Origin of the sequence: Pseudomonas sp. BBP2017, from assembly GCF_003024385.1 — a bacterium.
GTDB lineage: Bacteria > Pseudomonadota > Gammaproteobacteria > Pseudomonadales > Pseudomonadaceae > Aquipseudomonas.
In genome coordinates this window covers 56,384-112,682 of sequence record NZ_PVZN01000006.1, presented here as the reverse complement: position 1 = coordinate 112,682, position 56,299 = coordinate 56,384, and the positions used below count along the sequence as shown (strand labels likewise).

Genomic DNA, 56,299 nt, shown 5'->3' with positions numbered 1-56,299 from the left:
AGAACTGGCTTCGATCAGGTCGGCAATCGCTTCGGCCTGGGCCAGGTCGAGCTTGTCGTTGAGGAATGCGCGCTCGCTGAATTCCCCCGGGCGGGCCAGGCGGCAGCCCAGCTGTACACAGCGCTGCAGAAGCATATCCAGCACCACCGGACCGCCGTGTCCCTGCAGTTCCAGTACATCTTCACCGGTGAAGGAGTTAGGGCCAGGGAAAAACAGCGCGATGCCTTCATCGATGACCAGCCCATCGTCAGCACGAAACGCGCCGTAATGGGCATGTCGCGGCGTCAGCGTTTTTCCACAGATGGCCAACCCGGCTTGCTGTGCCAGCGGTCCGGACAGCCGCACGATCCCCACGCCCCCACGTCCCTGGGCGGTAGCGATGGCAGCAATGGTTTCACGCACAGTGTTCATGCTCGAAGGCCTCACGACAAAAAACGACAGATAGCAAAACGCCCCACGAGGGGGCGTTTATCCACAGGTTAGCTGGCTAACCCGTTAAGCAGCGGCTTTCTTGGTAGCATTTTCGATGCTACGGGTGATGTACCACTGCTGTGCGATCGACAAGCAGTTGTTCACAACCCAGTACAGCACCAGACCAGCCGGGAACCACAGGAAGAAGAAGGTGAAGATGATTGGCATCAGCTTCATCACCTTGGCCTGCATCGGATCCGGCGGAGTCGGGTTCAGCTGCTGCTGGATGAACATGGTCGCGCCCATGATGATCGGCAGGATGAAGAACGGATCCTTGATCGACAGGTCGGTGATCCAGAACATCCACGGCGCCTGACGCATCTCGACGCTTTCCAGCAATACCCAGTACAGCGAGAGGAAGACCGGCATTTGCACCAGGATCGGCAAGCAGCCGCCCAGTGGGTTGATCTTCTCTTTCTTGTACAGCTCCATCATGGCTTGCGACATTTTCTGCCGGTCATCGCCATGTTGTTCTTTCAGCGCAGCCAGTTTTGGTGCCACGGCACGCATGCGCGCCATCGACTTGTAGCTGGCAGCAGACAGCGGGAAGAACAGCAGCTTGATCAGCATGGTCAGGACGATAATCGACCAGCCCCAGTTGCCGAGCAGGTTGTGGATATGTTGCAGCAGCCAGAAGATCGGCTGAGCGATGAACCACAGAATGCCGTAGTCGACCGTCAGTTCCAGACCTGGGGACAACTCTTTGAGCTTCTCCTGGATCTTCGGACCTGCGTACAGCACAGTGCTGGTTTCGCCTTTGGCGCCAGCGGCTACGTTCAGCGCCGGGCCAGTAAAACCGATAATGTAGTTGCCCTGGCTGTCCTTGCGAGTCTGGACAATGTTGTTGTCAGACTTGTTTGGAATCCAGGCGGTAACGAAGTAGTGCTGCAGCCAGGCTACCCAGCCACCGGAAACATTTTCTTTCAGATTTCCCTTGTCGATGTCTTTCATCGACACCTTTTTGTAGGGTTCCGAACTTGTCCACAGGGCAGCACCCAGGTAGGTGGCGGTGCCGGTCGCAGTGCTCGAAGACGGATCCGAGCTTGCATCGCGCTTCAGTTGTGCAAACAGGTTACCGGTCCAAGGCTGGGCGCTCTGGTTGTCGATCAGGTAGGTAACGGTCAGGTCGTATTCACCGCGCTTGAAGCTGAAGCGCTTGATGTAGTTGACCCCGTTATCGCTGAATTTCAGGTCGACGACCATTTGCTCCTGGCCATCGGCCAGTTGATAACTTTTCTGATCAGCGGCGTACAGCGGACGACCTGCCGGGCGGGCATCCGGGCCGTTGACGCCGGTCAGGCCGCTTTGCGCCAGATAAGTACGCTCGCTACCGTTGTCGAACAGCTGGAACGGAATGTCCGGATGATCCTGACGGCGCGGATACTTGGGCAGCATCAGCTGGGCGATGTCACCACCGTTTGGATCGATAGCCAGGTCGAGGACGTCAGTTTTGACCCGAATCAGGTCTTTGCTGACGGCAACCGGAGCCAGTTCGGCAGGGCTGGATTCAGCGTTGGCGCTTGGCACATCGGCGCTGGCGCCAGTGTTACCGGCCTTCGCGGTGTCCGGCAAGGTCGGGGCAGCGTTGCTGGCAGCAGTATTCTGAGTCGGCAAGGCAGCTTGGCCGTAGTCCTGGTTCCAGTTAAGGACCATAACGTAGGACACGATTGCCAGGGCGACGATCAGGATCGTGCGTTTAATATCCATGATTACTCGGCTATCGAAGAAGAACGGGAAGAGGGAGCTGGCGGAACCGGGTCAAAACCGCCGGCATTCCACGGGTGGCAACGCCCCAGGCGACGAACGGTTAGCCACCCGCCACGTAAAAGACCATGGTTTTCGATGGCTTCTAACGCGTAACAGGAGCAACTGGGGTAGAAACGACAGTGACTGGCCATCAGAGGACTAATGGCGTAACGGTAAAACTGGATCGGAACGAGTGCCAGTTTACGCATCTTTACTGTCTACCCCCACAGAGTCGGTGTTCACCACTGGAGCGGGCCGACTGCGTGCGAGGCGCTTCCAGAGCTTGCCAAAATGTTGGTGCAATTCTGGGTTTTCAATCTCGCCCAACCCTTTGCGCGCGACGATCACGATATCCCAACCTGCAAGCAAGTGCTGGTTCAGGCGAAACGAATCGCGCATCAGGCGTTTCAGGCGATTGCGTTGAACGGAGAGCTTGACGCTCTTTTTCCCGATCACAAGCCCCAGGCGGGGGTGATCCAGACCGTTCTCGCGGGCAAGGAGCAGCAGGTTTTTCCCTGGGACCTTGCCGGTTGGGGAGTCGAAGACCGCTTTGAATTGTCGGGGGATAAGCAGACGCTTTTCCCGACTGAAGTCCTGACTCACCACCTGTGCCGAAAAATCAAACTGCCAGGCGCTTACGGCCTTTGGCACGGCGACGCGACAGAACGGCACGACCGTTCTTGGTGGCCATACGGGCACGGAAACCGTGAGTGCGAGCGCGCTTGATGGTGCTTGGTTGGAAAGTACGTTTCATGGCGTGTTACCTGGTTCGTCGACAACGGGCCGGAATGGCCCCCGTTTTAAGAGACCGGCGATTCTAGAGAAAGCGCAGCCATAGGTCAATTTCCAACCAGCTTTTCCTTATAGACGGAAAATCACCCGTTTCAGGTAAGGGCCTCACGGAGGAGAACCATCACACGCTTAAACATAAAAAAAGAGAGAGGAATTATTTAAAGCTTTTCTGTAAAACTTATAAAGCTTAGGCGGCCATTATCTGTGGATAAAGCTCTACAGCCCTCTATTTACGTCGTGTACAGAGAACTGAAACATTGTCGAGAAGAGGTGCTCTGGCTGTGTCGAAGGCTCGGAAAAGCTGTGGATCAAATCGATGGTTATCCACAGGGTGGTTATCCACCGATTTCAACCCCCAGTTGTGCAAAGACCTCAGGTGCGGTTATCCACAGAGCTTATTCACAGCACTGAAAGGCCATTTTGGTCACTAAGCTGCTGATTTATCGCCATCCTCAACGCACCTGCATGTGGATAACTGCGCTGCTGCTCGGTACAATGGGGGCTTGTTTTTGCCTCACCGGCTTTCAACTCAGGGGATATCCGTGTCAGTGGAACTTTGGCAGCAGTGCGTGGAGCTTCTGCGCGATGAACTGCCTGCCCAGCAATTCAACACCTGGATCCGTCCGCTACAGGTCGAAGCCGAAGGCGACGAGTTGCGCGTCTACGCGCCTAACCGTTTCGTTCTCGATTGGGTCAATGAAAAGTACCTGAGCCGTCTGCTCGAGCTGCTGGGTGAGCATGGCAACGGCATTGCGCCTGCCCTTTCCTTATTAATAGGCAGCAGACGCAGTTCGGCGCCTCGTGCCGCCCCCAACGCACCACTGGCTGCCGCTGTCGCCGCATCCCAGGCGCAGTCTGCACAGACCGCTGTGGTCAACGAACCCGTTGCCGCACCTGTTGCTGCACCGGCTGCGGCTGAAGTCGAGCAAGCGCCTTCGCGTGACAGCTTCGACTCCATGGGCGAATCCGCTTCTGCACCGGCGCCAAGTGGTCGTACCGAGCAACGTACTGTGCAGGTCGAAGGTGCGCTCAAGCACACCAGCTACCTGAACCGTACCTTTACTTTCGAGAACTTCGTCGAGGGTAAGTCCAACCAGCTGGCCCGCGCGGCTGCCTGGCAGGTCGCCGACAATCCCAAGCATGGCTACAACCCGCTGTTCCTTTACGGCGGTGTAGGTCTGGGTAAAACGCACTTGATGCATGCTGTGGGTAACCACCTGCTCAAGAAGAACCCGAATGCCAAGGTGGTCTACCTGCATTCCGAGCGTTTCGTGGCGGACATGGTCAAGGCACTGCAGCTCAACGCCATCAACGAGTTCAAGCGCTTTTACCGTTCGGTGGATGCGCTGCTTATCGACGACATTCAGTTCTTCGCCCGCAAAGAGCGTTCCCAGGAAGAGTTTTTCCACACCTTCAACGCCTTGCTCGAAGGCGGTCAGCAGGTAATCCTGACCAGTGACCGTTACCCGAAAGAGATTGAAGGGCTGGAAGAGCGTCTGAAATCGCGCTTCGGCTGGGGCCTGACCGTAGCGGTCGAGCCACCGGAACTGGAAACCCGCGTCGCGATCCTGATGAAGAAGGCTGACCAGGCCAAGGTAGACTTGCCGCATGACGCTGCGTTCTTTATCGCCCAGCGTATTCGCTCCAACGTCCGAGAACTTGAAGGTGCACTCAAGCGCGTCATCGCCCATTCGCACTTCATGGGACGCGACATCACCATTGAGCTGATCCGTGAATCGCTCAAGGATCTTCTGGCATTGCAGGACAAACTGGTGAGTGTGGATAACATCCAGCGCACGGTGGCCGAGTACTACAAGATCAAGATCTCCGACCTGCTGTCCAAGCGCCGCTCCCGTTCGGTGGCCCGCCCGCGTCAGGTAGCCATGGCACTGTCCAAGGAGCTGACCAACCACAGTTTGCCGGAAATCGGTGACGTCTTCGGTGGCCGCGACCATACCACCGTGTTGCATGCGTGTCGCAAGATCAACGAACTCAAGGAATCCGACGCGGATATCCGCGAGGACTACAAGAACCTGCTGCGGACCCTGACGACGTGATTGGCGTCAGCGCAGCTTATTAAGGCAAGGGACTAGACCATGCACTTCACCATTCAACGCGAAGCCCTGTTGAAACCCCTGCAACTGGTCGCAGGCGTCGTCGAGCGCCGCCAGACCTTGCCGGTACTATCCAACGTACTGCTGGTTGTTCAGGGTCAGCAGCTTTCACTTACCGGTACTGACCTGGAAGTGGAACTGGTTGGCCGTGTTCAACTGGAAGAGCCTGCCGAGCCAGGCGAGATCACCGTACCCGCACGCAAGCTCATGGATATCTGCAAGAGCTTGCCGAACGACGCGCTGATCGACATCAAGCTCGACGAACAGAAGATCGTGGTCAAGGCCGGTCGCAGTCGCTTCACCCTGTCGACCCTGCCAGCCAATGACTTCCCTACTGTTGAAGAAGGCCCGGGTTCGCTGACCTGCAACCTTGAGCAAAGCCGTCTGCGCCGCCTGATCGAGCGCACCAGCTTCGCCATGGCCCAACAGGATGTGCGTTACTACCTCAACGGCATGCTGCTGGAAGTGTCTCCCAATACTTTGCGTGCCGTAGCCACCGATGGTCACCGCTTGGCCATGTGCTCGATGAGTGCCGATATCAGTCAGGCTGACCGCCACCAGGTCATCGTGCCGCGTAAAGGTATCCTTGAGCTGGCGCGCCTGCTCACCGAGCCGGATGGCATGGTCAGCATCGTCCTGGGGCAGCATCACATCCGCGCTACGACCGGTGAGTTCACCTTCACCTCGAAGCTGGTCGATGGCAAGTTCCCCGACTACGAGCGTGTACTGCCTAAGGGCGGTGACAAGCTGGTGCTGGGTGATCGCCAGGCGCTGCGTGAAGCGTTCAGCCGTACCGCCATTCTGTCGAACGAGAAGTACCGCGGCATCCGTCTGCAGCTGGCCAGCGGCCAATTGAAGATCCAGGCCAACAACCCTGAGCAGGAAGAAGCGGAAGAAGAAATCAGCGTCGACTACAACGGTAGCGCGCTGGAAATCGGCTTCAACGTCAGCTACCTGCTGGATGTACTGGGCGTCATGACCACTGAGCAAGTTCGCCTGATCCTGTCGGATTCCAACAGCAGTGCCCTGCTGCAGGAAGCTGACAACGACGACTCCGCTTACGTTGTCATGCCGATGCGTCTGTAATTTCTAGATGTCCCTCAGTCGCGTTTCTGTCACCGCGGTGCGTAACCTGCACCCGGTGACCTTCTCTCCCTCCCCCCGCATCAATATCCTGTACGGCGCCAACGGCAGCGGTAAAACCAGCGTGCTGGAAGCTGTTCATCTGCTCGGCTTGGCACGTTCCTTTCGCAGCACTCGGCTGACGCCTGTCATCCAGTATGAGCAGTTGGCTTGTACCGTGTTTGGCCAGGTTGAATTGAGCGAAGGTGGTTCGAGCAACCTGGGCATTTCGCGGGATCGGCAAGGCGAGTTCACTATCCGCATCGACGGGCAGAACGCCCGCAGTGCAGCGCAGCTGGCAGAGATTTTGCCGCTGCAATTGATCAACCCGGACAGCTTTCGCTTGCTCGAAGGTGCGCCGAAAATTCGCCGTCAATTCCTCGATTGGGGTGTGTTCCACGTGGAACCACGCTTCATGGCCACCTGGCAACGCCTGCAGAAGGCTTTGCGGCAGCGGAACTCATGGTTGCGGCATGGTACACTTGACGCTGTTTCGCAAGCGGCCTGGGACCGGGAGCTGTGCCTGGCCAGTGCTGAAATAGATGAATACCGCCGAAATTACATCAAGGCCTTAAAGCCCGTCTTTGAGCAGACCCTGAGCGATTTGGTTGAACTCGAAGGGCTGACCCTGAGTTATTACCGTGGCTGGGACAAGGATCGAGAACTCAGTGAAGTGCTCGCCTCTTCCTTGCAACGAGATCAGCACATGGGCCATACCCAGGCCGGACCACAACGAGCTGATTTGCGCCTGAGACTCGGCGCTCATAACGCCGCCGATATTTTGTCTCGGGGCCAGCAGAAACTTGTGGTCTGCGCATTGCGTATCGCCCAGGGACATTTGGTCAGCCAGGCTCGGCGCGGCCAGTGTATTTATCTAGTGGATGACTTGCCATCCGAGTTGGATGAGCAGCACCGCCACGCACTTTGCCGCTTGTTGGAAGACTTACGCTGCCAGGTATTTATCACCTGTGTAGATCACGAATTATTGAGGGAAGGCTGGCAGACGGAAACGCCAGTTGCTTTGTTCCACGTGGAACAGGGCCGTATCACCCAGACCCACGACCATCGGGAGTGAAGGCATGAGCGAAAATCAAACGTACGACTCCTCCAGCATCAAGGTGCTGAAAGGGCTAGATGCCGTGCGCAAGCGTCCCGGTATGTACATTGGCGACACCGATGATGGTAGCGGCCTGCACCACATGGTGTTCGAGGTGGTCGATAACTCGATCGACGAGGCACTCGCCGGCCACTGTGATGACATTACCGTAATCATTCACCCGGACGAATCCATCAGTGTTCGCGACAACGGTCGCGGCATTCCCGTCGACGTGCACAAAGAGGAAGGCGTATCAGCCGCCGAGGTCATCATGACCGTCCTGCACGCTGGCGGTAAGTTCGACGACAACTCCTACAAAGTATCCGGTGGTCTGCACGGTGTAGGTGTGTCTGTGGTAAACGCCCTGTCCGAGCAGCTGATCCTGACGGTTCGCCGTAGCGGCAAGATCTGGGAACAGACCTATGTTCACGGTGTTCCGCAAGCGCCGATGAAAATCGTTGGCGACAGCGAAACCACCGGTACCCATATCCACTTCAAACCGTCGGCCGAAACCTTCAAGAACATCCACTTCAGCTGGGACATCCTGGCCAAGCGGATTCGTGAACTGTCGTTCCTTAACTCGGGGGTCGGCATCCTCTTGAAGGATGAGCGTACGGGCAAAGAAGAGCATTTCAAATACGAAGGTGGTCTGCGTGCATTCGTTGAGTACCTGAACACCAACAAGACCACGGTCAACCAGGTGTTCCACTTCAATGTTCAGCGTGAAGACGGCGTGGGCGTGGAAATCGCTCTGCAGTGGAACGACAGCTTCAACGAGAACCTGTTGTGCTTCACCAACAACATTCCGCAGCGCGACGGTGGTACTCACCTGGTCGGCTTCCGCTCGGCATTGACCCGTAACCTGAACAACTACATCGAGCAGGAAGGTCTGGCCAAGAAGAACAAGGTTTCGACCACCGGCGATGACGCCCGTGAAGGTCTGACCGCGATCATCTCGGTGAAGGTGCCAGATCCTAAGTTCAGCTCGCAGACCAAGGACAAGCTGGTTTCTTCGGAAGTGAAGACTGCCGTGGAACAGGAGATGGGCAAGTACTTCTCCGACTTCCTGCTGGAGAACCCGAACGAAGCCAAAGCGGTTGTCGGCAAGATGATCGACGCAGCACGTGCCCGTGAAGCAGCACGTAAAGCGCGGGAAATGACCCGCCGCAAAGGTGCGCTGGATATCGCTGGCCTGCCAGGCAAGCTGGCGGACTGCCAGGAGAAGGACCCTGCCCTTTCCGAACTGTACCTGGTGGAGGGTGACTCCGCAGGTGGCTCGGCCAAGCAAGGTCGTAACCGTAAGACCCAGGCCATCCTGCCGCTCAAGGGTAAGATCCTCAACGTCGAGAAAGCACGTTTCGACAAGATGATCTCGTCCCAGGAAGTCGGCACCCTGATTACCGCACTGGGCTGTGGTATCGGTCGCGAAGAGTACAACATCGACAAACTGCGTTATCACAACATCATCATCATGACCGATGCTGACGTTGACGGTTCGCACATCCGTACCCTGCTGCTGACCTTCTTCTTCCGTCAGCTGCCGGAGCTGGTCGAGCGTGGCTACATCTATATCGCGCAGCCGCCACTGTACAAGGTCAAGAAAGGCAAGCAGGAGCAGTACATCAAAGACGACGAGGCCATGGAAGAGTACATGACCCAGTCGGCTCTGGAAGACGCCAGCCTGCACCTGGACGAATCGGCACCACCGGTTTCCGGTGTTGAGCTGGAGCGCCTGGTCAATGAATTCCGTACCGTGATGAAGACCCTCAAGCGTCTGTCGCGCCTGTACCCACAGGAGCTGACCGAGCACTTCGTTTATCTGCCGGCCGTCTCTCTGGAACAGCTGGGTGACCACGCTGCCATGCAGGACTGGTTGGGCAAATTCGAAGAGCGTCTGCGTACCACCGAGAAGTCGGGTCTGCTGTACAAGGCCAGCCTGCGTGAAGACAAAGAGCGTAATGTCTGGCTGCCGGAAGTGGAAATCACCTCCCATGGCCTGGCCAGCTACGTCACCTTCAACCGTGACTTCTTCGGCAGTAACGATTACCGCACCGTCACCGCCCTGGGCGCACAGTTGAGCACTCTGCTCGGCGAAGGTGCCTATGTGCAACGTGGCGAGCGCAAGAAGGCGATCACCGAGTTCAAAGAAGCGCTCGACTGGCTGATGGCCGAAAGCACCAAGCGTCACACCATCCAGCGCTACAAAGGTCTGGGTGAAATGAACCCTGACCAGCTGTGGGAAACCACCATGGACCCAACCGTGCGCCGCATGCTCAAGGTGACCATTGAGGATGCGATCGCTGCCGATCAGATCTTCAACACCCTGATGGGCGATGCGGTTGAACCACGTCGTGAGTTCATTGAGAGCAACGCCCTGGCGGTTTCTAACCTGGACTTCTGACCAGGTGTAGGTTCACAGAAAAGCTGCGCTTTTTCACAAATAGATGACTGGCCGGAACTTGTTCGCAAGGCTGGTCGGTCATCATCAAGCCCGCTCACGCGGGCTTTTTTTTGCGTTGATTTCCATGAGTTGAGCTGCCTGGTTCAGCGCACATCCTCCCCGTCCTTTACTTCGCTCCAACTGCTGTCGGGGTCGAAACGCGTAATCGCAGTAGCTCGCTTGGCGCTGTCTCGGCCGAGGTCTTTCTCGAACAATTCGCCGTCGTGGCTGATCACGAAGCTCATCACGCCAGTGTCCCCGTAGTCCGTCGGCCAGGCGATCACGGCAAAACCGCGGGTCATGCGATCGCCGATCTTGTAGTCATAGGCGCCACCCGGTGCCGAAGGGCCCTGGGCAGTGAGGATACGATAGTGATAGCCGTGCCAGTCGTCACCCTTCGCGGCATCACCGAAAAGCGGTCCGAGCGGACTTTCTTCGACGCCTTCCACTTCCGGCCAGTACAGGCCGTCGAACTGCCCGTCGCTACTGATGAACTTCTGCGCGTATTCGAGGACCCCATCGTCATTGCGATCAATCTCGGCGTAATCCATCTGCGCATCGTGATAGGCACGTGCCGCTTGAATGGTCGCCAGTTCGTTGCGCCCGATGCGGCGTCGGCGGATTTCCTTGGCGCCGGCTTTGGTGTCGAATGCCCAACCGCCAGCACTGTGTCTGATGGGAATTGGGAATACCCAGGGCGTGTCGCCGACGACCAGATGCGCACGCTCCGGGCTGTCGGACTGAACCTGATGTTTTTGCTTGTAGAGGGCGAGAAAGGCGTCGACATCTATACGGTCGACGTTCTTGGTCGGGATGTAACTCTTCCAGTCGCTGCCGAGCAAGTTCGCCAACAGTTGGCTATCAGCCTTTTCGCTACCAAGCGCCTGCACCAGCGCTTCGCCGGCGGCCTCTGCGTCTGGGAAATGTTTCTGAGCGTAACTGCTGGACGTCCAGAGCAGGAGCAGAACCAGCGCAATTCGACTTGCAGCATTCATGACTGAATCTCCTCTCAACGGCGACGGCCGCCACCGTTGGATTGCATCCGCACTGGTCGTTGTACCTGATGGCCCGCAGGCGCTGCGGAGGGTCGGCTGGCGCTCCGTTGGCTGACCTGGCCACGATTGCTCGCGACGTGTGACTGCGAAGGGTTGCGCACACCGGCCAACGCATTGTTGCGGGGCGCCTGGGCGCTAGCATGCTGCTGGCGTACTTGCTGGCGTACTTGTTGGTTGCGCACCGGCTGCTGTTGCTGGTGTTTCTGCGTGGTCGTCTGCGCACGCTGGCGGGCCTGACCGTCATTCTTCAGTTGGCGGTCGGCAACCTGGGCGCGCTCGCGTGCGCTGCCGGACTGGTTGATGCCATGTTTTTCCAGGCTTTGTTGGGCGCGCTCGCGGTCGGCACTCTGCACACGTTGGCGAGCTTCAAGGTTACTGGTTGCCGGTGCTTCGATGCCATGCTGTGCGAGGCTTTCACGGGCTCGCGCGCGGTCTTCGACACGGGCCGGAGTGTCACCGCGGTAGGCTGTGCGCTGTGCGCTGCCGGGTAAGCGCCGATCGAACTGGGCTCGACTGGCTTGGTCGCGGTACGGGACGCCGTCGCGATACACAGGATTATGGCGCCAGTTGTTCTGGTTGGCATCGAGCCTGTTGTTGACGTTGTTGATATTGTTGTAGCGATTGACATCGATATCGACGTCATGATCATCCCAGTCGCAATCCCCCCACAGCGAATTGACGATTGCTACGCCAGCACCGAAAGCCAAGCCGGTCGCCAACGCCGTGCCGATGGCATACCCCGGTGGTGGCGGATAGTACGCCGGTGGGTAGGACGGAGAGGACCAACTGCCGTACACCACAGAGGGGTTGTAGCTTGGGACGTATACAACCTGCGGGTTGGTCGGCTGGATAACGATGGTTTGTGCCGGCGCGGCACCTTGCACCACCGTGGTCGTGCCGCTTGCGGGGGCGCTTGACGGTTGCACGATAACGGTCTGTTGCTCGTTGGACTCCAGGTGGCCAGCGGCCTTGGCCTTAGCGCGCAGGCGCTGCACCGAGTTCATGACCGCGTCGGGCTGGGCGAGAAAGGCATCGCCGACTCGCTGCACCCAGACCGGGTCCTGGCCAAGGGTAGCCAGCACCTGCGGAAAAGCCACCAACGATTGAACGCTGGGGTCCCAGGGTTGGTCGGCGACCTGTTTGACGGCGGCATCACCACTGACGTTCGGATGCGCCTTGGACCAGGCAACCGCGTCGGCGACATTGCCTGGATAGGTGGTGGCCATCAGCACTTGAGCCAGCAAAGCGTCCGGATACAACGCCAACGGTGCCAGCATTTGATCAAGCTGTTCGGTGCTGAACACCGCCTCGCTTGGCGTCGTCGGAGCAGCCGGTACAGCCGGTGCGGTCGTTGCGGGCGCCGTGACCGTTGCCTTGGGTTGCGCATCCTCATCGGAACAGCCGAAGAGCGCAAGCATGGCGATGGTGAGCAGGATCGCCCGGTGAAGGCAGGCAGACATGACGATGCTCCTGTGGGAGAAAAGACAGAGCGGGACGTCAGTCGCCCTGACACCCAACTGTTTACCGACTCGGCAATCGACGTACGCAAAGCCCTCCGCTGCGGGTGAGCAGTATCAGCGTAGAAGAAAAAATGCTCTGCCGGATGACAACGATCGCCTGCAATCGTCTGCTCACCCCCGGTCCATGCCCTGCGGGATCAAAGCCCAAGTTCACGTAAGCGGCGGTAGAGAGTTCGCTCACTGAAGCCCAGATGCCGGGCCAACTCGCTGCGCGAGCCGTCAAAGTTCTCCAGGGCCTGCGCGAGCTGCCCAAGGTTTTCTTTGCTGCGTCGCGGCACCGGTGCTTGTGGATTGTCACTCGCGCTACGCAGATCTGCCGGCAAGTGCTCGGCACGGATTACGCCGTCATCGGCAAACAGCCGCGCCCGTTCGAGGATGTTACGCAGCTCGCGGATGTTTCCGGGAAAGCTGTGCAGGCCGAGCAGCTTTAGTACTTCGCCATCGACCTGAGGTGCCGTCTTGCCAGCCATGCGTTGCAATAGGCTGTCGATCAGCAGTGGCAGATCATCGACCCGCTCGCGTAATGAAGGTAAGCGAATGGGAAAGCCGCTGATGCGGTAATAGAGGTCTTCACGAAAGGTGCCCGCCGCGACCATCTCCTTGAGCGGTTTGTGGGTGGCCGAGACCAGCCGGAAGTCGGAGTGGACGGTGCGCAAGCTGCCGACCGGGCGAAAGCTGCCGGACTCGATCAGGCGCAATAGTTTCACCTGCATGGCCAGCGGCACTTCACCAATTTCATCAAGAAACAAGGTGCCGCCATGGGCCGCTTCGGCGAGGCCGATCTTGCGTTGCAGGGCGCCGGTGAAGGCGCCCTTCTCGTAACCGAACAGCTCGCTTTCGAACAATGACTCGGTCAGGCCGGTGCAGTCGACAACGACAAGCGGGCCGTTGGCGCGTGAGCCGCCCAGGTGCAAGGCACGGGCAAAGAGTTCTTTGCCCGTGCCAGACTCGCCCTGCAACAACACCGGAATCTGTGCTGGCGCCGCCCGCTGCAAGCTCGACAAAGCGTCTTTGAAGGCGGCCGAGCGTCCCACCAGACCTTGTTGCTGAGGCTGGGCGGACGCCACCGCAATGCTGGTCAGACGTTCGACAAAGGCCACCACCTCACCATGCTGATCAAGAATCGGGCGTAATTCGACGTCGACATGTTCAGGGCCGCGTGGCGTGTGATGAACATGCAGTACCCGTTCGGGCGCGCGGCTGTCCCAGGCCTTGCGCATCGGGCACAACTCGCCAGCCTGATCGCACGGCACCGCATAGTGATGGGAAACCCGATGACATTTAGCGCCGATCGGCGGTTGACCTTGCACACCGAACTGGCGCTGATAGGCAGCGTTGGCGGCAAGGATGTTGTAGTCGGTATCCAGCACGATGGTCGGTTGCACGTCGTGTTCGAGATAAGACACCAGCGCCTGGACGGAAGGATCGGGAATATTTGGCGAAGAATAAGACATAAGGCACCAGGAGAAGCATGCGAGCAGCTTAACTGAAGGCGAGAGGCACTGCCAAAAACTGCCAGGGACTGCCAATGCCTGACAGCACCAGCGGCAGTCTATGTCAGAGCGAATCCCCGACAGCCAATGAAATAGGTGCTTGAGCGCAAAAGACGGGCAGCACAACGATGGCACGCATCTTGATGACAGCCTGACCAATGCGCACAAGGCTCCGTGCCCTGGCACACGGTATTATCTGGAGAGCGGTAATGATCATCGGCGGCAACTTGTATGTGGAAGCGTTGTTTGACAGCGTAACTTCGACCATCAGCTATCTGCTGATGGATCGTGACAGTAGTGACTGTGCGTTGATCGACAGCGTACTGGACTACGACCCCAAATCCGGTCGAACCGACAGTGCCTCAGCAGACAAGCTGATTGCCCGGGTTAATGAGCTGGGCGGCAAGGTTCAATGGATTCTGGAAACCCATGTGCACGCCGATCACCTGTCTGCCGCGGCTTATCTCAAGCAGGCCCTGGGTGGCCAGATTGCTATCGGTAGCCAGATCACCCAGGTGCAGAAAGTATTCGGTGCGCTGTTCAACGCTGACATAGGCTTCGCCCGCGATGGTAGCCAGTTCGATGTGCTGTTCGACGATGAGCAGTCTTTTACCATCGGCAACCTGCAAGCGCGTGCCCTGCACACGCCAGGGCATACGCCGGCGTGCATGACCTATGTGGTGGAAGTCGATGGCCAGAGCATCGCCTTTGTCGGCGACACCCTGTTCATGCCTGACTACGGCACAGCTCGCTGTGATTTTCCCGGTGCCAGCGCCCGCACCTTGTACCGTTCGATCCAGCGCATTCTCGCCCTCCCCGCTGATACGCGACTGTTCATGTGCCATGACTACCTGCCGGGTGGCCGCGAGCTGCGCTACATGACTACCGTGGCCGAGCAGCGCGCCAGCAACATCCATGTCCGTGAAGGCATCAGCGAAGACAGTTTTGTCGCCATGCGCGAAGCTCGCGATGCCACCCTCGACATGCCGGTGCTGATTCTGCCCTCGGTGCAGATCAACATGCGCAGCGGCCAGTTACCCGAACCTGAAGACAACGGTGTGCGCTATCTGAAGATCCCGCTCAACGTGCTCTGAGCTGTACCCAGAATTATTATTAAAGGAACACCTTGCCATGCCTGCTCGCACTGCATCGTCGAAAGGCGATCATCACAAAGTCCTGATTGTCGGCGCGGGGGCTGCCGGTATCGCTGTGGCCTCAAGCCTGATGTGCCGCGACCCGTCGCTGGATATCGCCCTCATTGACCCGGCCGACACCCATTACTATCAGCCCGGCTGGACGATGGTCGGTGCCGGTGTTTTCAATGCGCGCAGCACCGCGCGGAGCATGGCGTCGACAATTCCTTCCGGGGTTCGCTGGATCAAGGCCAGCGTCGAACGTTTCGATCCTCATGTGCAAGCGCTGACCCTGAATGATGGACGCTTGCTGAGCTACGAGCAGTTGGTGGTATGTCCTGGTCTGAAGCTGGACTGGGAAGCCATCGATGGCCTGAGCGAAACCCTCGGCCGAAATGGTGTGACCTCCAACTATCGCTATGATCTGGCGTCTTACACCTGGCAGCTGGTGCAGAATCTGCGTGAAGGTCGCGCGCTGTTCAGCCAGCCGCCAATGCCGATCAAATGCGCAGGCGCACCACAGAAAGCCTTGTACCTGTCGTGCGACCACTGGTTACGCAGCGGTCGTCTGGGTAACATCCAGGCGCAGTTCTTCAATGCTGGCGCTGTGCTTTTCGGGGTGGCGGATTATGTTCCTGCGCTGATGGAGTACATCGACAAGTACGCGGTGGATCTGCAGTATTCCCATCGCCTGGTCGCAGTCGATGGCCAGGCCAGGCAAGCCACTTTTATTCGAACCTTGCCCGATGGCAGCAGTGAAACCCGGGTGCAGCCGTTCGACATGCTGCATGTGGTGCCGCCACAAGTACCTGCCGACTTCATCCGCACTAGCCCCTTGGCCGATGCAGCGGGCTGGATTGATGTCGATCCTGCGACTTTGCGTCATCGTCAGTTCGCCAACATCCACGCCCTGGGCGACGGGATCAACACCAGCAATGCCAAGACCGCTGCAGCCGCACGCAAGCAGGCGCCGGTGGTGGCCAATAATGTGCTGGTCGCCTTGGGGCGTTTGCCGAAGCTGGCGCACTACGATGGTTACGGTTCCTGCCCGTTGACTGTCGAGCGCGGCAAGATCGTGTTAGCCGAATTCACCTATGGCGGCAAGCTGGCGCCGAGCTTTCCGCGCTGGCTGCTTGACGGTCGGCGCCCTACCCGTCTGGCCTGGCTGCTCAAGGCGCAGATCCTGCCGCCGCTGTATTGGCGTTGCATGCTCAAGGGCCGCGAGTGGCTGGCCAAACCGCAGGCAGCAGTTGCTGAGGTTCAGCAGTGATCGAACAGCCATTTCTCGCTGCAGGACTGGGAGCGATCATTGGTGCGGTGCTGGCATTGACTGGCGCCGGTGGCGGCATTCTGGCCGTTCCCTTGCTGATCTTCGGTCTTGGTTTGTCGATGGTCGAGGCGGCGCCGGTCGGCCTGCTGGCCGTTGGTATGGCCGCGGCGGTCGGTGCCGTACTGGGGTTGCGCCAGGGTGTGGTGCGCTATCGGGCTGCGGCCTTTGTGGCGCTGATCGGTATCGCGGTGGCGCCGTTTGGGCTGATGCTCGCGCATCAACTGCCCAACGCGCCGCTGGCCCTGGCCTTCGCGGTGGTGCTGGTGTACGCCTGTGCGCGCATGTTACTCAAAGCGCGCCGCGAGCTGCGCGGTGAGCCGGCGCAGGGCAAGCGCACGGTCATGCCGTGTGTGCTCAACCCCTTGCAAGGGCGCCTGCGCTGGACCCTGCCCTGTGCCCGTGCGTTGGCGTTTACCGGTGCAATGTCCGGGCTGCTCTCGGGGTTGCTCGGTGTTGGCGGTGGCTTTGTGATCATCCCGGCACTCAGTCGTTACACCAATCTGGACATGAAAAGTATCGTCGCCACCTCGCTGGCAGTGATCGCTCTGGTGTCCACCGGCAGCGTGATCAGCGCCAGCGTCGGCGGGGTGATGCACTGGGGCGTGGGCGCGCCGTTTGCCGGCGGCGCCGTGTTGGGTCTGCTGGTCGCCCGACAATTTGCCGGTCGCCTGGCTGGCCCGCGCCTGCAGCAACTGTTCGCCGTGGTCGGCATCTGTGCGGCAGTGTTGCTGGTGGTGAAAACCCTGGGCGCTTGAGCCCTCCCTACTCCGCCAGCAAGGCATTCTGCTCTTGCGCGCACAGCGCCAGGAGAAAATCCCAGACCACCCGCAGACGCACTGACTTATGCAGTTCGCGGCGGGTACAGATCCAGTAGCTGCGCTGGATGGTTTCGCTGGGCAGCACCCGGACCAGCGCCGGGTCATGCCGGGCCATGTAGTTGGGCAGCACGGCAATGCCTAATCCGGCGCGGGCTGCCTGCTGTTGGGCGATGACGCTGGTGCTGCGAAACACTACATTCGGTGCCCGGCAGAAGCTGTTGAGGAACAGCAGTTCCTGACTGAACAACAGGTCGTCGACGTAGCCGATCCAGCTGTGCTTTGCCAGGTCTTCGCGGTGGTGCAGCGCTGGCGCCTGGGCCAGGTAATCGGGGCTGGCGTACAACGCCAGACGGTAATCGGTGAGCTTGCGGGTAATCAGCAAGTCGGCATTCGGTCGTTCCAGGTGAATGCTGATTTCCGCCTCGCGGTTGAGGATGCTGACAAAGCGCGGCACCGCGACCAGTTCCACCTCCAGCCCCGGATAGCGTTCGAACAGGTTACCCATGCGCGGGGTGAAGAACATGATGCCGATGCCTTCGGTGACGCCCAGGCGAATCTTGCCTAGTGGCGTGATGGCCTGGGTGATCTCTTCCTGAGCCAGCAGGGCGACGTTTTCCATGGCTTCGGCATGCTTGAGCAGGGCCTGGCCGGAGGGTGTCAGTTCGTAGCCTTGGGCGTGCTGGACGAACAACGCGGTGCCCAGGCTCTGCTCGATATTTTCGATATGCCGGGCCACGGTGCTGTGGGTGGTGTTGAGGCGCTTGGCTGCTGTCAGCAGGCGGCCGCTACGCTGCAATTCGAGAAAAAACCGCAGATCATTCCAGTCGAACATGCTTTTCCTTGTGAATCAGGTGTTCACGGACGTTGTGTTAAAACGCACAGCACTTGAGTGAAATCTAACGTTTTCATCTCGAAATTAATCAATAACATGGACCAGGACAAGAATAATAATCAGGCGCGAGGTTGCCCATGCCATCAGCCGATCCTGTCTACGACTATGTGGTCGTCGGCGCCGGTCCTGCCGGATGCCTGCTGGCCAATCGTTTGTCTGCCGATCCGGGCTGCCGAGTATTGCTGCTCGAAGCGGGCGGTAAAGACAACTATCCCTGGATTCACATTCCGGTGGGTTACCTGTATTGCATCGGTAACCCGCGTACCGACTGGTGTTTCAAGACCGAAGCCCAGCCAGGCCTCAACGGGCGCGCCCTGGGGTATCCACGCGGCAAGGTGCTCGGTGGCTGTTCTTCGATCAATGGCATGATCTACATGCGTGGCCAAGCCGCTGACTATGACCGCTGGGCCGAGCAAGGCAATGCCGGTTGGGCTTGGAAAGACGTACTGCCGTTGTTCAAAGCCAGCGAAAAGCATTTTGCCGGTGCCAGTGATGTGCACGGCAATGAAGGCGAGTGGCGGGTCGAACAGCAACGTTATTCCTGGCCGATTCTCGATGCCTTCCGCGAAGCTGCAGCACAGAGCGGTATCGCCAGCGTTGCCGATTTCAACGGCGGTGATAACCAGGGTTGTGGATATTTTCAGGTCAATCAGCGTTCCGGGATTCGCTGGAATTCAGCCAAGGCCTTTCTGCGCCCGGTACTCAAGCGTCCCAACCTGACCGTGCTGACTGATGTGCTGGTCGATCAGGTGATTCTCGACGCAGGTCGCGCCTCAGCAGTCAGGGCGCGCCTGCAAGGTAACTGGCAGCAGTTCAGTGCACGCCGCGAAATCATCCTGTGTGCCGGCTCGGTGGGTTCTCCCGGTATCCTGCAACGCTCCGGGATCGGCCCGCGTAGTTTGCTGGAGAGCCTGGGGATAACTGTCCGTCATGAATTGCCGGGTGTGGGCGGCAACCTGCAGGACCATCTGCAACTGCGCCTGATCTACCAGGTCAGTGGCGCACGCACACTCAACCAGGTCGCCAACAGTGCCTGGGGCAAACTGGGCATGGGCCTGCGCTATCTGTACGACCGCAGTGGCCCGCTGGCCATGGCGCCGAGTCAGCTGGGGGCGTTTGTTCGTTCCGGGCCGGAACAGGCCTCGGCCAACCTGCAATACCACGTGCAGCCGCTATCGCTTGAGCGCTTCGGCGAGCCGCTGCATCGCTTTCCGGCGTTCACCGCATCGGTGTGCAACTTGCGCCCGGCGAGTCGTGGGCGCATCGATATCCGCTCGGCCAACCCGGACGATGCACCCCTGATCGATCCCAACTATCTCAGTGACCCGCAAGACTTGCAGGTTGCCGCCCAGGCCATTCGCATCACTCGCAAGATAGTCCAGGCCCCTGCCCTGGCGGCGTTCAGCCCGCACGAATACCTGCCCGGGTCAGACCTGCAAAGCGAAGAACAGCTGCACGAAGCCGCCGGCCAGATCGGTACCACCATTTTCCACCCGGTCGGTACCTGTCGGATGGGCAATGGCCCGCTGGACGTGGTCGATGGCCAGTTACGCGTGCACGGCGTGCCGGGGCTGCGCATCGCTGACGCTTCGATCATGCCGCAGATCATCTCCGGCAATACCTGCTCACCTACCTTGATGATTGCCGAAAAGGCGGCGCAACTGATTACCCGGGGGATGTTATCCACAGCCCGGTTCGATGAAGAAAGCGCAATACCGACGCCCTGACCAGGGTGCGTAGCAACAACGACGCCGGACGCGGTCTGCCAGCGTCGACAGTGGAACAACAAGAATAATCACTGGGGCCTTGAGGCCGAGGACAGCAACGATGTCGGATTACATTCAGGAGCAGGGCGCCGCTACGGTCAGCAATAGCCGCCGTGAAGAGCGCAAGATCATTTTCGCGTCATCCCTCGGGACGGTGTTCGAGTGGTATGACTTTTTTCTCTATGGGGCACTGGCCGCTGTCATCAGCAAACAGTTCTTTGCCGGGGTGAACGACACCACTGCCTTTATCTTTGCCTTGATGGCCTTTGCCGCGGGCTTCCTGGTGCGGCCGTTCGGCGCGCTGGTGTTCGGTCGACTGGGTGACATGATCGGCCGCAAGTACACCTTCCTGGTGACCATCGTGCTGATGGGCCTGTCGACCTTTGCCGTCGGCCTGTTACCGACCTACGCCAGTATCGGCATCGCTGCACCGATCATTCTGGTGATCCTGCGTATGCTTCAGGGCCTGGCGCTGGGTGGCGAGTATGGCGGCGCTGCGACCTACGTGGCTGAGCATGCTCCGCCCGGAAAACGTGGCTTCCACACCGGTTTTATCCAGTCCACAGCGACCCTGGGATTGCTGCTGTCGCTGGTGGTGGTGCTGGGTAGCCGCTATATCAGCGGTGACCAGTTCGAAGTCTGGGGCTGGCGCCTGCCGTTCCTGCTGTCGATCGTGCTGCTGGCGATTTCCACCTGGATTCGTATGAGCATGCACGAATCGCCAGCCTTCGTGAAAATGAAGGCTCAGGGCAAGGCCAGTAAAGCGCCGATTCGTGAGTCTTTTGGTTCCTGGGCCAACCTCAAGGTCGTGCTTACCGCCCTGTTCAGCATCAACGCAGGGCAAGCGGTGACCTTCTACACCGCGCAGTTCTATGTGCTGTTCTTCCTAACCCAGATGCTCAAGATGGACCCGGCCCAGGCCAATACCCTGCTGATTATCAGTGTGGTGATCGGCGCGCCGTTCTTCGTGTTCTTCGGCTGGCTGTCGGACCGCATCGGACGCAAGCCGATCCTGATGCTTGGTCTGCTGCTGGCTACCCTGCTCTACTTCCCGCTGTTCAAAGCCTTGAGCCATTACGCCAACCCGCAGATCGATGCTGCCAGCCGCCAATCGCCGATTGTGGTGATGGCCGATCCACAAAGCTGCACCTTCCAGTTCGACCCGGTCGGCAAGGCTCGCTTTGACAGCCCGTGCGACAAGGCCAAGACATTCCTGGTCAAGCAAGGTCTGCCCTACAGTTCCGAGTCCTCCGCTGCCGGTAGCGAAGTGGTGGTGACTGTGGGTGAGCAGCGTATCAACGGCTTCGATGAAGCAGCGCTGCGGGCTGCGATCGACCAGGCGGGTTACCCGGCCAAGGCAGATCCTGCCAGCGTGAACGAGACCATGGTCGTGGTGCTGATCGTCGCCATGATTCTGATCGCGACCATGACCTATGGTCCGCTGGCGGCGGTGATGGTCGAACTGTTCCCGACCCGGATCCGCTACACCTCGATGTCGCTGCCGTATCACATTGGCAACGGCTGGTTCGGCGGCTTCCTGCCGACGGTGTCGTTTGCCCTGGTGGTGTACACCGGCGATATCTTCTATGGGCTGTGGTATCCGGTGTTGATTACCGGCGTCAGCCTAGTGGTCGGGCTGTTCTGCCTGAAAGAAACCCGCGATGTCGACATCGACAAGGTTTGAGGATTCTCGGGCACAAAAAACCGGCGCAAGCGCCGGTTTTTTTATGCCGATAAAAAACTTATGCACGATTTTCAGAAAGCAGTCATACAGAAAAATAAGTAGGTAAATTAATAACTTAGCTTATTTTCAAGAGAAGAATCAAAATACTGTACACAAGTTATCCACAGATCGTCAGGCAACGCCTTGAGTGGCGTTCGGGGCTTGCGCAGGCAACGACCCCATGTCGCGCTGAGTCTGTTCGTTCCAGGCTGCCGCGCGGTCGTTGAGCTCGGCAATCGCGCGTGGGCCAGTGCCTTCAGCGTACATCGGTGCACCGATCACTACCTCGATGGTCCCGGCCCGTTTGTTCCAGCCTTGCTTGGGCCAGAACTTGCCGGCGTTGTGGGCAATCGGCAGGACGGGCAGGCCGGCATTCACGGCCAGGGCGGTGCCACCGCGGGAGAACTTGCCGACCTGGCCGAACGGCACACGGGTACCTTCCGGGAAGATCAGCACCCAGACGCCGTCCTTGAGCAGCTTGTCGCCTTCGCTGGCAACCTGCTTGAGCGCCGCTTTGGGGTTGTCACGGTCAATCGCGATGGGCCGCAACATGGCCATGGCCCAGCCAAAAAACGGGACGTACAGCAGTTCACGTTTGAGCACCTGGCTCAACGGTGAAAAATACGCCGAGAGGAAAAACGTCTCCCAGGTGCTCTGGTGATTGGAGAGGATCACACAGGGCTGCTTGGGGATGTTTTCAGCCCCGCTGACCTTGACCTTGATGTTCAGGAAGACCCGCACCAGCACCAGCGCGAAGCGGCACCAGTAGACATTGATGAAGCGATAACGGGCGCTGAATGGCAGAAACGGCGCAATAAAAAAGCTCAGGGTGCACCACAGCAAAGAGCTGGTACCCAGTAGCAGGTAAAAAAGAAAAATTCTGATCGCCTGCAGGATCGACATAGCGGCATGTACCGTTGCGGGCTTGCCCGCCTAGTAAAAGTGCGCCTGATTCGCAGACGCCCTATTTGTGGATAAGTTCTCTGGCGATGGCTGCCAGATCATCGAAAATCAACGTGCCTTCGGGAATTCCCTTGTTCAGGGTTTTCTCGCCTTTTCCGGTTTTTACCAGAATCGGTTGAGCATCGACGGTCAATGCAGCTTCCAGGTCACCCTTACTATCACCGACAAACCATAGACCGGCCAGGTCTACCTGGTAATGCGCGGCAATGGTTAGCAGCATGCCCGGCTTGGGCTTGCGGCAATCGCAGCCTTCATCCGGGCCGTGAGGGCAATAGACAATCAGGCCAACCTCACCGCCCTGTTCGGCCACCAGCTTGCGCAGGCGCGCATGCATGGCCTCGAGGGTTGCCAGGTCGTAGTAGCCGCGAGCGATGCCGGACTGGTTGGTGGCGACCGCCACCGTCCAGCCGGCCTTGCTCAACTGCGCGATGGCCTCAATCGAACCGGGAATGGGGATCCACTCGTCCAGCGACTTGATGTAAGCGTCGGAGTCGTGGTTTATCACCCCGTCCCGATCGAGAATCAGCAGCTTCAAGACTTACCCCAGCAGCGAAATGTCGGCCACGCCCAGGAACAGACCGCGCAGGCGGCTGAGCAAGGCATAACGGTTGGCCCGCACATTGGCGTCGTCGGCGTTGACCATCACTGCCTCGAAGAAGGCGTCGACCGGTTCACGCAGGGCAGCCAGACGTGCCAGCGACTCGCTGTACTGACGCGCAGCGGCCATCGGTTGCACAGCCTGGTCGGCTTGCTGGATCGCCGAGTACAGGGAGAACTCGTTGGCATTGTCGAAGTACTTCGGCTCGACCGAGGTCGCTACCGCGCCTTCGGCCTTGCTCAGCAGGTTCGACACGCGCTTGTTCACTGCGGCCAGGGCAGCGGCTTCAGGCAGCTGACGGAAGGCCTGTACGGCCTGTACGCGCTGGTCGAAGTCCAGGGCCGAACCTGGCTTCAAGGCACGCACCGACAGGTAGGTGGCAACGTCGATGCCTTCGTCTTCGTAACGGGCACGCAGACGGTCGAAGACGAACTCCAGTACCTGGTCGGCCAGACCTGCGGCTTTGACCTTGGCGCCGAACTGGGCAACGGCGAACTCCACCGCGTCGTTCAGGTTCAGGTCCAGCTGCTTCTCGATCAGGATCCGCAGCACGCCCAGCGCTGCGCGACGCAGGGCATAGGGGTCTTTGCTGCCGGTTGGCAGCATGCCGATACCGAAGATGCCGACCAGAGTGTCGAGCTTGTCGGCGATGGCCACGGCCGCACCGGTCAGGGTCGACGGCAGTTCGGCACCGGCACCGCGCGGCATGTACTGCTCGTTCAGGGCCAGGGCGACGTCTTCTGGTTCGCCATCGTTGAGGGCGTAGTAGTAGCCGGCGACACCCTGCATCTCAGGGAATTCGCCAACCATCTCGGTGGCCAGGTCGCATTTCGACAGCAGGCCGGCACGGGCGGCGCGCTGGGCGTCGCCGCCAATGCGCTGGGCAATGAACGCCGCGAGCTTGGCAACACGCTCGGCCTTGTCGAAGACGCTGCCCAGCTGGGCCTGGAACACCACATTCTTGAGGCGCTCGTTGAAGCTTTCCAGCGGCTGCTTCTTGTCTTGCTTGAAGAAGAACTCGGCGTCGGTCAGGCGTGGGCGCACAACCTTCTCGTTACCTTCGACGATCTGCTTCGGATCGCGGCTTTCGACGTTGGCTACGGTGATGAAGCGCGGCAGCAGCTTGCCGTCGACGTCCAGCAGGCAGAAGTACTTCTGGTTGTCCTGCATGGTGGTGATCAGGGCTTCTTGCGGCACGTCGAGGAAACGCTCCTCGAACGAGCAGACCAGCGGCACTGGCCACTCGACCAGCGCGGTCACTTCATCGAGCAGCGCCGGCGGCACGATGGCGGTGCCTTCCTGCTGCATGGCCAGTTCAGCGGTACGCTTGCTGATGATCTCGCGACGTTCGGCGAAATCGGCCAGCACATAGGCCTTGCGCAGATCTTCCAGGTAGTTCGCCGGGGCGCTGATGCGCACGTCTTCCGGGTGATGGAAGCGGTGGCCACGGGAGTCACGACCCGCCTTCTGGGCGAGGATGGTGCAGTCGACGACTTCGTCGCCCAGCAGCATCACCAGCCATTGGGTCGGACGCACGAATTCTTCCTTGCGCGCACCCCAACGCATGCGTTTCGGGATCGGCAGGTCGTTCAGCGAATCTTCAACGATGGTTGGCAGCAGACTGGCGGTAGCCTTGCCCGGGATGTGCTGGGAGAAGCGTAGCTTGGCGCCGCTCTGATCGATATCCGCCAGCTCTACGCCGCACTTCTTGGCAAAGCCGAGGGCCGCCTGGGTCGGGTTGCCTTCAGCGTCGAAGGCGGCCTGACGGGGCGGGCCGTCGACGTTGATGCTGCGGTCCGGCTGCTGGGTGTCCAGTTGACGGATCAGCACGGCCAGACGGCGTGGCGCCGCGTAGACCTGCTTGCCGGTGTAGTTCAGGCCAGCGGCCTGCAGGCCTTTCTCGATACCGGCGAGAAACGCGTCAGCCAGGGCGCTCAGGGCCTTTGGTGGCAGTTCTTCGGTGCCCAGTTCAACCAGGAAATCTTGAGCACTCATTGTGCAGCCTCCAGCTTGGCCAATGCTTCATCACGCAATTCAGGGGATGCCATCGGGAAGCCCAGCTTGGCGCGGGCTTGCAGATAGCTTTGCGCCACAGCCCGGGCCAGGGTGCGTACGCGCAGGATGTACTGCTGACGTGCGGTCACCGAGATGGCGCGGCGGGCGTCGAGCAGGTTGAAAGTGTGGGAGGCCTTGAGGACCATTTCATAGGTCGGCAGCGGCAGCTCCAGCTCGATCAGGCGATTGGCTTCGCTTTCGTAGAAGTCGAACAGTTCGAACAGCTTCTCGACGTTGGCGTGTTCGAAGTTGTACGTCGACTGCTCCACTTCGTTCTGGTGGAACACGTCACCGTAGGTCACCTTGCCGAACGGACCATCGGTCCAGACCAGGTCGTAGACCGAGTCGACGCCCTGCAGGTACATGGCCAGACGCTCCAGGCCATAGGTGATTTCACCGGTAACCGGCATGCACTCGATCCCGCCCACTTGCTGGAAGTAGGTGAACTGGGTGACTTCCATGCCGTTGAGCCAGATTTCCCAACCCAGACCCCAGGCACCGAGGGTCGGCGATTCCCAGTTGTCTTCGACGAAACGAATGTCGTGCACCAGCGGGTCGAGGCCGATGGCCTTCAGCGAGCCCAGGTACAGTTCCTGGAAGTTCGCCGGGTTTGGCTTGAGCACCACCTGGAACTGGTAGTAGTGCTGCAGGCGGTTGGGGTTTTCGCCATAGCGACCGTCAGCCGGGCGACGGCTCGGCTGCACGTAGGCGGCGTTCCAGGTTTCCGGGCCGACGGCGCGCAGGAACGTGGCGGTATGGAAAGTGCCGGCGCCTACTTCCATATCGTAGGGCTGAAGCACCACACAACCTTGCTCGGCCCAGTAGTTCTGCAGGGCGAGGATCAAGTCTTGGAAGGTACGCACGGCTGGCGTAGGCTGGCTCACGAAATTCACCTGTTTCTAGGGCTGCGAATATAAAGAGCGGGAGTATAACCCGATTCGCTCGAGCCTCTACCCTTGGAGCCTTATGCCACGTTGCTTTTGGTGTACCGACGATCCGCTTTACCAGGCTTATCACGATCAGGAGTGGGGCACGCCGCAGCGTGATCCGGGGCAGTTGTTCGAGATGTTATTGCTCGAAGGCTTCCAGGCCGGGCTGTCGTGGATCACCGTACTGAAGAAGCGTGAACGCTACCGAGAGGTACTGTTCGGCTTCGATCCACAGCGCCTGGCGCAGATGAGCGATGACGAAATCGAGGAGCGCATGCTTGATCCCGGGATCATCCGCAACCGCCTCAAACTCAACGCCGCGCGGCGCAACGCCAAGGCCTGGCTGGCGCAGGAAAATCCCGTGCAGTGGCTTTGGTCATTTGTCGGCGGTGCACCGAAAATCAATCATTTCAGCCAGCGCAGTGACGTCCCAGCCGTTACCGATGAAGCCAAGGCCATGAGCAAGGCCTTGCAGAAAGCCGGCTTCACCTTTGTCGGGCCGACCATTTGCTACGCGTTCATGCAGGCCACCGGCATGGTCATGGACCACACCACCGATTGTGATCGCTACGCCGCGCTGCTGCGCTGAGGGGGTACAATGGCCGGCTTGCAGAAAGAGGAACCAGCCTGTGGATAAATTCAAGGGCGCCTTGATGGTCGGGGCGTTGCGATTGTTTGCCAAGCTCCCCTGGGGCGCGGTACAGCGGGTCGGCGCGGCGATCGGCTGGATCATGTGGAAGGTGCCGAACAGTTCGCGCGAGGTGGTGCGCATCAACCTGGCCAAGTGTTTTCCGGAGATGGACCCGGTGGCGCGCGAGCAACTGGTCGGCCAGACCCTGATGGATATCGGCAAGTCCTTTACCGAAAGCGCCTGCGCCTGGATCTGGCCAGCCCAGCGCTCACTTGAGCTGGTGCGCGAAGTCGAAGGCCTGGAAGTGCTGCAGGCCGCTCTGGCTTCGGGCAAGGGTGTGGTCGGCATCACCAGTCACCTGGGCAACTGGGAAGTGCTCAACCACTTCTATTGCAACCAGTGCAAACCGATCATTTTCTACCGCCCGCCCAAGCTCAAGGCGGTCGATGACCTGTTGCGCGAACAGCGTGTGCAGCTGGGCAACCGCGTGGCAGCATCGACCAAGGAAGGCATCCTGAGCATCATCAAGGAAGTGCGCAAAGGCGGTCAGGTCGGCATTCCGGCAGACCCGGAGCCGGCTGAGTCGGCGGGGATCTTCGTGCCGTTCTTCGCCACCAAGGCGCTGACCAGCAAATTCGTGCCGAACATGCTCGCGGGTGGCAAGGCCGTCGGGGTGTTCCTGCACGCCCTGCGCCTGCCGGACGGTTCCGGGTTCAAGGTGATTCTGGAAGCGGCGCCCGAGGCCATGTACAGCGAAGACACCGAAACCTCGGCGGCGGCCATGAGCCAGGTGGTCGAGCGTTATGTGCGGGCTTATCCGAGCCAGTACATGTGGAGCATGAAACGCTTCAAGAAGCGTCCGCCTGGTGAGGCGCGCTGGTATTGAGGGTCTCATCGCGGGGCAAGCCCGCTTCCACTGTGGATTGTGAATAACTGTGGGAGCGGGCTTGCCCCGCGATGGCCTAACCGGCCTTATCCAGCTTCTTGAGAAACACCGTCATCTCTTTCTCGGCCTGCTTGTCGCCATGGGCCTTGGCCGCTTCCAGTCCATGTTCCCAAGCCAGGCGTGCTGCGGCTTTATCGCCCTGCAGCTGATGGGCCTTGCCCAACAGCTTCCAGGCCGCCGAATACTTCGGATCGAACTCGACGCAGCGTTGCAGGTGCAGCGCCGCTTCGGCACCATTGCCTTCATCCAGCCAGGCCTTGCCCAGGCCGAAGCGCAGCAAGGCGTTATCCACACCCTTGGCCAGCATCTTTTCCAGTGATTCGCGCATCCCGGCTCTCCCTTAGAAGAAGCTCAGCCCGACATGGAACAGCTTCTCGACGTCACGGATGTACTTTTTATCGACAACGAAGAGGATCACATGGTCGCCTGCTTGGATCACCGTGTCGTCGTGGGCGATCAGCACTTCTTCATCGCGAATGATCGCGCCAATGGTGGTGCCTGGCGGTAGGGCGATGTCTTCGATGGCCTTGCCGATCACCTTGCTCGACTTCGAGTCGCCATGGGCAATGGCCTCGATGGCCTCTGCCGCGCCACGGCGCAGTGAGTGCACACTGACGATGTCGCCGCGGCGCACGTGGGCGAGCAAGGTGCCGATGGTGGCCAGCTGCGGGCTGATGGCGATATCGATATCGCCACCCTGGACCAGGTCGACATACGCGGGGTTGTTGATGATGGTCATCACCTTGCGTGCGCCCAGGCGCTTGGCCAGCAGCGAGGACATGATGTTGGCTTCATCGTCGTTGGTCAGGGCCAGGAAGATGTCGGCTTCGGCGATATTCTCTTCGAGCATCAGGTCGCGGTCCGATGCGCTGCCTTGCAACACCACGGTGCTGTCCAGGGTATCGGAGAGGTAACGGCAGCGTGCCGGGTTCATCTCGATGATCTTCACCTGGTAGCGGCTTTCGATGGCCTCGGCCAGGCGTTCGCCAATCTGCCCGCCACCGGCGATGACCACGCGTTTGTTGGTCTCATCGATGCGCCGCATTTCACCCATCACCGCACGGATGTGGGCTTTGGCGGCGATGAAGAACACTTCGTCGTCGGCCTCGATCACCGTATCGCCCTGGGGCAGGATCGGCCGGTCACGGCGGAAGATCGCCGCGACGCGGGTGTCGACATTGGGCATGTGTTCGCGGATCTGGCGCAGTTGCTGACCGACCAGTGGCCCGCCGTAATAGGCCTTGACCGCCACCAGTTGCGCCTTGCCTTCGGCGAAGTCGATGACCTGCAGAGCACCGGGATGCTCGATCAGGCGCTTGATGTAATGGGTCACCACCTGTTCGGGGCTGATCAGTACGTCGACGGGGATGGCGTCATTGTCGAACAGACCGGCGCGGGTCAGGTAGGCGGATTCACGCACCCGGGCGATTTTGGTCGGGGTGTGGAACAGGGTGTAGGCGACCTGGCAGGCGACCATGTTGGTCTCATCGCTATTGGTCACCGCCACCAGCATGTCGGCGTCGTCGGCACCGGCCTGGCGCAGCACGGTCGGGAACGAGGCGCGGCCCTGAACGGTACGGATGTCCAGGCGGTCGCCGAGGTCGCGCAGGCGCTCGCCATCGGTATCGACCACGGTAATGTCGTTGGCTTCGCTGGCCAGGTGCTCGGCCAGCGTACCGCCGACCTGCCCTGCGCCGAGGATGATGATCTTCATCCGCTGGTCCCTTCTGTTGTTATCCGCGCGCGGCGGCGATTTTGATCAGCTTGGCATAGTAGAAGCCATCGTGTCCGCCTTCCTGTGCCAGTAACTGGCGGCCACGTGGCTGGCGCAGGCCGGCCTGGGTCGCCAGGTCCAGCTCGCGGGCACCTGGCGTGCGTGTGAGGAATGCCTCGATGACTTCGGTGTTTTCTGTCGGCAGGGTCGAGCAGGTGGCATACAGCAGGATGCCGCCGACTTCGAGCGTCGGCCACAGGGCGTCGAGCAGTTCACCCTGCAAGCTGGCCAGGGCCGCGATATCGTCGGCCTGACGGGTCATCTTGATGTCCGGATGACGGCGAATCACCCCGGTGGCCGAGCACGGTGCGTCGAGCAGGATGCGCTGGAAACCTTTGCCATCCCACCAGCTGGCGGTATCGCGGGCATCGCAGGCAATCAACTGAGCATCCAGGCCCAGGCGGTCGAGGTTTTCCCGGACTCGGGTCAGGCGCTTGGCTTCGAGGTCGATCGCGACCACAGACTCCAGTTTCGCCTCGGCTTCGAGCAGGTGGCAGGTCTTGCCGCCGGGCGCGCAGCAGGCGTCGAGCACCCGTTGGCCAGGCGCGAGGTCGAGCAGGTCGGCAGCCAGCTGTGCGGCTTCGTCCTGAACGCTGATCCAGCCCTGGTCAAACCCCGGCAGGCCACGTACATCGCAGGCTTGGGCGAGGAGAATGCCATCAGTGCTGTACTGACAGGCGCTGGCTTCCAGCCCCGCTGCGCGCAATAGCTCCAGGTAGGCTTCGCGGCTGTGATGACGGCGGTTAACCCGCAGGATCATCGGCGGATGGGCATTGTTGGCGGCGCAGATGGCTTCCCACTGTTCTGGCCAGAACGCTTTGAGCGCCTTCTGTAGCCAGCGCGGATGGGCGGTGCGCACCACCGGATCACGTTCCAGTTCGGCGAGGATTTCACTGCTCTCGCGCTGCGCACGGCGCAGTACGGCATTGAGCAAGGCCTTGGCCCACGGCTTTTTCAGCTTGTCGGCACAGCCTACGGTTTCACCGATGGCGGCATGGGCCGGGACGCGGGTGTAGAGCAGTTGATACAGACCGACCAGCAGCAAGGCTTCGACATCGGCGTCGGCTTTCTTGAACGGCTTTTGCAGCAGACGCTCGGCCAGGGCCGAGAGCCGCGGCTGCCAGCGTGCGGTGCCAAAGGCCAGGTCCTGGGTCAGGCCACGGTCACGCACTTCGACCTTGTCCAGTTGCGCAGGCAGTGAACTGTTCAACGATGCCTTGCCGCTGAGTACTGCCGCCAGGGCGCGGGCGGCTGCCAGACGTGGATTCATTGACCGAGCACCGTACCGCTGGCGAATTTCTCGCGGCGGCTGTTGAACAGGTCGCTGAAGTTCAGCGCCTTGCCACCAGGCAATTGCAGACGAGTCAGGCACAGGGCCTGTTCACCGCAGGCAACGATCAGGCCGTCTTTGCTGGCGCTGAGGATTTCACCTGGGGTGCCTTTGCCTGTGGATAAGCTGGCGGCAAGGACTTTCACTGCTTCACCGTTGAGGCTGCTGTGACAGATCGGCCAGGGATTGAAGGCGCGAATCAGGCGCTCCAGCTCAACGGCTGGACGGTTCCAGTCCAGGCGCGCTTCGTCTTTGTTCAGCTTGTGTGCATACGTGGCCAGGCTGTCGTCCTGGACGTCACCTTGCAGTGTGCCCGCGGCCAGGCCGGCGACGGCTTCGAGTACGGCTGGCGGGCCCATCTCGGCGAGGCGGTCGTGCAGGCTGCCACCGGTGTCAGTGGCGCTGATAGGGGTAGTGACTTTGAGCAGCATCGGCCCGGTATCCAGCCCGGCTTCCATGCGCATCACGGTCACGCCGCTTTCACTGTCGCCGGCTTCGACCGCGCGCTGGATCGGCGCTGCACCGCGCCAGCGTGGCAGCAGTGAGGCGTGACTGTTGATGCAGCCCAGGCGCGGGATATCCAGCACCGTTTGCGGCAGGATCAGGCCGTAGGCGACCACCACCATCAGGTCCGGCTTGAGGGCGGCCAGTTCAGCTTGAGCCTCGGCATTGCGCAGGGTTGGCGGTTGCAGGACCTGGATGCCGTTATCCACAGCCAGTTGCTTGACTGCGCTGGGCATCAGTTTTTGCCCGCGCCCGGCCGGACGGTCCGGTTGGGTATAGACGGCCACCACTTCATTAGGGCTGTCGATCAAGGCCTTGAGGTGTTCGGCGGCAAACTCTGGGGTGCCTGCAAAGACAATGCGCATGGAGTTCTCGCTTAAAAAGAAAAAGGCTTGCCGGAGCAAGCCTTTGGGAAGAGGAGATCAAGCTTGCTGGCGATGCTGTTTTTCCAGCTTCTTCTTGATCCGGTCACGTTTGAGCGTCGACAGGTAATCGACGAACAACTTGCCGTTGAGGTGATCGCATTCGTGCTGGATGCACACCGCCAGCAGGCCTTCGGCAATCAGCTCGTAGGGCTTGCCATCGCGATCCAGCGCCTTGACCTTGACCCGCACCGGGCGGTCGACGTTCTCGTAGAAGCCGGGCACCGACAGGCAGCCTTCCTGGTACTGATCCATTTCCTCGGTGAGCATCTCGAGCTCGGGGTTGATGAACACCCGTGGCTCGCTGCGGTCTTCGCTCAGGTCCATGACCACGATGCGCTTGTGCACGTTGATCTGGGTCGCCGCCAAGCCGATGCCTGGGGCTTCGTACATGGTTTCAAACATGTCATCGATCAACTGGCGAACGCCGTCGTCGACTTCGCTCACCGGTTTGGCGATGGTGCGAAGGCGCGGGTCCGGGAATTCGAGGATGTTCAGAATGGCCATAAGCGTATGAGCTGCACTGTGCGATGAATTACAAACATGAGTACACATAATAAAGGGATTCGGCGCATTCGGCACCTGGCAAAGGTCAGCTAAGGTTTCAGGCAGCCCATTGGCATGCCACCAAGGGAAATTTTTCAACCGGTTGTCAAAGTATTATCAACAGAGTTATCCACAGCTTGTGCAGGGTGTATTCAACTCGTTCGATCAAGGATGATCGTTATGCCAGAGTCAGCTTACCGAGCGTGTCCACCCGCCGAACTCGAGGCGCGATTGCGCCTGCATCGTTTACCTGGGCTCGGTCCGCAACGATTTCATTCGCTACTGCAGGCGTTCGGCAGTGCATCGGCGGCGCTCAGTGCGCCGGCCGGTGCCTGGGGTTCGCTGGGCCTCCCCGACGCGAGCGCCCAGGCCCGCCGCAGCCTTGAAGTACGTGAAGGCGCAGCGGCCGCACTGGCCTGGTTAGAGCGGCGCGACCAGCATTTGCTGATGTGGGACGACCCCGCCTACCCCGCTTTATTGGCCGAAGTAGATAGCGCACCGCCCCTGCTGTTCGTGGCCGGTAACCCGGCTTTGCTGGAGAAGCCACAACTGGCGATTATCGGTAGCCGCCGCGCATCGCGCCCGGCGCTGGACACCGCAGGGGCCTTTTCCCGTCACCTGGCCCGGGGTGGATTTGTCATAACCAGCGGCTTGGCCCTGGGGATAGACGGTGCCGCCCATCAGGCGGCGCTGGATGTCGGCGGGCAGACGATCGGGGTGCTGGGGACCGGGCTGCAGAAATTTTATCCACAACGGCATCGGGCGCTGGCTGCGGCGATGATCGAGCAAGGCAGCGCTGTGGTCTCCGAGTTTCCGCTTGATGCCGGACCGGTGGCGGCTAACTTTCCCCGGCGTAATCGCATCATCAGTGGCCTGTCGCTGGGGGTGCTTGTGGTCGAGGCGAGCCTGGCCAGTGGCTCGCTGATCACCGCGCGGCTGGCGGCTGAACAAGGACGCGAGGTGTATGCCGTTCCGGGTTCGATTCATCATCCCGGGTCCAAAGGCTGTCACCAGCTGATTCGCGATGGTGCGTTGCTGGTGGAAAGTGTCGAGCAGATTGTCGAGACCCTGCAAGGTTGGCAGCGTCTGCCGCCTGTGCAGGGCGGCGAAGCTGTTAGCAGCCGGCATGTACTTGAAGATCTACTGCTGGCTGCGCCGCAAACCTGCGAAGCACTAGCCAATAGCAGCGGTTGGCCGTTGCCCAAGGTACTGGCGGCGTTGACCGAGCTGGAAATGACTGGACGGGTTTGTAATGAAGCTGGACGTTGGTTTGCCCGGCCTGCCTAAGTACACTGCTGGTTAGCCTTAATGCGGAGTGAGAGCAATGGTGAGCAGTTGGCGTGTGCAACAAGCCGCGCGTGAAATTCGGGCTGGTGCGGTGATTGCCTACCCAACCGAGGCCGTCTGGGGTCTGGGCTGTGATCCCTGGAACGAGGAAGCGGTGGATCGCCTGCTGGCGATCAAGTCGCGCTCGGTCGACAAGGGCTTGATCCTGATTGCCGACAATATCCGCCAGTTCGACTTCTTGTTTGAGGATTTCCCTGAAATCTGGCTCGACCGTATGGGCAGCACCTGGCCAGGCCCGAATACCTGGCTGGTGCCGCACCAGAACATGTTGCCGGAATGGATTACCGGGGTTCATGACACCGTAGCCCTGCGGGTCAGTGACCATCCGGTGGTACGTGAGCTGTGCTCACTGGTCGGGCCGCTGGTATCGACGTCGGCCAATCCTCAAGGACGTCCTGCGGCGAAGTCACGTTTGCGTGTAGAGCAGTACTTCCGCGGGCAGCTGGATCTGGTACTGGGTGGCGCATTGGGTGGTCGGCGTAATCCGAGTGTGATCCGTGATCTGGTGACTGGGGATGTGGTTCGGGCTGGTTGATGGCCCTATCGCCAGCAAGGCCGGCTCTTGTAGAAGCTGGCCTTGCTGGCGATGAACTCAACACAATCTCACGGCAACAACACCGTCGACCCAACCGTGCGCCGCGCTGACAGCTCGGCCTGCGCCTTGGCCGCCTCACCCAACGAATAGCGTTGCTGGATATCCACCGTCAGCTTGCCGCTGGCAATCATTGCAAACAGGTCATCGGCCATCGCCTGAGTGTTTTCGGCAGTGTTGGCGTAGCTGGCCAGGGTCGGCCGGGTGACATACAGCGATCCCTTCTGCGCCAGAATGCCCAGGTTCACCCCGCTGACCGCGCCGGAGGCGTTGCCGAAGCTGACCATCAGGCCGCGCGGCGTCAGGCAGTCCAGTGAGGTCAGCCAGGTGTCCTGGCCAACGCCGTCATAGACCACCGGACACTTCTTGCCATCGGTCAGCTCCAGCACGCGCTGAGCGACATCCTCATGGCTGTAATCGATGGTTGCCCAGGCCCCCAGCGCTTTGGCGCGCTCGGCTTTTTCCGCTGAACTGACGGTACCGATCAACTTGGCACCCAGGGCCTTGGCCCATTGGCAAGCCAGAGAGCCAACGCCACCAGCGGCAGCGTGGAACAGAATGATGTCTCCCGGTTGCACGGCGTAGGTTTGTTTGAGCAGGTATTGCACGGTCAGGCCCTTGAGCATGACCGCCGCAGCCTGTTCGAAGCTGATGGCGTCAGGCAGTTTGACCAGATTGGCTTCAGGCAACACATGCACTTCGCTGTAAGCACCCAGCGGGCCACCGGCATAGGCCACACGGTCGCCGACCTTGAGCCGGGCGACCTGAGCACCGACCGCCTCGACCACCCCGGCACCTTCTGTGCCCAGCCCCGACGGCAATGCCGGAGGCGCGTACAGGCCGCTGCGAAAGTAGGTATCGATAAAGTTCAGGCCGATGGCCTGGTTGCGTACGCGGACCTGCTGTGGGCCGGGGGCGGCAGGCTCGAAATCGACCAGTTGCAGGACCTCTGGGCCCCCATGCTGGCTGAACTGGATACGCTTGGCCATCTGCACTCTCCTGTCGGGCTCGGAAAACCCCTATCGGACGCCTTTGCTTGATCGCCGTCAACTGCGGCCAGCCAGCCGCCGGTGGTATGCTACGCGCCGAATTTGCTCATGCCCGCTTCCAGGTGACCTGATGACTAGCCGCACCGAGGCCGTGAAAGCCTACCTGCTCGACTTGCAAGACCGTATTTGTGCCGCCCTCGAAACCGAAGATGGCGGTGCCCGCTTTGTCGAAGACGCCTGGACGCGTGAAGCCGGCGGTGGTGGACGGACCCGGGTGATTGGTGAAGGCAAAGTCATCGAAAAAGGCGGCGTGAATTTCTCCCATGTTTTCGGTAGTGGCCTGCCGCCGTCGGCCAGCGCCCATCGGCCGGAGCTGGCCGGGCGTGGTTTCGAGGCCCTGGGAGTTTCGCTGGTCATCCATCCGCATAACCCGCATGTACCGACCTCGCACGCCAACGTGCGTTTCTTCATCGCCGAGAAGGAAGGCGAAGAAGCGGTCTGGTGGTTCGGTGGTGGCTTCGACCTGACCCCTTACTACGGCAACGAAGAAGATTGCCTGCACTGGCACCAGGTGGCCGAGCGCGCCTGTGCGCCGTTCGGTGCCGATGTCTATCCGCGCTACAAGGCCTGGTGTGACCGTTACTTCCACCTCAAGCACCGTGGCGAGCCGCGCGGTATTGGCGGTCTGTTCTTCGATGACCTGAACGAGTGGGACTTCGACACTTGCTTCGCGTTCATGCGCGCTATCGGCGATGCCTACATCGAGGCCTACCTGCCGATCGTCCAGCGTCGCAAGAATCAGCCTTACACTGCCGAGCAGCGCGAATTCCAGGAGTACCGTCGCGGCCGTTATGTCGAGTTCAACCTGGTCTACGACCGCGGCACCCTGTTCGGCCTGCAATCGGGCGGGCGCACCGAATCGATCCTGATGTCGCTGCCACCGCAAGTGCGTTGGGGGTACGATTGGAAGGCCACACCAGGCAGCGAAGAAGCACGCCTGACCGAGTATTTCCTGCAGGACCGTGACTGGCTTGGCGAGGCCAAGGCTAGCCACTGAGCCGTTGTGGATAACTTTTCCGGCCCTGCCCGACTTTGACCCAGGAACCGCGTGAATGGACCAGTACGTTGTATTCGGCAACCCGATCGGCCACAGCAAATCGCCGCTGATCCACCGTCTGTTCGCCGACCAGACCGGCCAGCAACTGGAGTACAGCACTTTGCTGGCGCCGCTGGACGATTTCAGCATGTGTGCCCAAGGCTTCTTCAAGCAGGGCTTGGGCGCCAATGTCACTGTGCCGTTCAAGGAAGAAGCCTATCGCCTGGTTGACAGTCTGACGCCACGGGCTCAGCGCGCTGGTGCGGTGAATACCCTGAGCAAGCTGGCCGACGACACCCTGCAGGGCGACAACACCGATGGCGCCGGGCTGGTACGTGACCTGACGGTGAATGCCGGTGTACAGCTGACGGGCAAGCGCATTCTCCTGCTCGGCGCTGGCGGCGCCGTGCGTGGCGTGCTGGAGCCGTTGTTGGCGCACAACCCGGCCTCGCTGGTGATTGCCAACCGCACTGTGGAAAAAGCCGAACAGCTGGCTCGCGAATTCGCCGACCTCGGCCCTGTGGCTGCCAGCGGTTTTAGCTGGCTGCAAGAGCCGGTTGACCTGATCATCAACGCCACCTCCGCCAGCCTTGCCGGTGAATTGCCACCGATCTCTGCCAGCTTGATCGAGCCGGGTAAAACCGTGTGCTACGACATGATGTACGGCAAAGAGCCGACGCCCTTCTGTCGCTGGGCGAGCGAACACAAGGCCGCCAAGGTTCTGGACGGATTGGGCATGCTCGCCGAGCAGGCTGCCGAAGCGTTCTTCATCTGGCGCGGCGTGCGGCCGGATACCGCTCCGGTGCTGGACGAACTGCGCCGCCAGCTGGCTCGCGGTTGAGGCATGAGTCGCGGGGCAAGCCCGTTCCCGTTTGCATGATCCCTGTGGGAGCGGGCTTGCCCCGCGATAGTTTCACTCCTCAAAGCGGATCGGGCAGTGCGTTGCCCCTTCCAGCTTATGTAATTCCTCAATCACCTGCGGACGCGCCCGATGTAGCGTCAGGCTGCCGCCTGCCCGACGCAATCGACGGGCTTCGCGGTGGAGCATGTCGACGCCGGAAAAGTCGATGAAGTTGATCTGCCGGGCATCGATCACCACATCCGGTCCCTGGCAGCGTTGCAAACGCACCTGCAGGTAGTGGCTGGCACCGAAGAAAATCGAGCCGCCCACACGCAGCACATCCGTGTCGCCTTCACGTGAGTGCTGAACCCGCGGTCGTGAGGTGCGTTTGAGGTAGAAGAACAGCGAGGCCAGCACCCCGGCGTAGATGGCGGTCTGTAGCTCCAGCAGCAAGGTTGCCGCAGCAGTCAGGGCCATGACCAGAAACTCCGAACGGCTGACCCGGAACAGCGCGCGCATCGCCCGGTGGTCGATCAGGCCCCAGCAGATCAGCAAGATGCTGGCGGCCATCGCCGGGATCGGGATATGCGCAATCAGGCTGGCGCCGGCCACTGCGAACAACGCGACCCAGAGCGCCGAGAACACCCCGGCCAAGGGGGAGCGGGCACCGGCGTCATAGCTCAGCCCGGAGCGGGTGAAGGAACCTGACGACAGGTAACCGGAGAACAGGCTGCCGACCATGTTCGATAGGCCTTGAGCGCGGATTTCCTGGTTGGCGTCGATCAACTGCTCCGAACGCGACGACAGCGAACGGGCAATCGACAGGCTGGTGACCAGCCCCAGCATACCCACCGCCACAGCACTGGGCAGCAAGCGCAGGATCAGTTCAAAGTCGAGCAGCGGCAACGGGCTCAGGGGTGGCAACTGGCCGGCGAAGCCGGGTACCAATTGCACATGGGCGAATACTCCAGGCAGCAACCAGACCAGCAGACTGGCAATCGTCAGGGTTATCAACAGGCCGGGCCAGCGCGGGCGCAGCAGCTTCAGCGCAACGCCCAGCAGCAACGTACCCAGACCCAGCACCAGCGAAGGCCAGTCCACTTCACCTGCGTGCTCCAGCAGACTTTCCAGGGTCTTCAGCGCGGTGGCCTGGCTGGGCAGATCCAGCCCCAACAGGCTCGGCAGTTGTCCCAGGGCAATAACGATGGCGGCGCCGAGGGTGAAGCCCAGTACCACCGAATGAGAGACAAAATTGACCAGCGCGCCGAAGCGCAACACCCCCAGCAACCACTGAAACACCCCGGCCAGGAACGTCAGTAACAGAATCAGGGTGATGTAGTCGTCGCTACCGCTGACCGCCAGTTGGCTGACACTGGCATACAGCACAATGGAAATCGCTGCCGTCGGCCCGCAGATCAGGTGCCAGGACGAGCCCCAGAGGCAGGCAATCAGCACCGGAACGATCGCTGCGTACAGGCCGTACTCGGCAGGCAGGCCGGCGATTAATGCGTAGGCGATCGATTGCGGCAATGCGAGGATCGCCCCGCTCAGCCCAACCAGCAGATCGCGCCGCACACTGGCGCGGGTTTGCCGGGGCAGCCAGCTGAGGAACGGCAGCAGACGTTGGCGATCTGGCCAGGCCATGGACATGCTCTATCACGAATGGAAGCTGTTCAGGGTGCGATGTCCGGCGCTTGGGTGCAAGCCGTAAAGAGCAGGTGCGTTAGAAGACGAAGTTCACATGCTCGCCGTAGTGCAGTTTCAACTCCAGGGCATCAATCATGGCGGCAGCTACCCTGGCCAGGTGTTGCAACGGTTCGCGAAGGCCCGGCTCCAGGGTGCCGTGGGTCTGGTGGAAATGCTCGATGCCCAGCCCGGCGACTTGCTGCGGGGTGTTGATCAAGGTCCAGTGCAACGCGCTGCGTTGCAACAGGTCGACGATCTGATCGGCACAGGCCCGCTGTTGCTCGCTGTGACCTTCGCTATGGTCGAGCACGCTGAAATCGCCGACCAGCAACAGGCGGCGTATAGTTGTGCGAGACATGCCGGCAACCAGTGCCTGGCTCAAGCGCGGCTGTGCGACGAAATCGTCGGGGGCCAGCGCCGCCAGCAGGCAGACCACCGCCGAGCCACCGGCTACGCTTTGCTCCGCTTGATCAACGCTGTTCAGCCCGCCTATCTTGAAGTGCAGGCCCGGGCGTGGCGCGAGGATGTTCAAGTCGTCGACCACGGCGATCACTTCATGCTGGCGCTTGAGCAACTCTGCCATCAGGGCGCTGCCCAGGCTGCTCAAACCACCGAGCAGGATCAGTTTGAACACCGGGGTTTCGGCATTTTTCACCAGATCACTCCCTTTTCAGGCGGGTGATCATTTGACCTCAGGAATGCCTTGAGGGTTCTTGTGATGCAGGAGATTTCGTGCAAAGGATCAAGGGATATCACGCCCATGTCTATTATGACGCCAGCACTATGGAGCAAGCGCGGCAGTTATGTGAAGAGGCTGCCAAGCTGTTTCCGGTGACCATGGGCCGCATGCACCAGAAGCCAGTCGGGCCGCACCCGGACTGGAGCTGCCAACTGGCGTTCGGGCCGGAAGTGGTCGGGGTGGTGTTGCCTTGGCTGGCGCTATATCGCCACGGGCTGGTGGTGTTTCTGCATCCGCTGACCGGAGATGATCTGGCGGATCATCGCGATCATGCGATCTGGATGGGGGCGGTGCGGCCGCTTGATCTGTCGATCTTTAATTAGATTATCGCGGGGCAAGCCCGCTCCCACAGAGATTACTTAACTGCGGTGGGAGCTGGCTTGCCCCGCGATGAGTGTGATCAAGCCTTGCGCGCGCCTCGCACACCCTGGGCCAGGGCCGAGCACAGCTCAAGCACATCAGCCACTGCCTGCTCGGTGGTCTTCGCCTGGGCAATCTTGTCGACCAGCGCCGACCCCACCACCACACCATCGGCCAGCTTGGCGATGGCTGCCGCCTGCTCTGGCGTACGGATACCGAAGCCAACGCTGATCGGCAGGTCGGTATGCCGACGCAGACGCTCGATGGCGCTGCTGACCTGCTCAGTGGTGGCTGAGCCGGCACCCGTGACACCGGCAACCGAGACGTAGTAGACGAAGCCGGAGCTGCGTTCCAGTACGCGCGGCAAACGCACATCGTCGGTGGTCGGCGTGGTCAGGCGGATGAAGTCGATACCGGATGCCTGGGCCGGAGTGGCCAATTCAGCGTCATGCTCAGGCGGCAGGTCAACGATGATCAGACCGTCGACACCCACTTCCTTGGCCTGGGCGACGAAGGCTTCGACGCCAAAACGGTGGATCGGGTTGTAGTAGCCCATCAGTACGATCGGCGTGGTCTGGTTGTCGACGCGGAATTCGCGAACCATCTGCAAGGTTTTCGCCAGGGTCTGTCCAGCCTCCAGGGCACGCAGGGTTGCCAGCTGGATGGCGACACCATCGGCCATCGGGTCGGTGAACGGCATGCCCAGCTCGATCACGTCGGCGCCAGCGGCCGGTAGGCCTTTGAGGATTTCCAGCGAGGCGTCGTAGCCAGGGTCGCCGGCAGTGATGAAGGTGACCAGTGCCGAGCGGCCTTCGGCTTTCAGTTCGGCGAAGCGTTGTTCAAGACGGCTCATGCCTTTTTCTCCTGGGCAGCCATATGATTCATCACGGTTTGCATGTCTTTGTCGCCACGACCGGACAGGCACACCACCATCAGGTGATCCTTGGGCAGGGTCGGGGCGCGTTTGATCGCTTCGGCCAGGGCGTGGGAGGTTTCCAGGGCCGGAATGATGCCTTCCAGGCGGCAGGTGGTGTGGAACGCGGCCAAGGCTTCTTCGTCGTTGATGCTGACGTACTCGACGCGCTTCACTTCATGCAGATAGGCGTGTTCCGGGCCGATGCCCGGGTAGTCCAGGCCGGCGGAAATCGAGTGGGCGTCGGTGATCTGGCCGTCGGCATCCTGCAGCAGGTAAGTACGGTTGCCGTGCAATACGCCTGGAATACCGCCGGTGAGGCTGGCGGCATGCTTGTCGGTGTCGACACCGTGGCCACCGGCTTCGACGCCGATGATCTGCACGCTGGTGTCGTCGAGGAAGTCATGGAACAGGCCCATGGCATTGGAGCCGCCGCCAACGCAGGCGATCAGGCTGTCGGGCAGGCGTCCTTCCTTCTCCTGCAGCTGGGCGCGGGTTTCCTTGCCGATGATCGACTGGAAGTCGCGGACCATCGCCGGATATGGGTGTGGGCCGGCAACAGTGCCGATCAGGTAGAAGGTGTCTTCGACGTTGGTGACCCAGTCACGCAGGGCCTCGTTCATGGCATCTTTGAGCGTGCCGGTACCAGAAGTCACCGGGACGATCTCCGCGCCGAGCAGCTTCATGCGGAATACGTTGGCCTGTTGGCGCTCGATGTCGGTGGCGCCCATGTAGATCACACAAGGCAGGCCGAAGCGGGCGGCCACGGTGGCGGTAGCCACGCCGTGCATGCCGGCGCCGGTTTCAGCGATGAGGCGCTTTTTGCCCATGCGCTTGGCCAGCAGCACCTGACCAATGCAGTTGTTCACCTTGTGTGCGCCGGTGTGGTTGAGCTCTTCACGCTTGAAGAAGATCTTCGCGCCACCGCAGTGTTCGGTCAGACGTTCGGCGAAGTACAGCGGGTTGGGACGGCCGATGTAGTCGCGCTGGAAGTAGGCCAGCTGCTCAAGGAATTCAGGATCGGCCTTGGCTGCTTCGTACTCGCGGGCAAGGTCGAGCACCAGCGGCATCAGGGTTTCAGCCACGTAGCGGCCGCCGAATGCGCCAAACAGGCCATTGGCATCGGGGCCGGCGCGGAAGTTAGTCTGGGTCATGGGTCGCTCCAGGGCGTAGTGAAGTCTGGGAATGGCTTTACTGTACCCACGACAGGCGCGGCTGAAAACCGATAAGATTGCTCTAACATGTCAGGAAAACTCACACGTTATGCGCCACGACTTGCCTCCTCTCAATGCCCTTAGGGCTTTCGAAGCGACTGCCAGGCTCAACAGCGTCAGCCAGGCGGCCGAGCAACTGCACGTTACCCATGGCGCCGTCAGTCGGCAACTGAAGGTGCTTGAGGAGCATCTCGGGGTCAGTCTGTTCGTCAAGGACGGGCGCGGCATTAAACTCACAGATGCCGGCTTGCGTTTGCGCGATGCCAGCTTCGATGCCTTCGAGCGCTTGCGCAGCGTGTGCGCCGAGTTGAGCCAGAGCAGTGCCGATGCGCCGTTCGTCCTCGGTTGCTCCGGCAGTTTGCTGGCACGCTGGTTCATTCCACGACTGGGTCGGCTCAAGGCGGACTTGCCAGAACTGCGTCTGCATTTGTCCGCCGGTGAAGGTGACCTCGACCCGCGTCGCCCGGGCCTTGATGCCCTGTTGGTGTTCTCCGAGCCACCCTGGCCGGCCGATATGCAGGTTCATGTGCTGGCCCAGGAGCGCATCGGGCCGGTGCTCAGCCCGCACTTCGCAGGGTTTTCCCGCCTGCAGCAGGCGCCGGCTGAGGCCTTGCTGGAAGAGGCTCTGCTGCAGACCACATCACGTCCACAGGCCTGGCCAAGCTGGGCGCAGCAACAGGGTATCAACCCTGAGGCGTTGCGCTACGGCCAGGATTTTGAGCATCTATATTACTTGCTGGAGGCGGCTGTCGCCGGCCTGGGCGTGGCAATCGCGCCGCAGCCGCTGGTGGCCGATGACTTGCGTGCCGGGCGTCTGGCTGCACCCTGGGGCTTTTGCCAGACTCAAGCCGCCTTGGCGTTGTGGGTGCCACGCCGCGCCGCGGATGGGCGCGCCGAGCAGCTGGCCGGGTGGTTACGCGCTGAGCTGGCGCGCCAGGCCGATTAGCTATCGCGCTTGCACATCAGGTAAGCGGCTAGCAGACCAAGAGCACCAATAAAACAGCCTGACGCTGCTAGGCTCAAGGTTCACCTTCGAAAAGGAGACTGCTCATGTCGGATCATCACACATACAAGAAAATCGAACTCGTAGGCTCGTCACCCAACAGCATCGAAGAGGCCATCAACAATGCCCTGGCCGAAGCGGGCAAAAGCATCAAGTTTCTTGAGTGGTTCGAAGTGGTCGACACCCGCGGGCACATCGAGGACAACAAGGCGGCGCACTTTCAGGTAACGCTCAAGGTGGGATTTCGTATCGTCAACAGCTGAAGGCATGACACTGGCTTGTGCGGGTCAATTGAGCTAAACAGTCCAGAGGCGTCCGGACCGGCTCCGGCGCCCTCCTCCACTTTGATCTGAACAAGGAAAGCGATCGATGAAGAAGTTGGTAGTGGCACTGGGTTTGATGGCGCTGGCGGGCACTGCGCTGGCGGCGGGCAAACCGTGCGAAGAATTGAAGAGCGAAATAGCCGCCAAGCTTGATGCCAAGGGCGTCAGCGGTTACTCGTTGGAAATTGTTGACAAGGGTGCTGCCACTGGCGGCAAGGTCGTCGGGACCTGCGAAGGCGGTACCAAGGAAATCGTCTATAAGCGTGGCTGACACCAATCGCGGGGCAAGCCCGCTCCCACTGTGAACCCTGTGGGAGCGGGCTTGCCCCGCGATGAGGCCATCAGCTGCCGCGCATCACCTGCGCCAGCAACTGGTATGAGCGAATCCGGTTCGCATGCTCATACAGGTCACAGGTGAAGATCAGCTCGTCTGCTTGGGTCTGCTCCAGCAAGACCTCGAGCTTGGCGCGGATCTTCTTCGGCCCGCCGACCATCGCCAGCCCCAGGAAATCCCCCACCGCCTCGCGCTCATGGGGCAGCCACAGACCTTCCATGCTTTCCACCGGTGGCCGTTGTACCAGGCTCTGGCCGCGCATCAGGGCGAGAATCCGCTGATACACCGAGGTCGCCAGATAATTGGCCTGCTCGTCAGTGTCGGCAGCAACCAGCGGCACCCCCAGCATCACATACGGTTTGTCGAGCACCGCTGAAGGCTGGAAGTGGTTGCGATAGGTGCGAATGGCCTCGTGCATGTAGCGCGGGGCGAAATGCGAGGCAAAGGCATAGGGTAGGCCGCGCATGCCGGCCAGTTGGGCGCTGAACAGGCTGGAGCCGAGCAGCCAGATCGGCACGTTGGTGCCATAGCCTGGCACGGCGATGACTTTCTGGTCCGGATTCCGTGGCCCCAGGTAGCGCACCAGCTCTTCGACATCGTCAGGAAAATCGTCAGCACTGCCGGAGCGTTCACGACGCAGGGCACGAGCGGTCATCTGGTCTGAACCCGGCGCACGGCCCAGGCCCAGGTCGATACGACCGGGGTAGAGGCTTTCCAGGGTGCCAAACTGCTCGGCAATCACCAGCGGCGCATGGTTGGGCAGCATCACACCCCCTGCACCGACGCGGATAGTCGAAGTACCACCAGCCAGGTAACTGAGCAGCACAGCGGTGGCCGAGCTGGCGATGCCGTCCATGTTGTGGTGCTCGGCGACCCAGAAGCGGTTGTAGCCGAATTTTTCCACGTGCTGCGCCAGGTCCAGCGAGTTGCGCAGGGACTGCGCCGGGCTGCCGTCGGCACGCACCGGCACCAGGTCGAGGGTGGAAAATTTGATGTCCGCAAGTCGCTTCATGGGCAGTTAAGCCTCCTCGGCAGTCAATTGGCCGGCATTGCGCGGTGGCCTTTTTAACTCTGTATGGGCACTTCCTGAGGATTCAATACCCGGGGTGCATTCGAACTGAACGTGCTGGCGCAAGGGCGGGAGGCAGAACCGGGATACCCGCTTGTGGTCAAATAGGTGTCGGCACAATCGCTGCCGTCACAAGGAGCTGTCTCATGATCCGTGTTGCAATTGCTGCGCTGGCTTCGCTGCTGGCGACCTCTGCGCTGGCTGCGCCAAAGAACTGCGAAGAGCTCAAGGCCGAGATCGAAGCGAAGATCCAGGCCAATAACGTAAGCTCCTACACCCTGGAGATCGTCAAGAATGAGGATGTTCACGACCAGAACATGGTGGTCGGCAGCTGTGAGGGTGGCACCAAGAAGATCATCTACCAGAAGAATGACCGCTAGGCGTCAGGGTATGCAGAACGTGTCGTTGGCTTCTTCGGCGACGACCTTGCGTTGCGCGTCGTAGAGATAGGCGCTGGGCTGCATGGCTGGCGCCCGCGCTTCGAGGCGATAGCGCTGGCCGGCTTCGAAGTGGTCGTAGCGCACTTTCAGGTAGCAGGTTCGCTCTACCGGATTGACCGAGAAACCACCGGAATACACCTCGAAATCGAAGCGTACGGTCAGTTCGTGCTTGCCCGGCGTAACCTGGAAGAAGCGCCCGTCGTTGAGGCGTTCGCCATCCAGGCGGTCGGCCATCAGCAACTTGCCGGGCGTCATGGTGTAGAGGTCGACCCAGGCCTGTTTGCTATCAACGGGCGGCAAGGGGCTGGCGCAAGCCCCCAGGGTACTGAGAGCAATCAGCATCATTGGCTGGCGCATGGCAAACTCCCGCTTGCAACCTACAAAGCACAAGCATAGCGCCATTCGCGTTATCAGGTGCGCTGGCAGCCCGCCGGTAGCCCTTGACTGAGCAGATTGCGCTGCTCGTCATACAGTTTGGCCCAGGGCCGAAAGCCGATGCTGCCGGCTTCGAGCTGATAGCGTTGTCCGGCATTGAAATCCTTGAACTTCACATTCAGCTGGCAATCGCGCCACAGCGGTTCACTGACCGGACCGATATTGCTCGGCGTTACCGGAAACAGGTAACGCACGGTCAGCTCGTGGCTGCCCGGCGGCACTTCGAAATAGCGTTTGTCGGCCCAGGCCTGGTCGTCGACTTGCACAGCATGCAAGGTATCGTCCTGGCCGGTGGCGAGGTCGATCCAGGCCTGGTTGGGGTCAGGATGAGGCAGCAACAACCCGGCACAGCCGGACAGAAGCAGAAGAGCACTGATGACAAGCAGTGTACGCATGGTAAAACTCCAGCCGGGCAGGATAGTCTTGAAGCTGATGAGCTCTTGAGCGGATGACGGGACGCGGATGCTTCGACTATTTCTTTTATTACGCTCAAGTCATGGGGCACTCGACCATTTTTTTCGCTGCTTGGTTCCCTTGTTGGCGTTCGGGCTGCTCAACGGTTGTTCCAGCCTCAATTACTACGGGCAACTGGCCAGCGGACAGTTACAGCTGTTGCAGGCCCGTAAGCCGGTGGCCGAACTGGTAGCTGACCCAACTACTCCGGCAAAACTGCGCCAGCAGCTGCTGCAGGCCGAACAGGCCCGGGCCTTCGCCAGCGCGCAACTGAGGCTGCCGGATAACCGCAGCTACCGGGTGTATGCCGACATTGGCCGCCCGTACGTGGTGTGGAATGTGTTCGCCACTCCAGAGTTTTCCCTCGAACCCCAGACCCATTGCTTCCCGATTGCCGGCTGCGTCGCCTATCGCGGCTACTACCGTCAGGGTGCTGCCCGCGGGGCCGCGGCGTTGCAGAAACAGCAGGGGCTGGATGTCTATATCGGCGGAGTGGAAGCCTATTCGACCCTGGGCTGGTTCGATGACCCGATCCTCAGTTCCATGCTTGGTTGGGGCGATGAGCGGTTGGCCAGCGTGATCTTCCATGAGCTGGCGCATCAGCGCCTGTATGTGCAGGACGACACTGCGTTCAATGAGTCCTTTGCCACTTTCGTCGAGCAGCAAGGCACTCGCCAGTGGCGTGCTGCTCGTGGCCTACCGGCGCAAACGCAAGACGATAGTCAGCAGCGTGACCAGTTCGTTGCGTTGGTGCTGGCCAGCCGGGAGCGGCTCAAGGCACTGTATGCAGCGCCACTGAGCGAGTCAGGCAAACGCGCGGGCAAACAGGCTGAATTCGAACGCTTGCGCCGTGACTACCGGACCCTGCGTGACAGCCAGTGGGGAGGCAAAGGGCGGTATGACGCCTGGATCAATGCACCGATGAACAATGCCAAACTGTTGCCTTTTGGTTTGTATGATCAGTGGGTGCCGGCGTTTGCGCAGTTGTTTGCTCAAGTAGGTGGGAACTGGGAGATGTACTATCTGCGTGTTGAGGCCCTGGGCCGGCTGCCGCTTGAGCAGAGGCATCAGGCTTTGAGAAGCATCGCGGGGCAAGTCGAGTCGTCGCGATAAGGCCCTCAAGTCCGCAAAAATGCCTGATGCAACTCACTCAAGGTCGCAAAGTGATAAGCCGGCTGCTCCGCCGTCAGTTCCTCATGACTGCCAAACCCATAACCCACCGCCACCGCCTCAAGGCCATTGCTGCGGGCTCCAATCAGATCATGTTTGCGGTCGCCGATCATCAGGGTCTGGGCCGGGTCCAGTGCTTCTTCAGCGAGCAGATGGGCGATGAGTTCGACTTTGTTGGTGCGGGTGCCGTCGAGTTCGCTGCCGTAGATCACCTTGAAGTGATGATCGAACTGAAAATGCCGGGCGATCTCGCGGGCGAACTCCCAGGGTTTGGAGGTGGCGATGTACAGCGTCCGGCCCTGCCCATTCAAGGCTTCAAGCAATGCCTGGACGCCGTCGAATACCTGGTTCTCGTACAGCCCGGTGACCTTGAAGCGCTCACGGTAGAAGTTGACCGCGTCCCAGGCCTTGGCTTCGTCGAAGCCATAGAACTGCATGAACGCCTGCAGCAAAGGTGGGCCGATGAAGTGTTCCAGGCGCGCCAGGTCCGGTTCGTCGATGCCGAGCTTGGCCAGGGCGTACTGGATCGAGCGGGTAATGCCCAGGCGCGGGTCGGTCAGGGTGCCGTCGAGGTCGAAGAGGATGTTTTGCTGGTGCATGACTGTCTCGATAAGGGCTGTAGGCACGTTCACTCAGGCAGGTGGTAACCTTCGGCAAGGTGCTGGTCTTTGAGTTTCACGTAGTTGCTGGCGCTATAAGGGAAAAACGCCCGTTCCTTTTCGGTCAGGGCACGGGCCTGTTTCACCGGGCTGCCGACATACAGAAACCCACTTTCCAGGCGCTTGCCAGGTGGAACCAGGCTACCTGCACCGATGATCACTTCGTCTTCGACCACCGCGCCGTCCATGATGGTACTGCCCATGCCGACCAGGATCCGGTTGCCCAGAGTGCAGCCATGGAGCATGACTTTGTGACCAATGGTTACTTCATCACCGATCAACAACGGGAAGCCGTCCGGGTTGAACGGCCCGGCGTGGGTAATGTGCAGCACACTGCCATCCTGCACGCTGGTGCGCGCACCGATGCGGATGTGGTGCATATCGCCGCGGATCACCGTCAATGGCCATACCGAGCTGTCTGCGCCAATCTCGACATCCCCCAGGACCACAGCGCTGCGGTCGACGAATGCGCGCTCGCCCAAACGTGGTGAATGGTTCTGGAAGCTACGGGTGGCCATGATAGGGGTTCTCTTTGGTATTGATAGGGCTGCGGTCGGCGTCGATTGTAATTAAGATGGTCCCATGTTTCTTCTGCCAAGGTGTTTAACCGTGAGTGCGAACAACCCGTTACTGCAGTCTTATGACTTGCCGCCCTTCTCGGCGATCCGTGCCGAGCATGTGCAGCCGGCGATTGAACAGATCCTGGCCGACAACCGTACTGCCATTGCCGACATTCTCAAGACCCAGGGCCAGCAGCCAAGCTGGGCCGGTCTGGTGCTGGCCATGGACGAGCTCAACGACCGCCTGGGCGCCGCCTGGAGTCCGGTCAGCCACCTCAACGCGGTGTGCAACAGCGCCGAGTTGCGCGAAGCCTACGAGGCCTGCCTGCCGGCATTGAGCGCGTATGCCACCGAGCTGGGCCAGAACCGTGAGCTGTTCCAGGCCTACGAAACGCTGATCGCCAGCCCTGAAGCCGCTGGCTTCGATGTCGCGCAAAAAACTATTCTCGAACACGCCCTGCGTGACTTCCGCCTGTCGGGTATCGACCTGCCGGCCGATCAGCAGCAGCGTTATGCGCAAGTGCAGAGCAAGCTCAGCGAACTGGGCAGCCGCTTCTCCAACCAACTGCTCGACGCCACCCAGGCCTGGACCAAGCACGTCACCGACGAAGCGGCGCTGGCAGGCCTGACCGATTCGGCCAAGGCGCAGATGGCTGCCGCCGCCCAGGCCAAGGGCCTCGATGGCTGGCTGATCAGCCTGGAATTCCCCAGCTACTACGCAGTGATGACCTACGCCGAAGACCGCGCCCTGCGTGAAGAAATCTACGCGGCTTACTGCACCCGCGCCTCCGACCAGGGCCCCAATGCCGGCCAGTTCGACAACGGCCCGGTGATGCGCGAGATCCTCGACCTGCGTCAGGAGCTGGCCGAACTGCTTGGTTACGCCAACTACGCCGAGTTGAGCCTGGCAACCAAAATGGCCGAGTCCAGCGATCAGGTGCTGAGCTTCCTGCGAGACCTGGCCAAGCGCAGCAAGCCGTTCGCCGTCCAGGACCTGGCCCAGCTCAAGGCTTATGCCGCCGAGCAGGGTTGCCCGGACCTGCAGAGCTGGGACAGCGGTTTCTACGGCGAAAAACTCCGTGAGCAGCGTTACAGCGTTTCCCAGGAAACGTTGCGCGCCTACTTCCCTATCGACAAGGTGCTTTCCGGTCTGTTTGCCATCGTCCAGCGCCTGTACGGCATCGAGATCGCCGAGCTCAAGGGTTTCGATACCTGGCATCCAGACGTGCGCCTGTTCGAGATCAAGGAACACGGCCAACACGTTGGACGTTTCTTCTTCGACCTTTACGCCCGCGCCAACAAGCGCGGCGGTGCCTGGATGGACGGTGCCCGTGATCGTCGCCGTACCGAAGCTGGCGTGCTGCAGAGCCCGGTGGCCAACCTGGTGTGCAACTTCACCCCGGCAGCCCCCGGCAAGCCGGCGCTGCTGACTCACGACGAAGTCACCACCCTGTTCCACGAGTTTGGTCATGGCCTGCATCACCTGTTGACGCGCATCGATCATGCCGGGGTCTCCGGGATCAATGGCGTGGCCTGGGATGCGGTCGAACTGCCAAGCCAGTTCATGGAAAACTGGTGCTGGGAGCCGGAAGGCCTGGCGCTGATTTCCGGTCACTACGAAACCGGTGCCGCCCTGCCCCAGGACCTGCTGGAGAAGATGCTGGCGGCGAAGAACTTTCAGTCCGGGCTGATGATGGTCCGCCAGCTGGAGTTCTCGCTGTTCGACTTCGAGCTGCACGCCAGTCACGGCGACGGTCGCAGCGTACTGGAGGTGCTTGAAGGCATCCGCGACGAGGTTTCGGTCATGCGTCCACCAGCGTACAACCGCTTCCCCAACAGCTTTGCGCATATCTTCGCCGGCGGTTATGCCGCAGGTTACTACAGCTACAAGTGGGCTGAAGTGCTCTCGGCCGATGCCTTCTCGCGTTTCGAGGAAGAAGGCGTGCTCAACGCTGAAACCGGCCGCGCCTTCCGTGAAGCGATCCTGGCCCGTGGCGGCTCCCAGGAGCCAATGCTGCTGTTCGTCGACTTCCGTGGCCGTGAGCCGTCAATCGACGCACTCTTGCGCCACAGTGGCCTGAGTGAGGACGTAGCGGCATGAGTGATGGGCCTGTGATCACCAAGAAACGTTTTATCGCCGGGGCAGTTTGCCCGGCGTGCAGCGAGCCGGACAAGCTGATGATGTGGAGCGAAGACAGCGTTCCGCATCGTGAGTGTGTGGCGTGCGGGTTCTCCGATACCCTGAATGAACAGGGGTTGTCGGTGCCCAAAGAGCTGGGTACCCGGGTGAACAAGGTCGAGGTCAAGCCGGCCGAGGCCAAGGTGCAGACCGTCCAGTTCTTCCCTAATCCCAAGCTGAAAAAGCCGGCCGACTAAGGCTGTCGCGGCGCCCCGATAACACGTCGGGGCGCCGATCTGCGGTAGTTAAATAGACGAGTTTGGACACTCCCTGGTGGTAGGTTGCAGGTCCTGCCATGCATTCAAGGAGTGAGTCATGCCCCGTTCCAACCCCCTGCTGCAGCCATTCGATCTGTTCCCCTACGCAAGCGTACAAGTAGGGGATCTTCAGCCCGCGATACAGCAAATTGTCGAAGAAAACCGCAGCGCGTTGGCGCTAATCATCGAGCGTGAGGCCGACAACCCAAGCTGGAACGGTCTGGTGCTGGCCGTCGAGGCGCTCGATAAACGCCTGGAAGACACTTTTTACCCCTTGGTGCCATTGGCATTTACCAGCGATGAGTGGGGTTCTGCTGTCGGTGAGTGCGATGCTGAGCGCAGAGCCTATCGCACAGACAAGTATCAGAATCAGGAGTTGTTCAGCGCTTATCAACAACTTGATCCTGCAGACCTCAGCGATGAACAGGTGGCAGTACTCAAGCGCATCCTTCGCGACTTTCGTCTCGAGGGGGCGAATATTGACCGCTCTGGTCGCCAGCAATTTACCACTCAGGAAACAGCTATTGTCGGCCTTGAAGGGGAGTTTCAGGAGAAGCTTCGCGCCGCGAAAGATCACTTGAGCAAGCACATAACCGACGTCGAAGCATTGGCAGGCATACTTGCCGCTGACCTGGCGGACATGCAGCACAAAGCGCAAGCCCGCGGGCTCAGTGGCTGGTTGTTGACACTTGATGAACCGGTCTTTGAAACCGTCATGCGATATGCCGAAAGCCGCGAGCTGCGCAAAGAGATATATCTGGCTTATATGACGCGTGCTTCCGATCAGGCCGCCGGGCAATCCCAGCACGACAATGGTCCGGTGTTGCAGGCATTGCTACGGTTACGCCATGAAAAGGCGCAGCTTTTGGGCTTCGTTGATTTTGTCGAACTGAGCCTGCAAACCAAGGCTGCGCAATCGACGGCTGAAGTCGAAACGTTCTTGAACACGCTGATAGCGCGTGAACGGCCACGACTTGAGCGGGAGGCCGATCAGCTGCGTTCGTTTGCCAGGGAACAGGGCTGCGATGATCTGCAGCCTTGGGACTATGAGTTTTATGCGCAGAAGATGCGTCAGCATAAGGGGCGCGACCCAGATCAATTCATGCGTGAATACTATTCGTTCGAATCGGCCCTAAGCGGGCTGATTGGCTTGGTCGAGCAGTTGTATGGCATATCGATTAAAAAAGTTGAGGCTGAAGTCTGGGACGCCAAAGTACAGGTGCTGCAAGTTGCCGAAGCTGGCGATGTCTTGGGCCACATCTACCTCGACGTTTTTATCCGTCCAGGCAAGCCGGTCTGGCCTTGGTCACTTGCCATTCGCAATCGCCATGTTGATGCCGATGGTACGTTGTCACGACCTGTCGCAGCCTTGTTCGGGTACTACGAGCCAAGGGGGATGCAGTTAGGACACAAGGATCTGTGCAAACTGTTCCATGAGTTTCACCATTGTCTGCATCAGATACTGATGACCAATGCCCACCGGCGCTTGAACAGCATTAATGAGTTGGGCCATGACTTCTCGGAGTTCGTTGGCAAGCTCCTGGAACAATGGTGCTGGTCAGCTCAGAGCATGCAATCTGTATCCACACACCGAACCAGTGGCGAGCGCGCTTCTCTGGCTGAAGTGCAGCGCTGGCTGGAAGCAAGAAAAACGCAGCAGGGCCTGGAGAAGGCCGACGATCTGAAGAAGGCGCTGCTCGATTTTGAACTGCATCGTGGTTACGGCAATGATCGCAGCATCGAGCGAGTGGTTGCGGATGTCTATGCCCGTACACAGGTACTACCGCTGGCAAGTAATGATCGCTTTGCCAACGGCTTTGACTACATGGTTACAGGTTACGAAGCGGGCTTTTACTGCTACCTGTGGGCTGAAGAGCACGCCACTGATGTGTTTGCCTGGTTCAAGGGTCAGGGCGTTTTCGACTCGCGTCTGGGGCAGGCCATGCGGCGTGAACTGCTGGCGCCGGGGGCGTCGCGATCAATGTCGACATCCATCCAGGCGTTCATTGACCGTGCGCAATCAATCGTCAGCGCCGACTGACAGCTCAGCGGTACTGGAAACTTGAACTCACCCCGAGTACTGTACATAAAAACAGTATTCGGGATGTCTATTGATGTTCACTCCTCAAGGACCGCTACGGGGGCGTGGCACCACCAACAACCCCCACAACCGCTTCGCCCCTCATCGTACGGTAGTCGAAGATGACGGCTGGTACCAGGAAGTGCCGCTGACCCAAGGTACCGAGGTGCGCAGCGAAACTGCCAAGAGCATCATCACCCGCAACAGCTCACCCGACCTGCCCTTCGACCGCTCGATCAATCCTTATCGCGGTTGTGAGCACGGCTGCATCTACTGTTATGCGCGGCCCAGTCATGCCTATTGGGACTTGTCCCCCGGGCTGGACTTCGAAACCAGGCTGATCGCTAAGACCAACGCCGCTGAAGTGCTGGAGCAGCAACTGAGCAAGCCAGGTTATGTCTGCGCGCCGATCAACCTGGGGTCCAACACCGACCCTTACCAGCCCATCGAACGCGAGCAGAAGCTGACCCGACGTTTGCTGGAAGTACTGCTGCGCTATCGTCATCCGGTCACCATTGTCACCAAGGGGGCGCTGATCCTGCGTGACCTGGACCTGCTCGTCGAATTGGCGCAGCAACGGTTGGTCGCGGTGATGATCAGCCTCACCACGCTCGATGACGAGCTCAAGCGCACCCTGGAGCCGCGAGCTGCCGCGCCCAAGGCCCGATTGCGGGCGATTCGGGTACTTAGCGAGGCCGGTATTCCTGTGGGGGTGTTGTGTTCGCCGATGATCCCGATGATCAACGACAGTGAGCTGGAGCATCTGCTGGAGGCTGCCAAGGCCAATGGAGCCCTGAATGCCGCCTACATGATGTTGCGCCTGCCGTTGGAGGTCGCGCCATTGTTTGAACAATGGTTACAGGATCACTACCCGCAGCGGGCCAATCATGTGTTGAGTTTGATCCGCCAGAGTCGTGGCGGCGAGTTGTACGACAGCCGCTTCGGTGCGCGCATGAGCGGTGAAGGGGTATTTGCCGAGTTGCTGGCGCAGCGCTTTCGCAAAGCGATTCGTCGACTCGGGTTGAACCAGCGCGAAGGCTACTCGCTTGATTGCTCGGCGTTCTGTCCGCCTGGTAGGCAGATGTCACTGCTTTGACTTCAATACTGGGTATTGGCCATTGATGTTTTTTTGATATTATCCCTGCAACTCTTTGAATTCCTGAAACGCCCGTTCTAGAGCCTTGCAATTCAGTTTGAGTTAAGTTTCACCGAGTAGCGTAGGAATTCAGCCAGCAACTGATGTGATTGTTGGTGCGCGTCATACATCCAAATGTCATGCGCTGTTTGAATCATCAACCCGGTAAAATGGACTTAACCTAAAACGTCAAAGAGGATGAAGCATGCCCGTCAAGGACCCATCCAAGGCCGCTCCGGAAGTACCCGCCGAGAGCGCCGATGCTGCCCTGAAGCATATCGTCGACGGCTTTTTGCGGTTTCACCACGACGTCTTCCCTGAACAGCAGGAGTTGTTCAAGAAGCTCGCCACCGCACAAACGCCTCGTGCGATGTTCATCACCTGCGCCGACTCGCGCATCGTGCCCGAGTTGATTACCCAGAGTTCTCCCGGCGACCTGTTCGTCACCCGTAACGTGGGCAACGTCGTACCGCCCTACGGGCAGATGAACGGCGGTGTATCCACCGCTATCGAATATGCGGTCCTGGCCCTTGGTGTACATCACATCATCATTTGCGGTCATTCCGATTGTGGTGCCATGCGCGCAGTGCTCAATCCCCAGAGCCTCGAGAAGATGCCGACGGTCAAGGCCTGGCTGCGCCATGCCGAAGTCGCCCGTACGGTGGTCGAGGACAACTGCTCTTGCGGCAGCGAGCATGAAAGCATGCAGGTGCTGACCAAGGAAAACGTCATTGCCCAGCTGCACCACCTGCGCACTCACCCTTCGGTAGCCTCGCGCCTGGCGGCCGGCCAGCTTTATATCCATGGCTGGATCTATGACATCGAAACCAGCCAGATCGAGGCCTACGACGCCGCAAGCGACAGTTTCCTGCCCCTGGCCGCAGGCCAGCCGATCCCTTGCGCAACCCCGAAAGGACGCTACTAAGCGTCCCTGAAACCCCCGCGACACGCTGATTGACGGCTGCACCTGCCTGGTGCGGCCTGGTCATCGGCTGCCTTGAATTTCCCTGACTGACTTGCCGGCGTGCTGGCGGTTTGCGCCTGCTCGTGTGTCAGGGGTGTGCCATCGGCCATAGGAATGGCCGTGAACTTGAGAGAAGGAGTGACACGGTGAACAAGACACAGATCAAAGCGGCATTGCCGCGTGAATTGCTGGCCTCGGTAGTGGTGTTTCTGGTCGCCCTGCCGCTGTGCATGGGTATCGCCATTGCCTCGGGCATGCCGCCAGCCAAAGGCCTGATCACCGGGATCATTGGCGGTATCGTGGTCGGTTGGCTAGCTGGCTCGCCGTTACAGGTCAGTGGTCCGGCGGCTGGCCTGGCGGTGCTGGTGTTTGAGCTGGTGCGCCAACAGGGTGTGGCGATGCTCGGGCCGATCCTGCTGCTGGCCGGTTTGCTGCAACTGCTGGCTGGGCGTTTACGCCTCGGCTGCTGGTTCCGGGTCACGGCGCCGGCAGTGGTCTACGGCATGCTTGCCGGTATCGGTGTGCTGATCGTGCTGTCGCAAGTGCATGTGATGTTCGACAGCGCACCGCAGCCGTCAGGCCTTGCCAATCTGCTGGGCTTTCCTGCAACGCTCAGCCAGGCACTACCGCTGGAAAGCCAGGGCAATGGCTGGAAGGCCGCGGCGTTGGGGTTTGGCACCATCGCGGTGATGTGGAGCTGGGAGCGCTTGCGCCCGCAGTCGTTGCGTTTTGTCCCCGGGGCATTGCTCGGTGTGGCGTTGATGACGGCGCTCAGTCTGTGGCTGGCATTGCCGGTCAACCGTGTTCAGGTGCCTGCTGACCTGAGCCAGGCCATCGACTGGCTGCAGCCGGCTGACCTGCTCAGCCTCGCCGACCCGAATCTGCTGGTTGCCGCCTTCGCCCTGGCCTTCATCGCCAGTGCCGAGACCTTGCTCTCTGCTGCTGCCGTGGACCGTATGCACAATGGTCAGCGCTCGGACTTCGACCGTGAACTGTCGGCGCAAGGTGTCGGCAACATGCTTTGTGGTGTGCTCGGCGCGTTGCCGATGACTGGCGTGATTGTGCGTAGCTCGGCCAACGTTCAGGCTGGTGCCCGCACGCGGCTGTCGGCGATTCTGCATGGGGTCTGGTTGTTGGCATTTGTGGTGGTGCTCAGCAGCGTGCTGCAACAGATACCGGTGGCGAGCCTGGCGGGTGTGCTGGTGTACACCGGCATCAAACTGGTCGACTTCAAGGCTTTCCGTGGCCTGGG

Annotated in this window: 55 protein-coding genes (2 of these 55 cut by a window edge); 27 read left to right on the top strand and 28 right to left on the bottom strand. The window is 60.3% G+C overall.

Annotation, left to right across the window (positions count from 1 at the left end):
* The 5 genes from mnmE to rpmH form a co-directional block, all read right to left on the bottom strand.
* On the bottom strand, positions 1-411 hold the 5' portion of the coding sequence (gene mnmE, locus C6382_RS10345) for a tRNA uridine-5-carboxymethylaminomethyl(34) synthesis GTPase MnmE (RefSeq protein WP_107024405.1). The gene continues 960 nt to the left of window position 1, outside the view; only the first 411 of its 1,371 coding nucleotides appear in the window; its start codon is at positions 409-411; its stop codon lies off the left edge, out of view.
* 84 nt (positions 412-495) lie between these two features.
* Positions 496-2,178: a membrane protein insertase YidC gene (gene yidC, locus C6382_RS10340; RefSeq protein ID WP_107024404.1), complete on the bottom strand. Its 1,683-nt coding sequence runs from the start codon at positions 2,176-2,178 to the stop codon at positions 496-498.
* Between the two features lie 2 nt (positions 2,179-2,180).
* Positions 2,181-2,426 carry a membrane protein insertion efficiency factor YidD gene (gene yidD, locus C6382_RS10335; RefSeq protein ID WP_082071379.1) on the bottom strand — a complete coding sequence of 82 codons (246 nt, stop codon included), beginning with the start codon at positions 2,424-2,426 and terminating at the stop codon, positions 2,181-2,183.
* Complete coding sequence (rnpA, locus tag C6382_RS10330; protein ID WP_178082764.1) at positions 2,419-2,823, bottom strand: ribonuclease P protein component; 405 nt, start codon at positions 2,821-2,823, stop codon at positions 2,419-2,421. Before rnpA ends, yidD begins: the two co-directional genes overlap by 8 nt.
* A 13-nt stretch (positions 2,824-2,836) precedes the next feature.
* Entirely contained in the window at positions 2,837-2,971 is a 135-nt protein-coding gene (gene rpmH / locus C6382_RS10325; RefSeq protein WP_002551315.1) for a 50S ribosomal protein L34, read from the bottom strand.
* A 580-nt stretch (positions 2,972-3,551) separates the two neighbouring features.
* On the opposite strand from rpmH, the gene dnaA reads away from it, so the two are divergent.
* The 4 genes from dnaA to gyrB are packed head-to-tail and all read left to right on the top strand — an operon-like array spanning position 3,552 to position 9,742.
* Complete coding sequence (dnaA, locus tag C6382_RS10320) at positions 3,552-5,066, top strand: chromosomal replication initiator protein DnaA (protein ID WP_107024402.1); 1,515 nt, start codon at positions 3,552-3,554, stop codon at positions 5,064-5,066.
* A gap of 39 nt (positions 5,067-5,105) precedes the next feature.
* Positions 5,106-6,209, top strand: coding sequence for a DNA polymerase III subunit beta (dnaN, locus tag C6382_RS10315; protein ID WP_107024401.1), 1,104 nt, complete (start codon positions 5,106-5,108; stop codon positions 6,207-6,209).
* 7 nt (positions 6,210-6,216) lie between these two features.
* A complete protein-coding gene (gene recF, locus C6382_RS10310) occupies positions 6,217-7,320 on the top strand; it encodes a DNA replication/repair protein RecF (protein WP_107024400.1) in 1,104 nt (367 codons plus the stop codon).
* A 4-nt stretch (positions 7,321-7,324) separates the two neighbouring features.
* Positions 7,325-9,742: a DNA topoisomerase (ATP-hydrolyzing) subunit B gene (gene gyrB / locus C6382_RS10305; RefSeq protein ID WP_107024399.1), complete on the top strand. Its 2,418-nt coding sequence runs from the start codon at positions 7,325-7,327 to the stop codon at positions 9,740-9,742.
* Between the two features lie 143 nt (positions 9,743-9,885).
* On the opposite strand, the gene C6382_RS10300 is transcribed toward gyrB, so the two are convergent.
* From C6382_RS10300 to C6382_RS10290, 3 genes are all read right to left on the bottom strand, one after another.
* A complete protein-coding gene (locus tag C6382_RS10300) occupies positions 9,886-10,776 on the bottom strand; it encodes a DUF2950 domain-containing protein (protein ID WP_107024398.1) in 891 nt (296 codons plus the stop codon).
* 14 nt (positions 10,777-10,790) lie between these two features.
* Complete coding sequence (locus C6382_RS10295; protein WP_107024397.1) at positions 10,791-12,296, bottom strand: DUF3300 domain-containing protein; 1,506 nt, start codon at positions 12,294-12,296, stop codon at positions 10,791-10,793.
* A 197-nt stretch (positions 12,297-12,493) separates the two neighbouring features.
* On the bottom strand, positions 12,494-13,810 hold the full coding sequence (locus C6382_RS10290; RefSeq protein WP_256589070.1) for a sigma 54-interacting transcriptional regulator: 1,317 nt from the start codon (positions 13,808-13,810) through the stop codon (positions 12,494-12,496).
* A 248-nt stretch (positions 13,811-14,058) separates the two neighbouring features.
* Here C6382_RS10290 and C6382_RS10285 point away from each other — a divergent pair, with 248 nt between their 5' ends.
* Genes C6382_RS10285 through C6382_RS10275 form a run of 3 tightly spaced genes read left to right on the top strand, consistent with a single transcriptional unit; the run spans position 14,059 to position 17,067 of the window.
* Complete coding sequence (locus tag C6382_RS10285) at positions 14,059-14,943, top strand: MBL fold metallo-hydrolase (protein ID WP_107024396.1); 885 nt, start codon at positions 14,059-14,061, stop codon at positions 14,941-14,943.
* 37 nt (positions 14,944-14,980) lie between these two features.
* Complete coding sequence (locus C6382_RS10280) at positions 14,981-16,252, top strand: FAD/NAD(P)-binding oxidoreductase (RefSeq protein WP_107024395.1); 1,272 nt, start codon at positions 14,981-14,983, stop codon at positions 16,250-16,252.
* A complete protein-coding gene (locus C6382_RS10275) occupies positions 16,249-17,067 on the top strand; it encodes a sulfite exporter TauE/SafE family protein (RefSeq protein WP_107024394.1) in 819 nt (272 codons plus the stop codon). Before C6382_RS10280 ends, C6382_RS10275 begins: the two co-directional genes overlap by 4 nt.
* A gap of 7 nt (positions 17,068-17,074) precedes the next feature.
* On the opposite strand, the gene C6382_RS10270 is transcribed toward C6382_RS10275, so the two are convergent.
* Positions 17,075-17,962 (bottom strand): LysR family transcriptional regulator, encoded by an 888-nt coding sequence (locus tag C6382_RS10270; protein ID WP_107024393.1) that lies wholly within the window; start codon positions 17,960-17,962, stop codon positions 17,075-17,077.
* 137 nt (positions 17,963-18,099) lie between these two features.
* On the opposite strand from C6382_RS10270, the gene C6382_RS10265 reads away from it, so the two are divergent.
* Positions 18,100-19,749 carry a GMC family oxidoreductase gene (locus C6382_RS10265; protein ID WP_107024392.1) on the top strand — a complete coding sequence of 550 codons (1,650 nt, stop codon included), beginning with the start codon at positions 18,100-18,102 and terminating at the stop codon, positions 19,747-19,749.
* Positions 19,750-19,849: 100 nt separating this feature from the next.
* Positions 19,850-21,472 carry an MFS transporter gene (locus tag C6382_RS10260; protein WP_107024391.1) on the top strand — a complete coding sequence of 541 codons (1,623 nt, stop codon included), beginning with the start codon at positions 19,850-19,852 and terminating at the stop codon, positions 21,470-21,472.
* A gap of 171 nt (positions 21,473-21,643) precedes the next feature.
* Here C6382_RS10260 and C6382_RS10255 read toward each other — a convergent pair whose 3' ends face one another.
* The 4 genes from C6382_RS10255 to glyQ all read right to left on the bottom strand — a co-directional run bounded on the left by C6382_RS10255 (position 21,644) and on the right by glyQ (position 26,011).
* Positions 21,644-22,414 carry a 1-acyl-sn-glycerol-3-phosphate acyltransferase gene (locus C6382_RS10255; RefSeq protein ID WP_107024390.1) on the bottom strand — a complete coding sequence of 257 codons (771 nt, stop codon included), beginning with the start codon at positions 22,412-22,414 and terminating at the stop codon, positions 21,644-21,646.
* 61 nt (positions 22,415-22,475) lie between these two features.
* Positions 22,476-23,009 (bottom strand): D-glycero-beta-D-manno-heptose 1,7-bisphosphate 7-phosphatase, encoded by a 534-nt coding sequence (gene gmhB, locus C6382_RS10250; RefSeq protein ID WP_107024389.1) that lies wholly within the window; start codon positions 23,007-23,009, stop codon positions 22,476-22,478.
* A gap of 3 nt (positions 23,010-23,012) precedes the next feature.
* Entirely contained in the window at positions 23,013-25,067 is a 2,055-nt protein-coding gene (gene glyS, locus C6382_RS10245) for a glycine--tRNA ligase subunit beta (protein WP_107024388.1), read from the bottom strand.
* The gene (glyQ, locus tag C6382_RS10240; protein WP_107024387.1) at positions 25,064-26,011 is read right to left on the bottom strand and encodes a glycine--tRNA ligase subunit alpha; all 948 of its coding nucleotides are present in this window, start codon (positions 26,009-26,011) and stop codon (positions 25,064-25,066) included. Before glyQ ends, glyS begins: the two co-directional genes overlap by 4 nt.
* Positions 26,012-26,093: 82 nt before the next feature.
* On the opposite strand from glyQ, the gene C6382_RS10235 reads away from it, so the two are divergent.
* Positions 26,094-26,645 carry a DNA-3-methyladenine glycosylase I gene (locus C6382_RS10235; protein WP_107024386.1) on the top strand — a complete coding sequence of 184 codons (552 nt, stop codon included), beginning with the start codon at positions 26,094-26,096 and terminating at the stop codon, positions 26,643-26,645.
* A gap of 40 nt (positions 26,646-26,685) precedes the next feature.
* Positions 26,686-27,573, top strand: a complete 888-nt coding sequence (locus C6382_RS10230) for a lysophospholipid acyltransferase (protein ID WP_107024385.1) — start codon at positions 26,686-26,688, stop codon at positions 27,571-27,573.
* Between the two features lie 76 nt (positions 27,574-27,649).
* Here the strand turns inward: C6382_RS10230 and C6382_RS10225 are convergent, their stop codons facing one another.
* Genes C6382_RS10225 through def form a run of 5 tightly spaced genes read right to left on the bottom strand, consistent with a single transcriptional unit; the run spans position 27,650 to position 32,170 of the window.
* Positions 27,650-27,961 carry a hypothetical protein gene (locus C6382_RS10225; RefSeq protein ID WP_107024384.1) on the bottom strand — a complete coding sequence of 104 codons (312 nt, stop codon included), beginning with the start codon at positions 27,959-27,961 and terminating at the stop codon, positions 27,650-27,652.
* Between the two features lie 12 nt (positions 27,962-27,973).
* Positions 27,974-29,347 (bottom strand): Trk system potassium transporter TrkA, encoded by a 1,374-nt coding sequence (gene trkA, locus C6382_RS10220; RefSeq protein WP_107024383.1) that lies wholly within the window; start codon positions 29,345-29,347, stop codon positions 27,974-27,976.
* Positions 29,348-29,366: 19 nt separating this feature from the next.
* Positions 29,367-30,677 carry a 16S rRNA (cytosine(967)-C(5))-methyltransferase RsmB gene (gene rsmB, locus C6382_RS10215; protein ID WP_107024382.1) on the bottom strand — a complete coding sequence of 437 codons (1,311 nt, stop codon included), beginning with the start codon at positions 30,675-30,677 and terminating at the stop codon, positions 29,367-29,369.
* Positions 30,674-31,606 (bottom strand): methionyl-tRNA formyltransferase, encoded by a 933-nt coding sequence (fmt, locus tag C6382_RS10210; protein ID WP_107024381.1) that lies wholly within the window; start codon positions 31,604-31,606, stop codon positions 30,674-30,676. The genes rsmB and fmt overlap by 4 nt, the downstream gene beginning before the upstream one ends.
* 57 nt (positions 31,607-31,663) lie before the next feature.
* Positions 31,664-32,170, bottom strand: a complete 507-nt coding sequence (def, locus tag C6382_RS10205) for a peptide deformylase (RefSeq protein ID WP_107024380.1) — start codon at positions 32,168-32,170, stop codon at positions 31,664-31,666.
* 219 nt (positions 32,171-32,389) lie between these two features.
* Here def and dprA point away from each other — a divergent pair, with 219 nt between their 5' ends.
* Positions 32,390-33,496: a DNA-processing protein DprA gene (gene dprA / locus C6382_RS10200; protein WP_107024379.1), complete on the top strand. Its 1,107-nt coding sequence runs from the start codon at positions 32,390-32,392 to the stop codon at positions 33,494-33,496.
* A gap of 37 nt (positions 33,497-33,533) precedes the next feature.
* Complete coding sequence (locus C6382_RS10195) at positions 33,534-34,091, top strand: L-threonylcarbamoyladenylate synthase (RefSeq protein ID WP_107024378.1); 558 nt, start codon at positions 33,534-33,536, stop codon at positions 34,089-34,091.
* A gap of 68 nt (positions 34,092-34,159) precedes the next feature.
* Here C6382_RS10195 and C6382_RS10190 read toward each other — a convergent pair whose 3' ends face one another.
* Positions 34,160-35,137 carry an NADPH:quinone reductase gene (locus C6382_RS10190; RefSeq protein WP_107024377.1) on the bottom strand — a complete coding sequence of 326 codons (978 nt, stop codon included), beginning with the start codon at positions 35,135-35,137 and terminating at the stop codon, positions 34,160-34,162.
* Positions 35,138-35,267: 130 nt separating this feature from the next.
* Here C6382_RS10190 and hemF point away from each other — a divergent pair, with 130 nt between their 5' ends.
* Together hemF and aroE are read left to right on the top strand one after the other, a co-directional pair.
* Positions 35,268-36,194: an oxygen-dependent coproporphyrinogen oxidase gene (hemF, locus tag C6382_RS10185; protein ID WP_107024376.1), complete on the top strand. Its 927-nt coding sequence runs from the start codon at positions 35,268-35,270 to the stop codon at positions 36,192-36,194.
* Positions 36,195-36,249: 55 nt separating this feature from the next.
* On the top strand, positions 36,250-37,074 hold the full coding sequence (gene aroE / locus C6382_RS10180; RefSeq protein WP_107024375.1) for a shikimate dehydrogenase: 825 nt from the start codon (positions 36,250-36,252) through the stop codon (positions 37,072-37,074).
* 72 nt (positions 37,075-37,146) lie between these two features.
* Here the strand turns inward: aroE and C6382_RS10175 are convergent, their stop codons facing one another.
* Both C6382_RS10175 and C6382_RS10170 read right to left on the bottom strand, forming a co-directional pair.
* Positions 37,147-38,718, bottom strand: a complete 1,572-nt coding sequence (locus C6382_RS10175) for a SulP family inorganic anion transporter (RefSeq protein WP_107024374.1) — start codon at positions 38,716-38,718, stop codon at positions 37,147-37,149.
* Positions 38,719-38,797: 79 nt separating this feature from the next.
* Positions 38,798-39,415: an NAD(P)H-binding protein gene (locus C6382_RS10170; protein ID WP_107024373.1), complete on the bottom strand. Its 618-nt coding sequence runs from the start codon at positions 39,413-39,415 to the stop codon at positions 38,798-38,800.
* A gap of 77 nt (positions 39,416-39,492) precedes the next feature.
* Between C6382_RS10170 and C6382_RS10165 the strand changes: the two genes are divergently transcribed.
* A complete protein-coding gene (locus C6382_RS10165; RefSeq protein WP_107024372.1) occupies positions 39,493-39,822 on the top strand; it encodes a DOPA 4,5-dioxygenase family protein in 330 nt (109 codons plus the stop codon).
* A gap of 77 nt (positions 39,823-39,899) precedes the next feature.
* Here C6382_RS10165 and trpA read toward each other — a convergent pair whose 3' ends face one another.
* Positions 39,900-40,712: a tryptophan synthase subunit alpha gene (gene trpA, locus C6382_RS10160; RefSeq protein ID WP_107024371.1), complete on the bottom strand. Its 813-nt coding sequence runs from the start codon at positions 40,710-40,712 to the stop codon at positions 39,900-39,902.
* Positions 40,709-41,926, bottom strand: a complete 1,218-nt coding sequence (trpB, locus tag C6382_RS10155; protein WP_107024370.1) for a tryptophan synthase subunit beta — start codon at positions 41,924-41,926, stop codon at positions 40,709-40,711. Before trpB ends, trpA begins: the two co-directional genes overlap by 4 nt.
* A 109-nt stretch (positions 41,927-42,035) precedes the next feature.
* Between trpB and C6382_RS10150 the strand changes: the two genes are divergently transcribed.
* From C6382_RS10150 to C6382_RS10140, 3 genes are all read left to right on the top strand, one after another.
* Complete coding sequence (locus C6382_RS10150) at positions 42,036-42,932, top strand: LysR family transcriptional regulator (protein ID WP_178082762.1); 897 nt, start codon at positions 42,036-42,038, stop codon at positions 42,930-42,932.
* Positions 42,933-43,036: 104 nt separating this feature from the next.
* Positions 43,037-43,252 carry a dodecin gene (locus tag C6382_RS10145; protein WP_107024369.1) on the top strand — a complete coding sequence of 72 codons (216 nt, stop codon included), beginning with the start codon at positions 43,037-43,039 and terminating at the stop codon, positions 43,250-43,252.
* Between the two features lie 106 nt (positions 43,253-43,358).
* Entirely contained in the window at positions 43,359-43,583 is a 225-nt protein-coding gene (locus C6382_RS10140) for a DUF1161 domain-containing protein (RefSeq protein ID WP_107024368.1), read from the top strand.
* A gap of 70 nt (positions 43,584-43,653) precedes the next feature.
* Here C6382_RS10140 and C6382_RS10135 read toward each other — a convergent pair whose 3' ends face one another.
* Positions 43,654-44,658, bottom strand: a complete 1,005-nt coding sequence (locus C6382_RS10135; protein WP_107024367.1) for an LLM class flavin-dependent oxidoreductase — start codon at positions 44,656-44,658, stop codon at positions 43,654-43,656.
* 203 nt (positions 44,659-44,861) lie between these two features.
* Here C6382_RS10135 and C6382_RS10130 point away from each other — a divergent pair, with 203 nt between their 5' ends.
* Positions 44,862-45,095, top strand: a complete 234-nt coding sequence (locus tag C6382_RS10130; protein ID WP_107024366.1) for a DUF1161 domain-containing protein — start codon at positions 44,862-44,864, stop codon at positions 45,093-45,095.
* A gap of 3 nt (positions 45,096-45,098) precedes the next feature.
* Here the strand turns inward: C6382_RS10130 and C6382_RS10125 are convergent, their stop codons facing one another.
* Positions 45,099-45,512: a hypothetical protein gene (locus C6382_RS10125; protein WP_107024365.1), complete on the bottom strand. Its 414-nt coding sequence runs from the start codon at positions 45,510-45,512 to the stop codon at positions 45,099-45,101.
* Between the two features lie 53 nt (positions 45,513-45,565).
* Complete coding sequence (locus C6382_RS10120) at positions 45,566-45,985, bottom strand: hypothetical protein (protein ID WP_107024364.1); 420 nt, start codon at positions 45,983-45,985, stop codon at positions 45,566-45,568.
* 67 nt (positions 45,986-46,052) lie between these two features.
* On the opposite strand from C6382_RS10120, the gene C6382_RS10115 reads away from it, so the two are divergent.
* Positions 46,053-47,156, top strand: coding sequence for an aminopeptidase (locus C6382_RS10115; RefSeq protein ID WP_107024363.1), 1,104 nt, complete (start codon positions 46,053-46,055; stop codon positions 47,154-47,156).
* A gap of 5 nt (positions 47,157-47,161) precedes the next feature.
* Here C6382_RS10115 and C6382_RS10110 read toward each other — a convergent pair whose 3' ends face one another.
* Positions 47,162-47,812, bottom strand: a complete 651-nt coding sequence (locus C6382_RS10110) for an HAD family hydrolase (RefSeq protein WP_107024362.1) — start codon at positions 47,810-47,812, stop codon at positions 47,162-47,164.
* A gap of 29 nt (positions 47,813-47,841) precedes the next feature.
* Positions 47,842-48,390, bottom strand: coding sequence for a gamma carbonic anhydrase family protein (locus C6382_RS10105; protein WP_107024361.1), 549 nt, complete (start codon positions 48,388-48,390; stop codon positions 47,842-47,844).
* Positions 48,391-48,481: 91 nt separating this feature from the next.
* Between C6382_RS10105 and prlC the strand changes: the two genes are divergently transcribed.
* From prlC to C6382_RS10075, 6 genes are all read left to right on the top strand, one after another.
* Complete coding sequence (prlC, locus tag C6382_RS10100) at positions 48,482-50,533, top strand: oligopeptidase A (RefSeq protein WP_256589068.1); 2,052 nt, start codon at positions 48,482-48,484, stop codon at positions 50,531-50,533.
* Positions 50,530-50,808, top strand: a complete 279-nt coding sequence (locus C6382_RS10095; protein ID WP_107024359.1) for a YheV family putative zinc ribbon protein — start codon at positions 50,530-50,532, stop codon at positions 50,806-50,808. The genes prlC and C6382_RS10095 overlap by 4 nt, the downstream gene beginning before the upstream one ends.
* A gap of 118 nt (positions 50,809-50,926) precedes the next feature.
* A complete protein-coding gene (locus tag C6382_RS10090) occupies positions 50,927-52,909 on the top strand; it encodes a M3 family metallopeptidase (protein WP_107024358.1) in 1,983 nt (660 codons plus the stop codon).
* A 73-nt stretch (positions 52,910-52,982) separates the two neighbouring features.
* Entirely contained in the window at positions 52,983-54,044 is a 1,062-nt protein-coding gene (locus C6382_RS10085; RefSeq protein WP_107024357.1) for a PA0069 family radical SAM protein, read from the top strand.
* A gap of 244 nt (positions 54,045-54,288) precedes the next feature.
* Entirely contained in the window at positions 54,289-55,008 is a 720-nt protein-coding gene (locus tag C6382_RS10080) for a carbonic anhydrase (protein ID WP_107024356.1), read from the top strand.
* A 185-nt stretch (positions 55,009-55,193) separates the two neighbouring features.
* Positions 55,194-56,299: the 5' portion of a SulP family inorganic anion transporter gene (locus C6382_RS10075; protein ID WP_107024355.1), read on the top strand. 427 nt of this gene lie beyond the right edge of the window; 1,106 of the gene's 1,533 nt are visible here — the first part of the coding sequence; the start codon lies at positions 55,194-55,196; the stop codon falls past the right edge of the window.

Coding starts and splice junctions, on each gene's coding strand:
- C6382_RS10140 (WP_107024368.1), top strand. CDS start 43,359: ATGAAGAAGTTGGTAGTGGCACTGGGTTTGATGGCGCTGGCGGGCACT.
- C6382_RS10280 (WP_107024395.1), top strand. CDS start 14,981: ATGCCTGCTCGCACTGCATCGTCGAAAGGCGATCATCACAAAGTCCTG.
- def (WP_107024380.1), bottom strand. CDS start 32,170: ATGGCCATTCTGAACATCCTCGAATTCCCGGACCCGCGCCTTCGCACC.
- dprA (WP_107024379.1), top strand. CDS start 32,390: ATGCCAGAGTCAGCTTACCGAGCGTGTCCACCCGCCGAACTCGAGGCG.
- C6382_RS10285 (WP_107024396.1), top strand. CDS start 14,059: ATGATCATCGGCGGCAACTTGTATGTGGAAGCGTTGTTTGACAGCGTA.
- C6382_RS10135 (WP_107024367.1), bottom strand. CDS start 44,658: ATGAAGCGACTTGCGGACATCAAATTTTCCACCCTCGACCTGGTGCCG.
- recF (WP_107024400.1), top strand. CDS start 6,217: ATGTCCCTCAGTCGCGTTTCTGTCACCGCGGTGCGTAACCTGCACCCG.
- C6382_RS10225 (WP_107024384.1), bottom strand. CDS start 27,961: ATGCGCGAATCACTGGAAAAGATGCTGGCCAAGGGTGTGGATAACGCC.
- C6382_RS10095 (WP_107024359.1), top strand. CDS start 50,530: ATGAGTGATGGGCCTGTGATCACCAAGAAACGTTTTATCGCCGGGGCA.
- C6382_RS10115 (WP_107024363.1), top strand. CDS start 46,053: ATGCTTCGACTATTTCTTTTATTACGCTCAAGTCATGGGGCACTCGAC.
- C6382_RS10080 (WP_107024356.1), top strand. CDS start 54,289: ATGCCCGTCAAGGACCCATCCAAGGCCGCTCCGGAAGTACCCGCCGAG.
- yidC (WP_107024404.1), bottom strand. CDS start 2,178: ATGGATATTAAACGCACGATCCTGATCGTCGCCCTGGCAATCGTGTCC.
- trpB (WP_107024370.1), bottom strand. CDS start 41,926: ATGACCCAGACTAACTTCCGCGCCGGCCCCGATGCCAATGGCCTGTTT.
- yidD (WP_082071379.1), bottom strand. CDS start 2,426: ATGCGTAAACTGGCACTCGTTCCGATCCAGTTTTACCGTTACGCCATT.
- C6382_RS10290 (WP_256589070.1), bottom strand. CDS start 13,810: ATGTCTTATTCTTCGCCAAATATTCCCGATCCTTCCGTCCAGGCGCTG.
- C6382_RS10090 (WP_107024358.1), top strand. CDS start 50,927: ATGCCCCGTTCCAACCCCCTGCTGCAGCCATTCGATCTGTTCCCCTAC.
- C6382_RS10295 (WP_107024397.1), bottom strand. CDS start 12,296: ATGTCTGCCTGCCTTCACCGGGCGATCCTGCTCACCATCGCCATGCTT.
- C6382_RS10120 (WP_107024364.1), bottom strand. CDS start 45,985: ATGCGTACACTGCTTGTCATCAGTGCTCTTCTGCTTCTGTCCGGCTGT.
- C6382_RS10260 (WP_107024391.1), top strand. CDS start 19,850: ATGTCGGATTACATTCAGGAGCAGGGCGCCGCTACGGTCAGCAATAGC.
- C6382_RS10265 (WP_107024392.1), top strand. CDS start 18,100: ATGCCATCAGCCGATCCTGTCTACGACTATGTGGTCGTCGGCGCCGGT.
- C6382_RS10195 (WP_107024378.1), top strand. CDS start 33,534: ATGGTGAGCAGTTGGCGTGTGCAACAAGCCGCGCGTGAAATTCGGGCT.
- C6382_RS10130 (WP_107024366.1), top strand. CDS start 44,862: ATGATCCGTGTTGCAATTGCTGCGCTGGCTTCGCTGCTGGCGACCTCT.
- C6382_RS10110 (WP_107024362.1), bottom strand. CDS start 47,812: ATGCACCAGCAAAACATCCTCTTCGACCTCGACGGCACCCTGACCGAC.
- trkA (WP_107024383.1), bottom strand. CDS start 29,347: ATGAAGATCATCATCCTCGGCGCAGGGCAGGTCGGCGGTACGCTGGCC.
- C6382_RS10150 (WP_178082762.1), top strand. CDS start 42,036: ATGCGCCACGACTTGCCTCCTCTCAATGCCCTTAGGGCTTTCGAAGCG.
- C6382_RS10175 (WP_107024374.1), bottom strand. CDS start 38,718: ATGGCCTGGCCAGATCGCCAACGTCTGCTGCCGTTCCTCAGCTGGCTG.
- C6382_RS10190 (WP_107024377.1), bottom strand. CDS start 35,137: ATGGCCAAGCGTATCCAGTTCAGCCAGCATGGGGGCCCAGAGGTCCTG.
- dnaN (WP_107024401.1), top strand. CDS start 5,106: ATGCACTTCACCATTCAACGCGAAGCCCTGTTGAAACCCCTGCAACTG.
- rsmB (WP_107024382.1), bottom strand. CDS start 30,677: ATGAATCCACGTCTGGCAGCCGCCCGCGCCCTGGCGGCAGTACTCAGC.
- trpA (WP_107024371.1), bottom strand. CDS start 40,712: ATGAGCCGTCTTGAACAACGCTTCGCCGAACTGAAAGCCGAAGGCCGC.
- rpmH (WP_002551315.1), bottom strand. CDS start 2,971: ATGAAACGTACTTTCCAACCAAGCACCATCAAGCGCGCTCGCACTCAC.
- C6382_RS10300 (WP_107024398.1), bottom strand. CDS start 10,776: ATGAATGCTGCAAGTCGAATTGCGCTGGTTCTGCTCCTGCTCTGGACG.
- gyrB (WP_107024399.1), top strand. CDS start 7,325: ATGAGCGAAAATCAAACGTACGACTCCTCCAGCATCAAGGTGCTGAAA.
- hemF (WP_107024376.1), top strand. CDS start 35,268: ATGACTAGCCGCACCGAGGCCGTGAAAGCCTACCTGCTCGACTTGCAA.
- C6382_RS10105 (WP_107024361.1), bottom strand. CDS start 48,390: ATGGCCACCCGTAGCTTCCAGAACCATTCACCACGTTTGGGCGAGCGC.
- C6382_RS10085 (WP_107024357.1), top strand. CDS start 52,983: ATGTTCACTCCTCAAGGACCGCTACGGGGGCGTGGCACCACCAACAAC.
- glyS (WP_107024388.1), bottom strand. CDS start 25,067: ATGAGTGCTCAAGATTTCCTGGTTGAACTGGGCACCGAAGAACTGCCA.
- C6382_RS10125 (WP_107024365.1), bottom strand. CDS start 45,512: ATGCGCCAGCCAATGATGCTGATTGCTCTCAGTACCCTGGGGGCTTGC.
- C6382_RS10255 (WP_107024390.1), bottom strand. CDS start 22,414: ATGTCGATCCTGCAGGCGATCAGAATTTTTCTTTTTTACCTGCTACTG.
- C6382_RS10270 (WP_107024393.1), bottom strand. CDS start 17,962: ATGTTCGACTGGAATGATCTGCGGTTTTTTCTCGAATTGCAGCGTAGC.
- aroE (WP_107024375.1), top strand. CDS start 36,250: ATGGACCAGTACGTTGTATTCGGCAACCCGATCGGCCACAGCAAATCG.
- C6382_RS10235 (WP_107024386.1), top strand. CDS start 26,094: ATGCCACGTTGCTTTTGGTGTACCGACGATCCGCTTTACCAGGCTTAT.
- fmt (WP_107024381.1), bottom strand. CDS start 31,606: ATGCGCATTGTCTTTGCAGGCACCCCAGAGTTTGCCGCCGAACACCTC.
- C6382_RS10145 (WP_107024369.1), top strand. CDS start 43,037: ATGTCGGATCATCACACATACAAGAAAATCGAACTCGTAGGCTCGTCA.